The 57,671-nt window shown below is 71.8% G+C and carries 37 protein-coding genes (2 of these 37 running past the window's edge); 15 read left to right on the top strand and 22 right to left on the bottom strand.

Features of this window, described 5'->3' with window-relative positions:
* On the top strand, positions 1 to 140 hold the 3' portion of the coding sequence (locus NQZ70_RS51325) for a molybdopterin-dependent oxidoreductase (RefSeq protein ID WP_207217688.1). It extends 1,324 nt beyond the left edge of the window; the window shows 140 of its 1,464 coding nt (coding positions 1,325-1,464); its start codon lies beyond the left edge, outside the window; the stop codon is at positions 138 to 140.
* Here the strand turns inward: NQZ70_RS51325 and NQZ70_RS51320 are convergent.
* The 4 genes from NQZ70_RS51320 to NQZ70_RS51305 all read right to left on the bottom strand — a co-directional run bounded on the left by NQZ70_RS51320 (position 116) and on the right by NQZ70_RS51305 (position 5,915).
* Positions 116 to 616, bottom strand: coding sequence for a DUF488 domain-containing protein (locus NQZ70_RS51320; RefSeq protein ID WP_237244828.1), 501 nt, complete (start codon positions 614 to 616; stop codon positions 116 to 118). The genes NQZ70_RS51325 and NQZ70_RS51320 overlap by 25 nt on opposite strands.
* 188 nt (positions 617 to 804) lie before the next feature.
* A complete protein-coding gene (locus NQZ70_RS51315) occupies positions 805 to 2,103 on the bottom strand; it encodes a hypothetical protein (protein WP_129580749.1) in 1,299 nt (432 codons plus the stop codon).
* A gap of 294 nt (positions 2,104 to 2,397) precedes the next feature.
* Positions 2,398 to 3,498, bottom strand: a complete 1,101-nt coding sequence (locus tag NQZ70_RS51310) for a hypothetical protein (protein ID WP_237244827.1) — start codon at positions 3,496 to 3,498, stop codon at positions 2,398 to 2,400.
* 110 nt (positions 3,499 to 3,608) lie between these two features.
* Positions 3,609 to 5,915, bottom strand: a complete 2,307-nt coding sequence (locus NQZ70_RS51305) for a substrate-binding domain-containing protein (protein ID WP_129580748.1) — start codon at positions 5,913 to 5,915, stop codon at positions 3,609 to 3,611.
* A 944-nt stretch (positions 5,916 to 6,859) separates the two neighbouring features.
* Between NQZ70_RS51305 and NQZ70_RS51300 the strand changes: the two genes are divergently transcribed.
* A complete protein-coding gene (locus NQZ70_RS51300) occupies positions 6,860 to 7,420 on the top strand; it encodes a glycoside hydrolase family 11 protein (protein ID WP_237244826.1) in 561 nt (186 codons plus the stop codon).
* A 151-nt stretch (positions 7,421 to 7,571) separates the two neighbouring features.
* On the opposite strand, the gene NQZ70_RS51295 is transcribed toward NQZ70_RS51300, so the two are convergent.
* The 3 genes from NQZ70_RS51295 to NQZ70_RS51285 form a co-directional block, all read right to left on the bottom strand.
* A complete protein-coding gene (locus NQZ70_RS51295) occupies positions 7,572 to 9,521 on the bottom strand; it encodes a hypothetical protein (RefSeq protein WP_129580747.1) in 1,950 nt (649 codons plus the stop codon).
* Positions 9,522 to 9,924: 403 nt separating this feature from the next.
* The gene (locus tag NQZ70_RS51290; protein ID WP_165374591.1) at positions 9,925 to 10,158 is read right to left on the bottom strand and encodes a hypothetical protein; all 234 of its coding nucleotides are present in this window, start codon (positions 10,156 to 10,158) and stop codon (positions 9,925 to 9,927) included.
* A gap of 74 nt (positions 10,159 to 10,232) precedes the next feature.
* Positions 10,233 to 12,458 (bottom strand): substrate-binding domain-containing protein, encoded by a 2,226-nt coding sequence (locus NQZ70_RS51285; protein ID WP_129580745.1) that lies wholly within the window; start codon positions 12,456 to 12,458, stop codon positions 10,233 to 10,235.
* A gap of 248 nt (positions 12,459 to 12,706) precedes the next feature.
* On the opposite strand from NQZ70_RS51285, the gene NQZ70_RS51280 reads away from it, so the two are divergent.
* Positions 12,707 to 13,903, top strand: a complete 1,197-nt coding sequence (locus NQZ70_RS51280) for a hypothetical protein (protein ID WP_165374590.1) — start codon at positions 12,707 to 12,709, stop codon at positions 13,901 to 13,903.
* Positions 13,904 to 13,916: 13 nt separating this feature from the next.
* Here the strand turns inward: NQZ70_RS51280 and NQZ70_RS51275 are convergent, their stop codons facing one another.
* From NQZ70_RS51275 to NQZ70_RS51265, 3 genes are all read right to left on the bottom strand, one after another.
* Positions 13,917 to 14,921, bottom strand: a complete 1,005-nt coding sequence (locus tag NQZ70_RS51275; protein ID WP_129580743.1) for a hypothetical protein — start codon at positions 14,919 to 14,921, stop codon at positions 13,917 to 13,919.
* Between the two features lie 33 nt (positions 14,922 to 14,954).
* Positions 14,955 to 18,008: a serine/threonine-protein kinase gene (locus NQZ70_RS51270; RefSeq protein ID WP_237244825.1), complete on the bottom strand. Its 3,054-nt coding sequence runs from the start codon at positions 18,006 to 18,008 to the stop codon at positions 14,955 to 14,957.
* A 161-nt stretch (positions 18,009 to 18,169) separates the two neighbouring features.
* Positions 18,170 to 20,713, bottom strand: coding sequence for a glucosyltransferase-I (locus NQZ70_RS51265; protein WP_129580742.1), 2,544 nt, complete (start codon positions 20,711 to 20,713; stop codon positions 18,170 to 18,172).
* 499 nt (positions 20,714 to 21,212) lie between these two features.
* On the opposite strand from NQZ70_RS51265, the gene NQZ70_RS51260 reads away from it, so the two are divergent.
* Complete coding sequence (locus NQZ70_RS51260) at positions 21,213 to 22,652, top strand: sigma 54-interacting transcriptional regulator (protein WP_129580741.1); 1,440 nt, start codon at positions 21,213 to 21,215, stop codon at positions 22,650 to 22,652.
* Positions 22,653 to 22,775: 123 nt separating this feature from the next.
* On the opposite strand, the gene NQZ70_RS51255 is transcribed toward NQZ70_RS51260, so the two are convergent.
* The 3 genes from NQZ70_RS51255 to NQZ70_RS51245 all read right to left on the bottom strand — a co-directional run bounded on the left by NQZ70_RS51255 (position 22,776) and on the right by NQZ70_RS51245 (position 29,551).
* The gene (locus tag NQZ70_RS51255) at positions 22,776 to 23,963 is read right to left on the bottom strand and encodes a glycosyltransferase (RefSeq protein WP_129580740.1); all 1,188 of its coding nucleotides are present in this window, start codon (positions 23,961 to 23,963) and stop codon (positions 22,776 to 22,778) included.
* A complete protein-coding gene (locus NQZ70_RS51250; RefSeq protein ID WP_237244824.1) occupies positions 23,960 to 25,306 on the bottom strand; it encodes a phenylacetate--CoA ligase family protein in 1,347 nt (448 codons plus the stop codon). The genes NQZ70_RS51255 and NQZ70_RS51250 overlap by 4 nt, the downstream gene beginning before the upstream one ends.
* 303 nt (positions 25,307 to 25,609) lie before the next feature.
* Positions 25,610 to 29,551, bottom strand: coding sequence for a protein kinase domain-containing protein (locus NQZ70_RS51245; protein WP_129580738.1), 3,942 nt, complete (start codon positions 29,549 to 29,551; stop codon positions 25,610 to 25,612).
* A gap of 610 nt (positions 29,552 to 30,161) precedes the next feature.
* Between NQZ70_RS51245 and NQZ70_RS51240 the strand changes: the two genes are divergently transcribed.
* From NQZ70_RS51240 to hisC, 3 genes are read left to right on the top strand one after another with little or no spacing between them, the layout of a single operon-like run.
* Positions 30,162 to 31,274, top strand: a complete 1,113-nt coding sequence (locus tag NQZ70_RS51240) for an AAA family ATPase (RefSeq protein ID WP_129580737.1) — start codon at positions 30,162 to 30,164, stop codon at positions 31,272 to 31,274.
* On the top strand, positions 31,265 to 32,119 hold the full coding sequence (locus NQZ70_RS51235) for a hypothetical protein (RefSeq protein WP_129580736.1): 855 nt from the start codon (positions 31,265 to 31,267) through the stop codon (positions 32,117 to 32,119). Before NQZ70_RS51240 ends, NQZ70_RS51235 begins: the two co-directional genes overlap by 10 nt.
* Positions 32,120 to 32,161: 42 nt before the next feature.
* Entirely contained in the window at positions 32,162 to 33,244 is a 1,083-nt protein-coding gene (gene hisC, locus NQZ70_RS51230; RefSeq protein WP_129580735.1) for a histidinol-phosphate transaminase, read from the top strand.
* Positions 33,245 to 33,292: 48 nt separating this feature from the next.
* Here hisC and NQZ70_RS51225 read toward each other — a convergent pair whose 3' ends face one another.
* Together NQZ70_RS51225 and NQZ70_RS51220 are read right to left on the bottom strand one after the other, a co-directional pair.
* Complete coding sequence (locus NQZ70_RS51225; protein WP_237244823.1) at positions 33,293 to 34,051, bottom strand: hypothetical protein; 759 nt, start codon at positions 34,049 to 34,051, stop codon at positions 33,293 to 33,295.
* A 307-nt stretch (positions 34,052 to 34,358) separates the two neighbouring features.
* Entirely contained in the window at positions 34,359 to 35,552 is a 1,194-nt protein-coding gene (locus NQZ70_RS51220; RefSeq protein ID WP_129580734.1) for a cytochrome P450, read from the bottom strand.
* 42 nt (positions 35,553 to 35,594) lie between these two features.
* On the opposite strand from NQZ70_RS51220, the gene NQZ70_RS51215 reads away from it, so the two are divergent.
* The 3 genes from NQZ70_RS51215 to NQZ70_RS51205 all read left to right on the top strand — a co-directional run bounded on the left by NQZ70_RS51215 (position 35,595) and on the right by NQZ70_RS51205 (position 38,303).
* Positions 35,595 to 36,389, top strand: a complete 795-nt coding sequence (locus NQZ70_RS51215; RefSeq protein ID WP_129580733.1) for a helix-turn-helix domain-containing protein — start codon at positions 35,595 to 35,597, stop codon at positions 36,387 to 36,389.
* A gap of 50 nt (positions 36,390 to 36,439) precedes the next feature.
* A complete protein-coding gene (locus NQZ70_RS51210; protein WP_129580732.1) occupies positions 36,440 to 37,612 on the top strand; it encodes an aminotransferase class V-fold PLP-dependent enzyme in 1,173 nt (390 codons plus the stop codon).
* 67 nt (positions 37,613 to 37,679) lie between these two features.
* Complete coding sequence (locus NQZ70_RS51205) at positions 37,680 to 38,303, top strand: hypothetical protein (RefSeq protein WP_129580731.1); 624 nt, start codon at positions 37,680 to 37,682, stop codon at positions 38,301 to 38,303.
* A gap of 72 nt (positions 38,304 to 38,375) precedes the next feature.
* On the opposite strand, the gene NQZ70_RS51200 is transcribed toward NQZ70_RS51205, so the two are convergent.
* Positions 38,376 to 39,614, bottom strand: a complete 1,239-nt coding sequence (locus tag NQZ70_RS51200; RefSeq protein WP_129580730.1) for a phosphatase domain-containing protein — start codon at positions 39,612 to 39,614, stop codon at positions 38,376 to 38,378.
* A 272-nt stretch (positions 39,615 to 39,886) separates the two neighbouring features.
* Here NQZ70_RS51200 and NQZ70_RS51195 point away from each other — a divergent pair, with 272 nt between their 5' ends.
* On the top strand, positions 39,887 to 40,582 hold the full coding sequence (locus tag NQZ70_RS51195) for an HAD family hydrolase (RefSeq protein ID WP_129580729.1): 696 nt from the start codon (positions 39,887 to 39,889) through the stop codon (positions 40,580 to 40,582).
* Positions 40,583 to 40,615: 33 nt separating this feature from the next.
* Here the strand turns inward: NQZ70_RS51195 and NQZ70_RS51190 are convergent, their stop codons facing one another.
* Complete coding sequence (locus NQZ70_RS51190; protein ID WP_129580728.1) at positions 40,616 to 41,335, bottom strand: RNA polymerase sigma factor; 720 nt, start codon at positions 41,333 to 41,335, stop codon at positions 40,616 to 40,618.
* Between the two features lie 282 nt (positions 41,336 to 41,617).
* On the opposite strand from NQZ70_RS51190, the gene NQZ70_RS51185 reads away from it, so the two are divergent.
* The 3 genes from NQZ70_RS51185 (at position 41,618) to NQZ70_RS51175 (ending at position 45,909) form a co-directional block, all read left to right on the top strand.
* Positions 41,618 to 42,907 carry an ATP phosphoribosyltransferase regulatory subunit gene (locus NQZ70_RS51185; RefSeq protein ID WP_237244822.1) on the top strand — a complete coding sequence of 430 codons (1,290 nt, stop codon included), beginning with the start codon at positions 41,618 to 41,620 and terminating at the stop codon, positions 42,905 to 42,907.
* 112 nt (positions 42,908 to 43,019) lie between these two features.
* Positions 43,020 to 44,303 carry an adenylosuccinate synthase gene (locus NQZ70_RS51180; RefSeq protein ID WP_129580726.1) on the top strand — a complete coding sequence of 428 codons (1,284 nt, stop codon included), beginning with the start codon at positions 43,020 to 43,022 and terminating at the stop codon, positions 44,301 to 44,303.
* A 1,102-nt stretch (positions 44,304 to 45,405) separates the two neighbouring features.
* A complete protein-coding gene (locus tag NQZ70_RS51175) occupies positions 45,406 to 45,909 on the top strand; it encodes a hypothetical protein (protein ID WP_129580725.1) in 504 nt (167 codons plus the stop codon).
* Between the two features lie 282 nt (positions 45,910 to 46,191).
* Here NQZ70_RS51175 and NQZ70_RS51170 read toward each other — a convergent pair whose 3' ends face one another.
* The 5 genes from NQZ70_RS51170 to NQZ70_RS51150 all read right to left on the bottom strand — a co-directional run bounded on the left by NQZ70_RS51170 (position 46,192) and on the right by NQZ70_RS51150 (position 56,923).
* The gene (locus NQZ70_RS51170) at positions 46,192 to 53,523 is read right to left on the bottom strand and encodes a DNRLRE domain-containing protein (protein WP_165374589.1); all 7,332 of its coding nucleotides are present in this window, start codon (positions 53,521 to 53,523) and stop codon (positions 46,192 to 46,194) included.
* 608 nt (positions 53,524 to 54,131) lie between these two features.
* Entirely contained in the window at positions 54,132 to 54,515 is a 384-nt protein-coding gene (locus tag NQZ70_RS51165) for a hypothetical protein (RefSeq protein WP_129580723.1), read from the bottom strand.
* Positions 54,516 to 54,580: 65 nt separating this feature from the next.
* Complete coding sequence (locus NQZ70_RS51160) at positions 54,581 to 55,219, bottom strand: hypothetical protein (RefSeq protein WP_129580722.1); 639 nt, start codon at positions 55,217 to 55,219, stop codon at positions 54,581 to 54,583.
* Between the two features lie 9 nt (positions 55,220 to 55,228).
* Positions 55,229 to 55,717, bottom strand: a complete 489-nt coding sequence (locus NQZ70_RS51155; protein WP_129580721.1) for a hypothetical protein — start codon at positions 55,715 to 55,717, stop codon at positions 55,229 to 55,231.
* Between the two features lie 660 nt (positions 55,718 to 56,377).
* Positions 56,378 to 56,923, bottom strand: coding sequence for a hypothetical protein (locus tag NQZ70_RS51150; RefSeq protein ID WP_237244821.1), 546 nt, complete (start codon positions 56,921 to 56,923; stop codon positions 56,378 to 56,380).
* Between the two features lie 457 nt (positions 56,924 to 57,380).
* Between NQZ70_RS51150 and NQZ70_RS51145 the strand changes: the two genes are divergently transcribed.
* Positions 57,381 to 57,671, top strand: partial view of an SDR family oxidoreductase gene (locus NQZ70_RS51145; RefSeq protein WP_129580719.1) — the start only. The gene runs 708 nt beyond the window's last position; the window shows 291 of its 999 coding nt (coding positions 1-291); the start codon lies at positions 57,381 to 57,383; the stop codon falls past the right edge of the window.

The raw sequence follows: 57,671 nt of genomic DNA, 5'->3' as shown, positions 1-57,671 counted from the left end.
TGGAGCACCAGCTCGGCTACAAGATGGCGAAGTGGGTGTGCGCGATCGAGCTCGTGGAGGACTTCCGCCGCATCGGGAAGGGACAGGGCGGCTGGCGGGACGACGTGCTGAACTACTACCCATCCGACGCGGGCATCTGACGCGGCGACGCAAGCCTGCGGCGAGGGCGATGGCCCCGCGCGCGAGGCCTGCGCAGCCGCTGCTCGATCACGTCGCGCAGCACGACGGCCTGGTTGTGGAGCTCGTCCCTGGCTCCATACACGAGCGTCACCGTCTCGCGCCTCGCCCGGGCGACGAGCTCGTCGGCGAGCCCCGCCGCCGGCTGCCGGCGGAGCTCGTCGCGGTAGCGCGACGCGAACTCCTCCCACCGGCTGACATCGTGACCGAACCATCGGCGGAGCTCGTCGCTCGGCCCGAGCTCCTTCATCCAGGCGTCGATCGCGAGCGCGTCTTTACGGATGCCGCGCGGCCACAGGCGATCCACGAGCACCCGGTACCCGTCGGCCGCCTCGGGCGGCTCGTAAGCCCGCTTGAGGCGGACCGCTCCCGCGGTCTTGCCGCCGGCGGGCGCGGCCCGCCCCCTGCCCGTCGCCATCCGCTGCCTCGTGCTGGCCATGCGCCTCCCCCGTGCACATTGCAAGCCTTGCACGCTGCAAGCCGCGGGCCCACACGCCGTGACCCGCGGCCGAGCACGGAGGGGCTCGGCCGAACCGCAGGCGAGGCGCTCGTCGTCGCGCCTGGCATCGGCTCGAACCCTTGAGGCGAGAGATCCGGGGAGGGCTCTGCGCGGGCTCTGGCGTAGGCTCAGCTCGCGGTCGGCTGGCCGGTCAGGCGCAGGTAGATGTACGCGTAGCCGAGGGCCGCGATGGGCCCGGCCACGAGCGTGCCGACGCAGCAGGCGAGCATGCCCGCCACCACGAGCGCGAAGACGAGCAGGCCATAGACGAAGATGCCGCCCTTGTGGCCGGTCGTGATTCGCCAGCTCTCCTTCATCGCGTCGACGGCGCCCAGGTTCTTATCGACGATGCACATGTTCGTCATGCTCAGGCCGAGCGCGAGGAGGATGCCGGGGACGAGCAGGAAGACCATGCCGACGCCGATGGCCAGAGAGGTCAAGATCTGGGCGCCCAGGATGGACATGAACCACCGCCCGCCGCCGAGGATGTCGTTGAACGCGTACGGCTGGCCGCGCGCCACCTTCAGGAGGAGATTGGACAGGCCTCCAGCGAAGTAGCTGCCCACCACGAAGCCGACGAGCTGCATGAGGACCTGAATGGACGACCCGACGGCCGGCGCGTCGCTCGCGAGCGCCGCCTGGATGCCACCACCGATGACGTTGGGGAAGCCCGCCGCGAGCCCGACGACGGCCACGGCGCCGATGATCACCGCGGGGTCCCGCTTCACCCGCTCCCAGCCGAAGGACGCGGCATCTCCCGCTCCCCACGACGTCGGGCCTCCCATGCCAGGCGGCGCACCGTAGGGGCCTCCGCCCGGCGGCGGACCGTAGCCCCCGCCGCCAGGAGGCGCACCGAACCCGCCGCCAGGCGGCTGACCCCAGCCGCCGCCACCAGGAGGCGGGCCCCAGCCGCCGCCAGGAGGCGGCCCGTAGCCGCCGCCAGGAGGCCCGCCGCCAGGAGGCGGCCCGTAGCCGCCGCCAGGAGGCCCGCCGCCAGGAGGCGGCCCGTAGCCGCCCCCCGGAGGCTGACCGTAGCTACCGCCCGGCGGCTGGCCATAGCCGCCGCCCGGCTGTCCCGGCGGCTGGCCATAGCCGCCGCCCGGCTGTCCCGGCGGCTGGCCATAGCCGCCGCCCGGCTGTCCCGGCGGCTGACCGTAACCGCCTCCCGGCTGCCCCGGCGGCTGGCCGTAACCGCCGCCCGGCTGCCCCGGCGGCTGACCGTAACCGCCGCCCGGCTGTCCCGGCGGCTGACCGTAACCGCCACCCGGCTGCCCCGGCGGCTGGCCGTAGCTGCCGCCAGGCTGGACCGGCGGCTGACCGTAACCGCCGCCCGGCGGTGGGCCGTAACCGCCGCCGCCCGGTGGCTGACCGTAACCACCACCGCCCTGACCGCCCCCTGATCCCCCGCCCCAGCCACCTTGGCTCATCTTGTCTCCACCGGGTGTGAATTCCAGCGATGCCCGACCCAACCACCGCCACTATACGTGGCGGGCGCCGGCACGGAACAACTAACTTCTCTCTACGCAGCCAGCGCCCCGTAGGCCCCCGCACCGCCGCGCAGGATCGGCCGTCGAAAACCTGCCGGCATTGCGAGCAGCGCCGTCACGACAGATTGCGCAGGGCGTTTCTCGATGGACGGCAATCGACCCATCGAGGTCCATTGCGGGACACGCGCACGAAACGGAAGAGCACGAGACCGAATAGCACGAAACGGTGACGGATCACCTCGACGGCACGCCGCTCAGGCAGAGCCCGGCGACGCTGCTCGTGAACGAGGTCCCGTCCTCGCGCTTCACCTCGGCGGAGTTGCCCTTGAGCGGCGACAGAAACACCCCCTCGACAACCCCGGCCCCCTGCTTCGCCGTCACGAAGCGGCCAACGAGAGCCCCCGGCGACACCGCCTCGACCGGCGCCCCAGGCGCGATCGCCTGCTCCTCGGGCAGCTCCGCGCGCCGGAACCCCCCGAACCGCACCGCCGTACCGCCATCCGCTTTTGGCACAATTTTACCGATGCACTGCCCAACCGGGGTGCTGACGGCCGCGTAGCGCACCGTGGCGTCGATCGGCTGCCGCCGTGATTCGCCCACGAGGACGGCGGCGATGGCGAGGACGAACGCGGCGATCGGGACCACCACCGCGGTCGCGACGACCGCAGCGGCGGCGCCGGACGTCGCGCGGCCGAACGAGGCGAGCTCGGCGCTCACGGCCTGCTCGAACGACCGCAAGATCACCACCTGCCGCGCGCGCACGCGCTCGAGGACCGCCGGCGCGATCAGGTTGTCGGCGGCGCAAAAGCCGCACCGCGCGACCGCGCCGTCGCCGCCGCCGAGCGGCGCGCCGCACACGTGGCACGCCGCCGGCTCGCCCGGGGCCGCCGGCGGGCGCGCGGCGCACGCCTCCTCGATCCGCCGCTGCCGCCGGCGCACGAGCGCGAGCACGGCCGCGCCCGTCCCGACCGTGCCCAGCCACGCCGCCACGACCATGCCGCCGGTGACCAGGTTCCCCTCGGGATCGGGGCTGACCCAGACCCCGAGCAGGATGATCGCGGCGAGCGCCGTGATCGGCACCGACGCCAGCGAGAACACCACGACGAGCCGCGCGTGCCGCCGCGACGCCGCGACAACCATCCGCCGCAGCGCGTCCGAGAGCTGGCGCCGGCGAGCGTCGGTCTGGAAGACGACGTGCGCCGCGGCGCGCAGGCCCTGCGCCGCCTCCGCGGGCGGCGGGCCGCGGTAGTGGCACGCCGCGCACGCCACGAGATCCGGGCTGGCGAGCGATACCGGCGCTGGGCGCCCGCAACGCGGGCAGTGCACGGCGAGCATCGGCCGATTCTACGCCAGCCGCGTCTCGGCGCGTCAAGGCGCCCCGCCGCGCGCCAGGCGGAGCGGCTCACGATCGCGCGGCCTCGACCGGCGTGCGGCCGCGGCCGCCCTCAGCGCGCCCGCCGCGCCGCCTTGCGCGCGCGCTTCCCCACCGGCGCGAGTTCGCGGAGCGCCGCCGACAGCGACGAGAACGTGGCCAGGACGCCGAGGTCGACGCCGACGAGGCTCATCGCGATCTCGGGGCGCACGCCGACCAGATAGACCCGCGCTCCGAGCAGCGCGGCCGCGCGGCTGGTCACCCCCAGCGTGTCGGCGACCTGGGCATCCACGAACGGAACGCCCGTGAGATCGAGCAGCACGCGGAGCGCCCTGTGCCGGCTCACCCCCTCGGACACCTTCTCGAGCACCTGCCGGGCGCGGCCGGCGTCGATCATCCCGATCAGCGGCACGAGCAGCACGCCGGGCAGCAGCGGGATGAGCGGACAGCCCAGCTCGCGCACCGTCTCCGAGAGCGCGCGCTCGATCGCATACGCCTTCTGCAAATCGGCGTGCTGCGCCGAGAGCGACTCCACCAGCGCGTCGCGCTCCAGGGCCGCGCCGAGCAGCGTCCCCCAGATCGCGACCGTGCCCTCGTCGCCGGTCATGGCGACGTGCGTCGGGCCGACGAGCACCAGGATCCCCCAGTCGCGCCGCGCAGAGCGGATCGGCAACAGCAGCACCATGTGCGTGCCGTCCGTGGCCGAGGGCGGCAGCATCTCCACCGGCGGAAACGCCTCCACCGGGCAGCGGCTGCCGATCGGCGGGGTCGGGCTGCCGTCGCGGCTGTAGGCGCCGGCGACGACGAGGCCCGCGCGCGCCTCCGGGTCCTCCCACAAGGCAAGGCTGCCCCACACCACCGTGGTCGTCTCGAGCCACGAGAGCGACCGCGACGCCTGCTGGGTGCCGCCGAGCAGGGCGAAGCTCACGTCGTAATTGGTCCTCGCGAGCACCCCGAGCGTCTGGACGACGTGCGTCTCGGCCTCGAGCCGGGCCCGCGCCATCGCGAGGCGCGCGAGCTCCAGGTAGGCGTCCACCCGCCGCCTGGCCGCGGCGTCCAGGGGCGCGCCGCGCCGCTCGTGGAGCTGGCCCAGCAGGCGGATCGCCGCCAGCAAGGTCCCCAGATCGGGCGTGATGTCGACCGCCTGCCGGCAGGCGCACCTGAGCTCGGCCGCCGAGGGCAGCGCGGCGCCCTGGAGCGCCGCGAAGTAGCCGTCGATCACCGACGCGACCGCCGGCCAGATCTCGCTCGGCGGGGTGTCGGGCGGGAGCGGCCGGGGAAGGAGCAAGAGCTCGACCATCTGCCGCGCCAGGGCGCCGCGCGCGTCCTCCTCGGACGCCGCGTCCTCCCGGTCGAGGAACTCCTCGACCGTGTGGCACCCGCACGAGCTCCGCACGACGAGCGCGTTGTCCGTGTGCACGCCCTCGGCCGGGAAGGGCTCGCCGGCGACCATCGACACGATGAGCTCGCACGCGGCGCTCCCCATCATCTCGAACCGCTGGCGCACGGTGGTCAGCGGGGGATCGACGCCCTGCGCGTCCACCACGTCGTCGAAGCCGACGATGGCGAGATCCTCGGGGATGCGGACGCCCGCCGCCTTCAGCAGCGGCATCATGCCGAGCGCGTTCTTGTCGGTCCCGAAGACCGCCGCCGTGCACCCGGGCAGCAGCGCGAGGAGCGCGGGCGCGGCGCCCTGGCCGCCGCTGTACCAGTTGTTGTCGCTCCGGACGACCAGATCGGGATCGAAGGGGATGGCCGCCTCGGCGAGCGTGTCCTTGTAGGCCGCGAAGCGCTCGCGCACGTCGTACGCGTCGAAGTAGCCGACGAACGCGATGCGCCGGTGCCCGTGCTCGATCAGGTGGCGCACCGCGCTCCGCATGCCGCCGCGGTTGTCCGGGATCACGGCCGGGCAGTCGACCTCGGCGGCGCGGGTGCCGACCGTGATGAACGGGACCCCCGCGCGCGCGAGCGCCTCGATGCCGTGCAGCTCGATGACGACGATCCACCCGTCCACCTGCTCCCGGGCGAGCGACGGCGCCTGGACCTCGGACGGCGTGCCGCGCAGCACCAGCGTGCGGAGCCCGAGCTGCTGGGCCGACGCATGGATGCCCATCAGGACGGGGTTCCAGAACGACCCGTCGAGAAAGGGGGTGATGACGCCGACGGTGAGCGGGCGGTCCGCGGCGGCGGGTGCCGCGCCATGGAGCGGCGGGGCCGTCGTGCGGCGCGCGGGAGGGACGGTGCTGCGCGCGGGCGGGAGGGAGCTGCGCGCGGGAGGGAGGGAGCTGGCCCCTCGTCCCGAGCCCTGCCCCGGGTCGCTGGGAAGCTCGCCCCACTGCTCCGGCACCGGGACGCCGCTGTCCCGCCCTCCCTGACCCATCCTCGTGCTCCCTCCCGGTCTGCTCGACCCCATGCAGCTGCGCCTCCGGCCCGGAGGCCAGCGCGATCCCTAGCCGATCTCGGGTGGGCGGTGTGGAACGCAGCGATGCCCTCGTTCCGCCCGTCCGCGGTCCGGCCGGGGATCGCCAGCCTTCCGCGCCGCTTCGCGGCGGCTTTGCGCGGGCGAGCCAAGCATGATTTCGTCGGGGCTCCGCCCGCTCCGCGCCCCGGCGTCCGTGCTGTTGAAGCCTGGACCATCGACCCCGGACCAGCCCACCTTGCCGTCGTCGCCGCCGGAGGAAACGATGCTTTGCTCAGCGTCATTTCCGCTTCACGGGCGTGGGGACCTTATGGTCCTCACCCGGCGGCGTCGGAGCGGCGAAATGAAGTGGATGTTCGCGCTCACATGGAAACTTCTGCCCGACGCGGCAACCCGACGACGAGCTCTCCTTTCGACGGTTCGCCTCGCTTGATCCAAATGTGCATACCCGGCATGCTCCGACCATGAAGGCTATCGTTCCGTCCCGTTGGTCGCTGGGTACCCTCGCCGCTTGTCTGGCTGCCGCGGCCTTCACGGGCTGTGCCGACTCCGAAGGGGGGAAGGACGGAAGCGGGAGCGGCGGATCGATCGCAGGATCCACCGGCGAAGGCGGAAGCGGTGGTCAACCGGGCGCCGGGGGCGGGGGCGGGGGCGCTGCCCCCGCTAGCGCTGGCGTCACGGGGAGCGGCGGCGCGAGCAGCAGCGGTGGGCTCGCGGGTGCGGGCGGAGCGACCGGTGAGGGAGGCTCCACCGGCGACGGCGGCGGGGGCACGGGCGGCGGCGCGGAGACCTGCCCGCCAGCGACGCCCCTGACCGGAGGCATGGAGTATTGCTCGAACAGCCGAGGCAATGCGGGCAATGGTTACGGTTACGAGCTCTGGGCGGAAGGAGGCGGGTCGGGCTGCATGACCGTGCACCGCGTCGACGCCACGTTCAGCGCGAAATGGAACAACGTCGAGGATTTCTTGGCGCGCGTCGGGCTCGACTACAACCAAACCCAGAAGCACACCCAGATCGGCACCATCTCGGCGGAGTTCGCGCATACAAAGACGGAGGAGAACGGCGGCTTGACGTACATCGGCATCTACGGCTGGACCGTCAATCCGCTGCGCGAGTTCTACATCCTCGACGACTGGGGGAGCGTAAAGCCGGCGGGTTTTTCCTCCGACGGGACGCCGCGGGACGAGGTGGGCACGCTCACCGCCGATGGCGAGACCTACGACGTGTGGAAGAAGACCCGCGTCAACAAGCCGGCCATCACGGGTCCGAGCGCAACGTTCGATCAGTATTTCAGCATCCGGCGGACGGCGCGCACGTGCGGCACCATCTCCGTTTCCGAACACTTCACCAAGTGGGAAGCGCTCGGCCTTCCCCTGGGGAATCTGCACGAGATCAAGCTGTTGGTCGAGGCCCAGAACAACAGCGGGACGGTCAAGTTCACGACGGCGAAGTTCGTCGTGAAATGAGCCTGGCCCCGGAGACAGCCAACGGGCTCAACTCTCGATCCCGGCAGCCGAGCAGCCGACCGATCGCCTCGTGAACGACCCGGGCCGCCACCTCATCCCCGAGGGCGACGGCGCGGCATAGGGTGCTGGCGAGCGAGGTGACCGCCGCGCGTCAGGAGGAACGCTCTCGAGCAGGCCCGGTGGCGAGCGCCGCCCGAGGAGCCGTCGATGAGCAGCGCCTGCGGCCGCGTCGCGAGAGCGTGAGCCCCACGAGCGCCGAGGCGAGCGCGGCGGCACCTTGCAAACCTGCGTTCTGGCCGGCGGCGCTCCGGCCGGCGCTGCAGCCCATGGCGGCCGGCGGCGGAGCGCCGAGCGCGCCGGCGCTGGCGAGATCGCCGGAGAGCGGCGCCGCCTCGAGGTCGTCGAAGGTGTCCGGGGCGGCTTCGGGGTCGCCGGGATCCGGCGCCGGCGGTTCGGCGGCCTCGGAGGCGAGCGGCGCCGTGTACATGAGCTCAAGCCCCTCCTGCGGTCGTTCCATGACGGGGCGCCCGGCCATCCCCTCCGTCGCGACCGCGCCATCTCCCGTCGTCCCGTCGCCGGCCGCTACCTCGAACAGCGTGTTGCCGAGCGTCACGTACCAGCCCCCATCGAACCAGCGCGCATGACCGAGATCGGAGCCGATCTCTTCAGGCTCTTCCCCCGGGCGCCCGATGTAACGTTTCCCGTCGTTCAGGAACACGACATCCCCCGTATCGCTGATGCCGTCGTGCCCGATGCGGAGCCTCTGCTGGTCGAACCGGCTCGACGTCGGGAGGTCGCTGAGCTGGTGCAGATCACCCGCCGGGGTCCGCACCCAGACCTGATTGGCGGCGCCGTCGCTCTTCAGGAACGCCGTATACCCCGCATGCAGGAGCAGCCCCGCGGCGTTGCCTTGCCTCGAGTCGCCGAGGAACACCTCCTGGCCGTCCGCTGTATAGAGGTAGCTCGAGCAGACGGCCCCGTTCCACCACCGGCCGGCGACGTTCGTGCCGTCCGTGATCGGCCGCTGCAGGTACCCGGGATGGTCGCCGAGCCGGAGCTCGCCCGGGCCGCGGATCGACGGTTCCTCGTACGTGCTGTAGTAGATGTCGCCGGAATCCGCGATGTCGGCTTGAAACGGTGTGGTGGTGCCTGGCCTGAGATGGAACGTCGTATCGACGTCCGTGGTCAGCGTGAGCAGGTTGATTCGGTCTTCGTCGGGCGTCATCCAGAGGAGCGAGTCGCCGTTCACCGCGTCGATCCATCCTCGCCTCTCGGTCCTGCTGAAGAGGCCGTTCGCCCACGCGAAGAGGTACCCGTTCCACGACTGCATCACGACCCCTGACGGCGTGAGGGCGCCGTAATCCTCGGTCGTGGTATGGGGGGTGGGCGGCTGGAGCTCCCCGATGTAGGTGACCAGCTCGGTCGCGCGGTCGACGACGCCGAGCAGGTAGTTGTGATCGAGGAACAGGATGCGCGTCGCGTCGAAATCGATGATGGCGCCGGGGGCGCGCTGCACCACGGAGAGCTTCGGGCTCTCCTCGACGTAGTAGACGGGGGCGTACATGCCATAGCTGGTCGGCATCGTCAAAGGGCCGCCGCCGGGGTTCTCGGACTGGAGCCTGATCGTGAGCACTTCGCCCGACTGGAGCGGAGGTGACAATGGGGGCAAGATGATCTCCATCGCACCTGGCAGCGTCGACGGCTCCCCTTTCAGCGCCTCAGCCTTGCGCATCTGGCTGGACACGACCGCCCTGAAATTGAAGCACGAGTAGGGGGGAGTTCCGACACACCTCGCGACGATGGGGGTGTCCCTGGTGATCGGGGTGTAGGGGCGTGGGCTGACCACCCACATGGTCGGGGGCGCGTACCGGTGCACGAGTCGCTGAACCGACGAAGCTTCCCCGTACCTGTCGTACGCGGTGACCTTGAGGGTGTACGGACCGTAGGGGATCGGGGTCAGGTCGAACCTCCCGGTATGCATGCCGTTGACCTGGTTGCGCGTGAGCGGGATCGTCACCCCGGCGTACTCCGCCTCGACGGCGTAGACCTCCTCGGGCTGTGTCACCCGGACGCTCACCTGCATCGAATTCAGTCGGGTCACCCCGACCGAGCTGTCTGACGAGTCGTTCGGCTCGGTGGTCAATTGACTCACGGCGACTCGCGCGAGAGCCGCCGTGGACGAGAGGGACGTCAACCCCAGAACGGCCAAACCGATGAGCGTGCGGTGCATGTTCATGCGTCCTCCATGGATCCATGGTTACGCCCGGCTTTGATGCCGGCTCGGAGCGCCCCATTCAAGCGGGCGCTCTGGAGATGTCACGGGCCCCCGTCCCGAGCGGAGGTCGCGAGGCGCACGGCGCATCGTGCTCGCCGCCGCCGTTGGCGCGCTCGGGCCGGGCGGGGCCGCCGCCGCGCTCAAGGTGGCTGTCGACGTCCCCGCGGCTGTGCCCGCCTCCGAGGGGCCGTCGATCAGGCGATCTCCAGGCGATCGCCGGGCGCCGGGATCACGACCTCGCCGTGCCCGCGCGCGCGGAGCAGGCCCGCGAGGATCTGCTGCGGCCGTGGGCGCCGTGCACGATCTCGTGGACCGGGAGCGGCAGGTGGCGGTTGCGCTCGAAGGACTCGGCGCGGCGGCCCTGGTAGAGGCCGCAGTCGAGGAGGACGGTGGCGTCACGCGTCCTCAGGAGGTGCATGGATCCGGTGACGGTCTGGGCGGCGCCGATGAACTCGAGGTGCACGGGGCGATGATAGTGCCAGCACGGCCGAGAAAGCCCGCTGATTCGAGGCGTCGAAGCTCGATCGAGATTGCGAGCTAGCGCGCGCCCCGCCGGGCCTTGAGCGAGCGCCCGCGCGCCGGCGCGAGCTCGCGGAGCGCCGCCGACAGCGACGAGAACGTCGCCAGCGCGCCGAGGTCGACGTCGACGAGGCTCCTCGCGATGTCGGGCCGCACGCCGACCAGATACACCCGCGCCCCGAGCATGGCGGCCGCGCGGCTCGTCATGCCGAGGGAATGCGCGACCTGGGCGTCCACGAACGGGACGCCCGTGAGATCGAGCAGCACGCACAGCGCCTCGTGCCGGCTCACCCCCTCGGCCACCTTCTCCAGCACCTGCTGGGCGCGGCCGCCGTCGATCATCCCGATCAGCGGCACGAGCAGCACGCCGGGCAGCAGCGGGATGAGCGGACAGCCCAGCTCGCGCACCGTCTCCGAGAGCGCGCGCTCGCTCGCATAGGCCTTCTGCAGGTCGACGTGCTGCGCCGACAGCGACTCCACGAGCGCGTCGCGCTCCAGCGCCGCGCCGAGCAGCGTCCCCCAGATCGCGACCGTGCCCTCGTCGCCGGTCATCGCCACGATGGTCGGGCCGACGAGCGCCAGGATCCCCCAATCGCGCTGGGCAGAGCGGATCGGCAAGAGAAACACCGAGTACGTGCCGTCCGTGGCCGAGGGCGGCAGCATCTCCGCCGGCGGGAACGCCTCCAGCCGGCAGCGGCTGCCGTCCGGGGGGACCGGGCTGCCGTCGCAGCTGTAGGCGCCGGCGACGACGAGGCCCGCGCGCGCCGCCGGGTCCTCCCACAAGGCAAGGCAGCCCCACACCACCGTGGTCGTCTCGAGCCACGAGAGCGACCTGTATTCCTGCTGAGTGCCGCCGAGCAGCGTGAAGCTCACCTCGTAATTGGTCCTCGCGAGCACCCCGAGCTGGTGGACATACTGCGTCTCGGCCGCGAGCCGGGCCCGCGCGATCGCGAGGCGCGCGAGCTCCAGGAAGTCTTCCACCCGGCGCCGGGCCGCGGCGTCCAGGGGCGCCCCGCGCCGCTCGGGGAGCTGGCCCAGGAGCCGCGCCGTCGCCAGCAGGGCGCCGAGATCGGGCGTGATGTCGACCGCCTGCCGATAAGCGCGCTCGAGCTCGGCGGCCGGCGCCGGCGCGCCGCCGCGGAGCACCGAGAAATACATGTCGACCACCCGCGTGACCGCCGGCCATACGTCGGTCGGCGGGGTGTCGGGCGGGAGCGGCCTGGGCAGGATCAAGAGCTCGACCATCTGCCGGGCGACGGCATCTTCGGCGTCCTCCTCGGGCGCCGGCGACGCCGTCGCGTCGAGGAAGTTCTGGATCACGTTGCACCCGCACGAGCTCCGCTGGATTAGCGCGTTCGCCGTGCGCACGCCCCCGGCCGGGAAGCGCTCGCCGGCGATCATCGTCAAGATGAGCTCGCACGCGGCGCTCCCCATCATCTCGAACCGCTGGCGCACGGTGGTCAGCGGCGGATCGGCGCTCTGCGCCTCCGCGACGTCGTCGAAGCCGATGATCGCGAAATCCTCGGGGAGGCGGACGCCCGCCGCCTTCAGCGCGGACATCATCCCGAGCGCGTTCTTGTCCGTGCCGAAGACCGCCGCCGTGCACCCGGGCAGCCGCGCGAGGAGCTCGGGCGCGACGGCCCGGCCGCCGCTGTACATGTTGTTATCGCACGGGATGACGAGAGCGGGGTCGAAGGGGATCCCCGCCTCGGCGAGCGTGTCCTTGTAGGCGTCGCGGCGCTCGCGCACGTCGTACGCGGCGAAGTTGCCGACGAACGCGATGCGCCGGTGCCCGTGCTCGATCAGGTGGAGCACCGCGCTCCGGACGCCGCCGTGGTTGTCCGGGAGCACGGCCGGGCAGTCGATATCGGCGGGACGGGCGCCGAGCGTGATGAACGGGACCCCCGCGCGCGCGAGCTCCGAGAGGCCGTCGAACTCGATGATGACGATCCACCCGTCCACCTGCTCCCTCCCGAGCGAGGGCGCCTGGACCTCGGACGGCGTGCCGCGCAGCACCAGCGTGCGATGGCCGCGGTGCTGGGCCGCCTCGTGAATGCCGATCAGGACAGGGCCCCAGAACGCGCCGGAGAGAAAGGGGGCGACGACGCCGATGGTGCGAGGGCTGGCCGCCCCGCGCGGCGCCGCTGCGCCGGAGGCTCCCCTGGCCTGCCGCGACGCGGTGCCGGGCAGGTCGCCCCACTGCTCCGGCAACGGCACCCCACTGCGCTGGCGACCCTGACCCATTTCCGACGGCCTCCTGCTGTCATACCCAGGTCGCCCTCCCCACGACGGCTGCGGACCCGTCCAGCGTACACGCTGGACCGGGGGCCCGGGCGAGAAGTCTGGCATTCTGCCGCGGAATCCGGAGCGAACCGTCAGACCGCGGACACGGCCACCCCACGAGCCCCACGATACCGGGCCGCCGTCGCCCCGCGGCGCGAGGCGCTCCGGCGCCCGCGCCTCGGGCGAGCCGCGGGTGCTATCGTTGTGCGATGCGGTACCGCGACGAACGGGACGCGCTGCGCGGGCGCGTGGACAGCCTCGAGGAGCAGCTCGCGGCGGCCAAAAAGGAGCTCGAGGAGCAGCGGGACGACGGCCGGGCGGCGCGCGTCGAGCAGCTCGAGCGTCAGATGGACGAGGCCCGCCGCGTGCTCGACGAGCTCGGCCGCGAGCTCGACGCGGTGCGAGGCGGGCCGAGGCGCTCGCTGGCCGTGCCGATCCTGGCGACGCTCGCGGGCCTCGGGTTCTGCGCCATGGTCGCGGGCTACGCGATGAAGCGGCCGGAGTCCTACGCCATCCAGGGCCCGCCGCGGCCGGCCGCGGCCCCGCCGCCCGAGCCCGCCCCGGTGCCGCCGCCGCCCGAGCCCGCGCCGGCGCCGCCGGCGCCGCCGGAGCCGGCCGCGCCGCCTCCCGAAGAGCCCTCGCGGACCGCGACGGCGACCTGGAAGGCGACCGTCGCGCGCGCCACCGGGCTCCCCCTCGCGGCCGGCGCGCCGTGCACCGTCGAGGCGGAGCTCGCGAGCTCGGGCGACAGCATCCACGTGCCTGCGCTGGAGATCGTCTGCGGCGGCAAGCCGATCTATCGATCGAGCGACTCGCTCAACGGCATGTCGATGTTCAGCAGCGGTGTGGAGGAGGACTCGGGCTCGGCGCCTGGCACGTATGTTTATGCCCTCTCGTACCAGGACAAGGGCTCGCGCGCCGGGGAGCGCGCCGAGGTCTCGATCGACAGCATCCGCAAGGCCGGCGCGGTCTGGCGCGACTCGGCGCCTGCATACCGCGTCGAGCTCACGCTGCCGTACCAGAGCGCGCCCGTGAAGGGAGAGCCGCTCCTCGACGCCACCGGCAAGGCGCTGCGCCGGTCCGCGCGGGTCACCGGATCGACGGGGCCGAGCCCGGTGAAGCCGGGCGCGCGGTGCACGCTGCGCGTCTCGCCGCTCGCGCGGGGCGGCCGGTGCCTCACGCGCCTGGAGTGCGGCGGCCGCATGCTCTACGGCGCGGGCACGACCGGCGTCTCCGAGTGCGCGGTGGAGGGGGACCAGGTCGCCCGCGTCCACGACGGGAACACGACCCCGAACGGCGGCGACCCGGCGTTCGATCTCGACGTGGCCGCGGGGCGGGCGACCGTGCGCGACGAGGGGAAGGGCGGCGCGTGGACCGTCGGGATCGAGCTCGATCCGAGCGAATAGGCATCTCGGCGGCTCAAAAGGAGAGCCGCGCCGACAGCCCGGCGATCGCGCCCGACGCCGCGGGCACGATCCGGAGCTCCACGCCGCCTCGATCCTCGCTGCGATACGTCCGCGGCATGTTGAGGAACACCAGGACCGCGCCTGCCGCCAGGGTCGCGCCGCCGGCGATGAACAGGCCGGTGGCGACGCGGCTCTCCGTGAGCCCCCGGCTGGTCGTGTCGGTCGTCGTCGGGACGCAGCTCGACGTGCAGGTCTCTTCGAATCGCTGCTCCGCCACGTCCAGGTGCTCGTCGGCTTGCCAGCGCAACACCGCGCCCGCCAGCCCGAGGCCCGCGCCGGCCCCGACCACGGCCCACGGCTTCCACGCGGCCCACCGGCGCACCGTGACGAGGCCGTCGGCGCTCAGCGTGAGCGCGCCCGAGGCCTGCGCCCCGGCGAGCACGACGACGGGCTCGACGAGGGGGAAATACCCCTCCTTCCGCGCGCTGATGACGTGCTCTCCCGGCGTCACGAACCGGCGCGCCGAGCCCGGACCGACGAACCACGGCCTCCCGTCGAGCAGCACCGCGGCGCCGGGCTCATCGCAGCGCATCTCGACGGCGGCGAGCTCCCGCTCGACGAGCTCCTTCATCAGCGCGCGCGCCTCTTCATGGTCCTCCGGATCGAGCGACGCCGGCCCCCACCGGAGCGACAGGCGCAGGTTCTCGTAGGCGAGCAGCGGCATGCCCATCATCTTGAGCACCCTGCCCAGGTAGAACCGGAGATCCGGGTGCTCCCACAGGGCGAGCGCTTCCTCGTACTTCTTCTTGGCGTCGCCGAGCACCATCCTCCGGTGCAGGTCCCGCCCCTGCATGAAGAGCTCCAGCGCCGCATGCTTGCGCGCCTCCGGGACGCCCTCGTGCCAGGGGGGCAACGCCGCCTCGGCCTGAGCCCACGCGGGCGCGGCCCGGGACGCGACGATCGCGATCGAGAGCCATGAACAGATCGCGGCGCGCGCGCTCGTCGGCGTCCTCTGCACGGGGGATGGCGCGATGATCCCCCGGCGCGCGCTTTACCTCAAGCGGTCCCGGATCCGCCCGACGGAGCGCTGGATGAGCTGCTCCAGCTCCTCCTTGCTGCGTCGCTCGTCGTCCGCGGCTTGCTTGGCCTTCCGCTCCTCGACGCCGGCCCTGGCCCGCTCATCGTCGGCCTGGGCCTTGGCGCGCCGCGCCTCGGCCTCGGACGTCCGCGCCTCGTCGCGCGCCGTCCGCGCCTCGCCGGCCGCGGCGCGCGCCCGCTCGGCCTCGGCCTCGGCCCTGTCCCTGGCCTCCTCGGCCTCCTTCTGCAGCAGCTCCGCCCGCTTCCGCTGCTCTTCCGTGCTCATCCTCGCTTGCTCGGCGGCCTGCCGGGACGCCGTCTCTCTCGCGAGCGCCTCCTCGAGGCTGTCCTCGGTCCGGCGGATGTCCGCGAGCTGCGCGCTGATGACCCGGTTCTGGCGCACCACCGTGACGATGCCCGCGGTGGCGCCGACGACCAGGAGGGCCAGGCTCGCGATGGTCCCGACGATGAGGTTGCGCTTCCTGCGCTGCGCCTGGCCGGCCAGCCCGATCACGGCGTCGAGGTAGCGCTGCTCGCGCTCGGGCAGCCGGCGCTCGGAGCGCTCCCGGAAGCGGCGCGCCTCCTCGGCGAGCTTGCCGCGCCACAGGAGGTCGTCGGCGCCGCCGCTCGACGCCCAGTGCCGGGCCGCGGCGCGCAGCTTGTCGAGGAACACGGCGTCTTCCTGGTTCTCGTCGAGCCAGCGCAGCAACGTCGGCCAGCGCGCGATGAGCGACTCGTGCACGATCTCCACCTTGCTGCCGACGTCGTCGCGCCCGGTCTCGATGGCGAGGAGCCGCGCGTCGGCGAGCAGGTGGACGAGGCTCTCGAGCTCGTCGGGGTCGCCGTCGCCGGGCAGCTCGCGGAGCTCTTCCAGGCTGGCGATGGCCCGCGTGCGCTCGGGCGTGACGAGGCGCTCGAGGATGGCGCGGCAGAGCTTCGCCTGGCGGCCGCTGAGCCCGGCCAGCACCGCGTCGGCGTGGCTCGCCAGCGCGCCCGCCACGCCGCCGATGGCCTCGTAGCTCGCCCGCGTGAGGAGCCGCCGCTCGCGGTCGCGCATGTCCCACAGCCTGGCCGCGGTGAACTGCAGGATGGGAAGAGCGCCAGGGGTCGTCTCCAGCACATCGAGGATGCCCTCGACCATCGCCGGGTCCTCGATCTCGTACCGCGCCGCCTGGACCGGCTTCAAGAGCGCCTCGCGCAGCCCTTCCCGGCCGACGGGCGAGAGGAACACGAGGCCGCGGGTAACCCCCGCCATGAAGCGCCTGTCCTCGGCCACGCGCTCGATGAAATCCGAGCGGGTGGAGAGGATGACGCGGAGGGGCGAGGAGGCGTCGTCGGCGACGCCCTCGAGGCACGAGAAGAAGGCGGCGCGCTCGCGGGCGTCGCACGAGAGCGTGTAGAGCTCCTCGAACTGATCGACGAACAGCACGACGCGGCGCTGGTTCCGGGCAGCCCACGCGCGCAGCTCGGCGCCGAGATGGCCGGGCTCGGCGCGCAGCCGGTCGATGAGCCGCCTGCGCGCGGTGTCGCGGGCGAGCGCCTCGGGCGCATCGGCCTCGGTCTTCTCCCGGAGGGATGGATGGGTGAGCAGATCGGCGAGCGCCGCCATGGGCTCGCGCCCGGGCCGCATGACGAGCGACGCCCACCCGGCCCCGGAGCGCTTGATCGCCGGGATGATCCCCGCCCTCACCAGCGATGATTTCCCCACGCCCGAGGCGCCGACGATGGCGAGGAGCGGCTGGCTCTTCAGGCGCGCGACCATGCCGGCGATGTCGTCTTCGCGGCCGAAGAAGCGGTCGGCGTCGACCTCCTGGAACGCCGAGAGGCCGGCGAAAGGACTCTCGGCGGCGCCGAGGACGATCTCGCGGCGTCCAGGCAGGAGCGGCGTGAGCTCGGCGAGGAGCTGCTGCGCCGAGGCGAAGCGCTCGGATTTCTGCCTGCGCAGGCACCGCTCGACGATCGGGCCGAGCGCGCCGAGCTCGCCCCGCGCCGCGCCGAGCGCCCGGACCGGCGCGTCGAGCGCGGCGGGACGCGCGGAGCTGGGCGTCCTCGCCTCATCGAACGGGTGCGCGCCGGTCACGAGCTCGTGGAGCATGATCCCGACAGCCCAGATATCCGTGGCGTGGTCGATCTCCTCTCCGGCCCGCTGCTCGGGGGACATGTAGGCGAGCGTGCCCATGACCGCGCCGTCGCGCGTGAGGGGCAGCTCGCCCGTGAGATCCGTAGGGGCGGGAGGAGCGCGCCCATCGCGCGCGGAGGCGGCATGGGCATCGAGCAGCTTGGCGATGCCGAAGTCGAGCACCTTGATGGCGCCGGACGCCTCCAGCATGATGTTCTCCGGCTTGAGATCGCGGTGCACGATGCCGAGCTTGTGGGCGCACGCGAGGGCGCGCACGACGGGCACCATCAGCTCCACCGCCGCGCTCGCCGGTACGGGGGTGGCGGCGATGCCTCTCGCGGCGCCCGCCGGCCCGCGCTGCGTCATCCACGCGCGAAGGCTCTGGCCCTCGATGTATTCGAGCACCATGTAGGGGTATCCGTCGTGCTCGTTCACATCGTGGATGGTCACGATGTTCTCGTGCTTGCAGAGCGCGGTGGCGCGGGCCTCGACGAGGAATCGGTCGAGCCGGGAGCCGGTCAGCGTGGTGAGGAGCTTGATGGCCACGAGGCGGCCCAGCCGGACGTCGCGGGCCAGAAAGACCGTGCCCATGCCCCCGCGGCCGAGCTCGCGAATGAGCTCGTAATGGCCGAGCGAGATCCCGGCGGCGACGGGCAGTTCGTGCGACGCTGGTCGCGAAGAACCGATCGTCATCGCCGCGGGGCGCTCGTCCGCGCGCGGATAGTAGGCGATCGGCACCGCGCGGAGATGCGCCGCCTCGGTGATCAGGGTCATCGACGGGCCGACTTCCTGCCTTACCTGTCGATGTCCACTCCGGCCCGGCCACTGGATGACCGCTGCCTCGTCATCGGAACAGCTGCCGCCGGCGTCGACCATGCGTGCCGAGCATATTCCGTTCAGCGGGCTCATGCCAATGCCGCTGGGCGCACCCCATGGATCCAGGCGAGCCGGGAGCCTGGCCGTCGAGGGAGCGGTGGGCCGGTTCCCGGAGGTGCCGGGGGCGTGCGGGGATGCTCCAGGGCGTCCATCGCTGAACGAAGCCGGCCGAGGCGAGCCTCCGTCCTCCGCCTTCAAGGACGGAGCGGCGTCCGGACGAGCCGATAGCTGCGCCCCTGCTCGCCGAGGAAAAACACGTCGCTGGTGGAGGTGCCCCATACAGCCACCACATCCAGAGGGTCCCAGCCAACGGGCAGCCAGGATACCCCGTCGAAGTGCAGCACCGTGCCCCCGTCCCCGACGGCGAAGACATCGCTCGGACCGCTTCCCCACACGTCCATGAAATGCGCATAAGCCGGCGAAGCGATCGAGGTCCAGGCGCTGCCGTCATAGTGCAGCACCGTGCCCCCGTCCCCGACGGCGAATACGTCGCTTGGACCGCTGCCCCACACGCCTCTGAGCGAAACAGTGACCGGCGAAGCCATCCAGGTCCAGTCGCTGCCGTCATAGTGCAGCACGACGCCCCGGTCCCCGACGGCGAATACGTCGCTCGGACCGCTGCCCCATACGTCGTGAAGAGGCACATCGAACGGCCAATGCATCGAGGTCCAGTTGCTGCCGTCATAGTGCAGCACGACGCCCGCATCTCCAACGGCGAAGACGTCGCCCGGACCGCTTCCCCATACCTCGTGAAGAAGTACATCGACCGGCGAAGCCATCGAGGTCCAGGCGCTGCCGTCATAGTGCAGCACCGTGCCCCCGTCCCCGACGGCGAAGACGTCGCTCGGACCGCTGCCCCACACGCCTCTGAGCGAAACAGCGACCGGCGGAGCCATCGAGGTCCAGACGCTGCCGTCATAGTGCAGCACCATGCCCAAGTTCCCGACGGCGAAGACGTCGCTCGAACCGCTGCCCCACATATCGTACAAACCGTACAGTGCAGGGGCCGAGAAAGGCAGCTCTAGCTCTATCCGCGCCATGCCGTCAAAATGCAGCACGACGCCGGCACCTCCGACGGCGAAGACATCATTGGCGCCACCACTCCACACACCCCGAAGGGGGCTATCGATCGGCGATACCATCCGCGTCCAGGAGCTGCCGTCATAATGCAGCACGATACCGGGGTGTCCGACGGCGAAGACATTGGCCCCGCCACCCCACACGTCAGCAAGAGGCACATCGACCGGCAAATCCATCTGTACCCAGGAGCTACCGTCATAGTGCAGCGCGATGGCCGGATCCCCAACGACGAATACGTCGCTCGGACCGCTGCCCCACACACCGGAGAGATTCACGTTGTCCGGCAAAGTGACCGGCAGAGCCATCTGCGTCCAGGAGTTACCGTCATAGTGCAGCAACATTCCCGCATTCCCAACCGCGAAGACGTCGCTCGGACCGCTGCCCCACACGCCTAAGAGAGCCGCGTAGTCCGGCAAAGTAACCGGCAAATCCATCGATGTCCAGGAGCTGCCGTCATAATGCAGCACAGCGCCGGCGGCCTCGAGACCGGAGAATCCGACGGCGAAGACGTCGCTCGGACCACTGCCCCACACGCCGTAAAGCTCCCCAGGCCAAGTGACCGGCAAATTCATCGGTGTCCAGGAGCTGCCGTCATAATGCAGCCCAGCGACGAACCTCCCGGAATCGGAGGATCCGACGGCAAAAATGTCCCTCGAACCGCTGCCCCACACATCGAACAGGTGCATCCCGGGCGACAATAACTTTTGTGTCCAAGAGGTGCCGTCGTAGTGCAGCAGGGAGTGCCACCCGACGGCGTAGATATCTTTGGGCCCGCTGCCCCACACGCTTATAAGGGGCAACTCGGACGGCGTATGCATGAAGCGCCACCCGAACTCGCCGCAGCCCTCGACGTCCAGCGAGTCGCAAGCACGCGCGCAGCCGGGGCGACCGAAGTCAAAACGCAGATCCACGCAGGAGACGGTCGCTGGAGCAGCGGGATCACACATCTCCTCTTCTGCTTTCTCGCCGTCACCGCAATGAAGCCGGCAGTCCGGGCGGCACAGCCCACCAGCGGGCGCGTTCTGGCGGTCGCGGCATAACGGGTCCCGGGGCGCGACCGCATTGGCGCCACAGTCGCACTCCTCGCCGGGATCGGGGATCGCGTTGCCGCAGACCTCCCGCCGGCAGGTCGCGCCGCACCCGTCGCCCGCCTCGACGTCGCCCTCGTCGCACTCTTCACCGGGGTCGAGGATTGCATTGCCGCAGACTTCCCGCCGGCAGCTCGCGCCGCATCCGTCGCCCGGCTCGACATCGCCCTCGTCGCACTCCTCGCCGCTCTCCAGGATCCCGTTGCCGCAGACTTCCCGCCGGCAGCTCGCGCTGCACCCGTCGCCCGGCTCGACATCGCCCTCGTCGCACTCTTCACCGGGATCGAGGATCGCGTTGCCGCAGACCTCCCAACGACAGCTCGCGCCGCATCCGTCACCCGGCTCGACATCGCCCTCGTCGCACTCCTCGCCGAGCTCTTGGATCCCGTTGCCGCAGGCGTCGCGCGGCGTGTCGGGCGAGACGCACCGCGGCGCTCCGACAATCGGGGTGCGGCACGTGTAGTCCGCAAGGCAGTAGCCGTCTCCACAGGGCGTGGACATGTCGCTCGCACACGCGACCGCGAGCGCTGCGAGGAGGATGCTCCACATCCAGAACAGATGTCGTTTCATGGCTCAGAACGCCTCCGGTGATGTGCCTCTACGAGCCGGCCTCCATGCTCTACGCCGACGAAGGCCGGATACCCGACGCGCCGCTGGCACGCGAGGGAACGTTGCGCTGGATCATTCGCCGCGCCCGGCGGCCAACACTCGAGCTGCGCTCGCAAGAAAAGCTCCTTCGAGGACCGGCGAGCCTCCGCTGGCCCGTCGCCGCGCGGACGACATACCCCTCCATGGACCTGCCCAGGTCCACAGCAATCCATGTGCCATAGATGCCGGCATAGAAGCGAGCCCCGAGCGCCGCGTTCCGCGCGCTGGCACGTCGGATGGCTCGCGCGCGGGCACGGGCACACGGGCCGGGCACATGGGCGGGCACCTGCGCGAGCACACGGGCCGGCCACCGGGCATCCTGCGCGCGCGCGCCGCATTGCAGCAACGGCGCGGAGGCTCGTCGATCGCGGCCGGTGCCCTCTGCACCGGACGAGAGACCCGCGTTACACTCCGCGGGGACGTGGTGCTCCCCGCACGGAACACGACCCTGGACGACGCGCCCGGCCTCCCCTCCGAGCAACTCGGTCCCAAGGAGCCGAAACCCGGGCTGTTGCTCATCTTCTCGGTGGACAGCCCGCGCTGCGACGTGCTCCCGCTGGAGGACGGCGAGATCGAGCTCGGGCGGTGCGAGGTCGCGGGCGTGCACCTGGACGACCAGCGGATGTCGCGAAGGCACGCGCGCGTGCGCTGGCTCGGCGGCACGTGGCAGGTCGAGGATCTCGACAGCCGGAACGGCACCTGGCTCGACGGCGTCCCACTGATGGGCGCGCGCGCCGGCGCCGACTTCCGGATCGTGCGCACGGGCTGGTCGGTGTTCCTGCTCCTGGCCGATGTCGAGCCGTTCCGCGCGGGGGTCTCGCGCGCCGGCGGCACGATCCGCGGGGCGACCCTCGCCCGCACATGGGACGCGATCGACCGGGCGGCGCGCCTCGGGACGACGCTGCACATCGCGGGCGAGAGCGGAACGGGCAAGGAGCACGCGGCGCGGGCGTTCCACGCCCTCGGCCCGCGGCGCGACGGGCCGTTCGTCCCCGTGAACTGCGCGGCCATCCCCGCGGGGCTGGCCGAGCGGCTGCTCTTCGGCGCCCGCAAGGGGGCGTACTCGGGCGCCGCGGCGGACGCCGAAGGGTACGTGCAGGCCGCGCGCGGCGGGGTGCTCTTCCTCGACGAGGTGGCCGAGCTCGACCTCGGCGTGCAGGCGAAGCTCCTGAGGACGCTGGAGGCGAAGGAGGTGCTCCCGCTCGGGGCGTCACGGCCCGTGCAGGTGGATTTCGCGCTGGTCTCGGCGACCCACAAGGACCTGCGGGCGCAGGTGGCCGCCGGGAAGCTGCGCGACGATCTCTTCTTCCGCATCGCGCGGCCTTCGGTCCGCATGCCGCGGCTCCGGGAGCGACCGGAGGACGTCCCGTGGCTCGTCGATGCGGCCCTTCGACATGCGGCGGCCGGCGCGCGCGCCGAGGCGAGCGCGCCCCCTCGGGCGCATGCGTCGCTGATCGAGGCGTGCCTCCTGCGGGCGTGGCCAGGGAACATTCGAGAGCTCACCGCCGAGATCCGGGCAGCGGCGCAGGAGGCGCACCTCGCGGGCAGCTCGGTGGTGCACGACCATCACCTCTCCCCGTCGGCGGGGCAGCTGGCCTTCCCCGGGACGCCGGCGCTCGTGTCCGGCAGCGCCACCGGCACGGCGGCGAAGGACGCCGCGCGGGCGCCGCAGCCGGCGGCGGAGGAGCGGCCCTCGCGGCAGGCCGCGTCGTGGCCCGCCGAGGAGGAGATCGAGGCGGCGCTGCGCCGTGAGCAGGGCAATGTGACGCGCGCGGCCCGGACGCTCGGCATGCACAGGAACCAGCTCCGCCGCTGGCTCGCGCGACGCGCGGCGGGCGGGGGCGAGGACACGGGGGGGTGAGCAAACAGCGCGGATTCGTGGTCCAGATCCGTCGATGTCCCGAGGCTCACAGTGGCATCGTCGTATCAGGTGGATACGCCGTCATCGGGCGAGATCCCGATCTCCACGAGATCGGAGATGGCCCTATCCCCCGAGCACCTCGGCGTAGAGCTCCTCGTACGCCCGCACCATCTGGTCCACCCCGAACCGCTCGACCACCCGCGCCCGCCCGCGCTCCCCCATCGCGGCCCGGTCCTCCCGCACCGCGACCGCCTCCAGCGCGGCCGCCAGCGGCTCCGGCGCCCCCGGCGACACGAGCAGCCCCGTCGACCCCTCCTCGAGGATCTCCGGATTCCCCCCCACCCGCGTCGCCACGATCGGCAGCCCCGCCGCCGCCGCCTCGATCAGCGTCAGCGAGATCCCCTCGGTCAGCGACGCGAGCGCGAACACGTCGAACGCCGGCAAGAGCTCCGCCACGTCGCCGCGCGTCCCCGTGAACGTCACCGCCCCGCCGAGCCCGAGCCGCGCCGCCTGCTCCTCGAGCGCCGGCCGCAGCGGGCCGTCGCCGATCAGCGTGAGGTGCGCGTCCGGCCGCACCCCCCGGAGCCGCGCGAACGCCGCGAGCAGCGTCGCGTGGTCCTTCTCGGGCGACAGCCGCGCCACGCACCCCACGTGGTAGCCCGACGTCGGCACCCCGAGCCGCGCCCGCGCCGCGCCCGCGTCGCCCGGCCGGAACACGTCCGTGTCCACGCCGTTCAGGATCGTCACCACCTTGGCCGGATCGACCCGCTCCACCTCGAGCGTCACCGCGCGGGCGTCGTCGCTCACCGCCACCACCCGGTCCGTGAGCGCCGCGGCCAGCCGGTTGACCAGCACCTTCCGCCGCTGCTTCGGGTAGTTGCGGCCGTGCTTCGTGTGGATGACGCGCGGCCCCCCGCCCCCCGGCAGGCTCGCGGCCCGGGCGAGGCCCGCGGCCAGCGCGCCGTAGAGGTGCGGCCCCGGGTTGTGCGTGTGCACGAGCCGGATCCCCTCGCGCCGCAGCCACGCCGACAGCCGCACCGGCAGCCCCGGGTCGAGCCCGGGCCGCCGCGGCAGCACCACGAGCGGCACGCCGAGCCGCGCCAGCTCCTCGGCCAGCGCGCCCGGCTCCTCCAGCGCGCACACGATCGGCGCGAACCGGTCGCGCGCCGTCCGCTCGAGCAGCCGCAGCACCACCCGCTCGAGCCCGCCCACGTTGAGCGACAGCACGACGTGGGCGACCTTCGCGGGCTGGCCCGGCGCGGCGCGCGACCCCTCGCCGCCCGCCGGCCGGACCTCGGGGGCACCGCTCACGCCACGGCCTCGCGCCCGAACTCGATCGGCACCTCGGACACGGTGAAGCGGAACTTCCCGCCCGAGGTGACCGGGATCTCGTCGACGAGCTCCACCCGGATGTCCGCCCGCTCGCCGAGGAACCGGCGCAGATCGCGCTCGATCGCCTGCGACGTCTCCGGCCGGTAGGCCGCGCCGGGGACGATCCGGATCGTGATCGCCCGCGACCTGTCCTGGTGGACCTGGTACCGCTCCACCGTCGGGTTGTCCTTGAAGAAGTAGGGGAAGAACACGGACGAGAGGAGCTGGCCGTCCGGCCCGACGATCATGTCGAGCACCCGCCCCTCGACCGAGGCGAGCAGCGGCAGCCCGCGGCCGCACGAGCAGGACTTGTCGGCCGCGATCACCACGTCCTCGTTCTTGTAGCGGATGAGCGGCATCGACCGGCACAGGAGGTCGGTCAAGATCACCTCGCCCGGCTCCCCGGGCCGCGCCAGCCGGCCGCCACACTGGACCTCGACGAAGATGTTCTCGATGTTGAGGTGCTTGCCCTCGCGGCGCTCGCACTCCGCGCCGATCAGCATCATCTCCCTGCAGCCGTAGCGATCGTAGACCGGCGCCTGGAACGCCTTCTCGATGACCTCGCGCTGGTGCGGGAAGAGCCGCTCCGCCGTCGCGATGATCCCCTTCGGCGTCGGCAGCCTGCGCCCCGCCTCGAGCGCGTAGCGCGCCGTGTAGTAGAGCGGGCTCGTGTACCCGACGACGAGGTTCGGCTGGTAGCGGAGGATCTCATCCACCACCCCCGCGAGCCGCGCCTCCGACAGATTCCACGCGCTGACCGTCTTCTTCCGGATGAACGCCTCGTGCAGCGTGCGCTTCACCTTCTTCCAGCGGGGCTCGTGGGTCGGTATGCCCCAGATGTACAGCTCCTTGTCCCCGATGCGGCCGCCGGCCCACGCGTCAGCGCGCAGGGCGGCGGCCTGACGACACTCGTACGTGGTGTGATCGTAGAAGAACCGCGCCGGCTCCCCGGTCGATCCGCCCGTGCCGCTCCTGAAGAGCTTGCCGTTCCAGCCGTCCGCGATGAGCTCGTCGCCGTGCGCGCGGAGATCGGCCTTGGTCAGGACCGGGAAGCGCACGAGATCCTCGGGCGCGTGCACGTCCTTCACCCGCACGCCGTATTCGGCGAAGCGGCGCCGGTAGAAGGGCACCTTCTGCTCGGCGAAGCGGAGGGTCGCCAGCATCTTTCGCCAGTTGAGCTCGCGCAGCTCGCTCTCCGGCCGCCACTGGGACCGCTTCAGCTCCTCGAGGTATGTCAGCGTCTCCCTCCTTCGGAGTTTCGTCTCGTAAAAAGGAAAGAGCACGTTCCGAAAGAGTGCTGAATACATATCCGCTGTCGGACGATTCTTTCGGAGCTCCGACAAACAGTCAAGCTGCCCCGGCCGCCGCGCCGCGCTCGTTTCGTGCGCGCCCGCGGACGGCAACCGAAGTGTCGTCGATGGACTTCGGATCACGGCTGTTCCAGCGCCGGCGAAAGGACGCGCCCGCCACGGCCGGCGCTTCGTCCAACGCTGCGCGGCCGGCGAGCGCCGCGGGGCCGTACGAGCGGGCTCGTCGCGCGTCGACGCGGCACGCGGCGCGCGGCGCGCGGCCCGCGACTCGGCGCCTCATTGCAGGGTGGGCTCCGCCTCTTGCTGCCAGAGCGCCGCCAGCGCGAACGTCTTGGCGTTCTCCGGCACCGCCTGGCAGAAGCTCTGCCGCCGCGCCGGGTCGCGGATCCACTGCGCCCGCGCGACGAGCCGCTGCATCGCCACCGCGATCGCCTCGCGCGCCGCGTCGTGGTGGCCCGAGGCCCGGAGCGCCTCGGCGTACACGAGCCGGATCTGCGCCTCGCCCTCCTCGGTCCCGCCGACCGACACGAGCAGCCCGAGCCCGCGCCGCGCCGCCTCGAGCGCCTCGTGGGCGCGGCCCTGCTCGAGCAGCACCCGCGCGCGCACCGCGAGCGCCAGCGCCTGGAGCGTCGGCACGTGCGCCAGCATCGCCACGGCCGCGCCCGCCTCGTTGTCCGCCGGCCCGAGGCTGCCGAGCCGGGTCAGGATCGCCGCCAGGTAGGCGCGCGACCGCGCCTCCTGCCGCCGGTTCGCCTGCGCCGCGAACGCCTCCACCGCCTCGGCCGTGACCGCGCGCGCCGCGCCGAGATCGCCCTGCTGGATCCAGAGCAGCCCCAGGTTCTGCTTCGCGAACGCCGCCACGTTGTAGAGCCCGAGCCGCTCCGCCTCGGCGAGCGCGTCGCGCAGCTCCGCCTCGGCGCGGCCGTACGCCCCGAGCTGCACGAGGCAGTGCGCCGCGTTCACCCGGCTCAGGCACGCGTTCCTGATGTCGCCCGTCTGGAGGTACGCCGGGATGCTCTGCTCGGTCCACTCCAGCGACGCCGCCGGGTCGCCGTAGCAGAGCGCCTGCGACGCGCGGAGCGCGTGGATGCGCGCCGCCACCGCCGCGTCGCGCTCGGCGAGCGGCATCGCCACCCGCGCGAGCTCCTGCACGATCTCCTCGGCGGCGGCGTACTGGCCGCCGTGCAGGAGCGACCCGGCGATGCGCGCCAGCGCGCTCACCGAGGCGCCGGTCGCCTCGTCGAGCAGCTCCGGCGGCCCGCCGCGCTCGCCGCTCGGCCGCCCGCCCCGGAGCTCGTCGACGAGGTCCGCGAGCCTCTCGCCCATGCCGAGGCGCACGCGCATCGACGCCGCCTCGGCGGCCGCCGCGTACCAGAGCGCGCTCTTCCTGGGGAAGCCGTTCATCGCCATGACGGCGCACCGCTCGGCCTCGGCGGCCTCGCCGAGCCACTTGTGCGCCTCGGCCTGGACGAGGCGCAGCGCCGCGAAGAGCTCCCCGTCCACGTCGGCGCTCGCGGCGCCCTGCTCGGCGCGCTGGATGGCGGCGCGGAAGTCGTTCGCCCCGAGCGCCTGCTCCGCCGCCCGCCGGAACCAGATGACCGCCCGCTCGGCGTCGCCGCCGCGCTCGAAGTGGTCGGCGAGGAGCGCCGCGTCGCGCTCGCCCGCGGCCTCCAGCCACTCGCCGGCGAGCAGGTGGCCGAGCGCGCGGTCCGCGTCGGTCAGCGTCGCGTAGGCCGCCTCGCGCACGAGCGCGTGCCGGAACGCGTACTCGTCGTGGCCCCGGAACTTCCCCTCGCCGCGGCGCGCGATGAGCTCGCGATCGACGAGCACCGCGAGCCACCCGTCGACCTGCGGGGCCCGGCGCTCGCCGCCGAGCAGCGCCATCAGCCCCCCGCGCCAGAACTTCTGGCCGAAGACGCTCGCCGCCCGGAGGACGCGCCGCGCCTCGCCGTCGAGCGACTCAAGGCGGGCCTGCACCATGGACAGCACGGTCTCGGGCAGCGCCTCGGTGCGCCCCGAGGCGGCGGCGCGGATGAGCTCTTCCAGGTAGAACGCGTTGCCCCCGGCGCGCTCGCACAGCCGCGCGCAGAGGTCGGGCGTCACCGCGTCGCCGAGCACCTCGCGCACGAGCCGCTCGCTCCCCCGGCGCCCGATCTCGCGCAGCCGGATCTCCTGCACGCCGCGCGACACCCACACCTTCGGGAAGACGGCCTCGACCTCGGGCCGCGCGAGCGCGAGCACCATGAGCGGCTGGTCCCGGAGCGCGAGCGCCGCGTCGATGAGCTTGACCGTGGGCACGTCGCCCCACTGGAGGTCCTCCAGCACGAGGAGCACCGGCTCGTCGCGGCACTCGGCGAGCACGAAGTCCTCCCAGGCGCGGCGGATCTGGTCGCCCATGAGCATCGGGTCGCTGCGCGCCGCGCGCAGCTCGACCCGGCCCTCGTCGGAGAAGTGGATCCGCGCCACCTCGCCGAGGAACTCGGTCACGCGGGCGAGGTCGCCGCCCGAGAGGGTGCGGCCCACGCGGGCGCGGAGGCGCTGCTCGCGGACCTCCTGCGGCTCGCCGCCGGACAGCCCGGCCTCGCGGCGGAGCATCTGGCGCAGCATCCCGAACGGCGAGCCGGCGCTCATCGGGTCGGCGTGGCCGAGCCAGACCTGCACGCGCTGTTCGCGCTCCTCGACGCGGCGCAAGAACTCGTAGCGCAGCCGGCTCTTGCCGAGGCCTGCGGGCGCGGTGATGAGCACGGCGCGCGCGGTCGGCTCGGAGAGGCACTCGTCGAGCACGGCGTCGAGGATGGCGAGCTCGTGGTCGCGCCCCACGAACGGCGTGGTCCGGCCGAGGAGGGTGCGCGCCGCCTCGACGAGGTCGCGCTCGGCGCGGAGCACGAGGCCGGTCGCGTCGCCGCCGACGTCGAAGCGGGCGTCGAGCAGGCCGGCCATCACCTCGTCGAGGCGGACGGAGCCGCCGTCGGCGCGGTCGAGCAGGCGCACGGCGCGGTCGATGGTCGGGCCCATCGGGAGTCGGTCGTCGGCGGAGCCGCGGCCCGCGACGAGGGCCATCTGCACGCCGGGCAGGAGGTCGCGCACCTCGAGGGCGCACCGCGCCGCGCGCGCCGCCTGGTCGGTGATGAGGCCGCGCCCCTCGAGGGTGATGAGCAGGAGCCCGTCCGCGAGGGTCTGGAGGGCCCCGCCGAAGCGGGTGGCCACGCGCTTCACCTCGTCCTCCGAGACGGTGCGCGCGAGGGGCATGGTCATCGGGAGGGTCATCGGCATGGTGGGCCCTTGCCAGGCCGGCGGTTCCGGCTGGCCCACCCGGGCGAGCATCAGGCAGACGGTCCGCCGCTCGCCGGTGGTGAGCGCGCTCGCGCGCCGGCTCACGGGCGCCGGGGGGGTGCTCTTGATCTCGCCGACGCGGAGCAGCTCGAGGGCGACGGCGGCGCCGTTCGCGGGCCGCTGGGCCGGGTCCTTGGCGAGCATGTGCGCGACGGCGGCGTCGATGCTCTCGGGGATGTCGGCGCGGAGGTCGCGGAGGCGGGGGGCCTCGTCGAGCACGACGCGGAGGAGGGCGGTGTGGATGTCGTCGCCGACGAACGGCGGGCGACCGGTGAGGCAGTGGAACAGGACGCAGCCGAGGGCGAACACGTCGGCCGGGGTCCCGACGGCGCGCTCGCCGCGCGCCTGCTCGGGCGCCATGTAGAACGGCGTGCCCATGACGACGCCGGTCATGGTGAGGGGCGCGAGCGACGTGAGGCGCGCGATGCCGAAGTCGAGGAGCTTGACCTGCTCGGCCGACTTGTCGACGAGGTAGAGGTTGCTCGGCTTGAGGTCGCGGTGGACGACGTTGTTGCGGTGGGCCTCGGCGAGCGCCTCGGCGACGCGGAGGCCGAGGGTGACGCTCTCGGCGACGGTGAGCCCGCGGCGGCGGAGCCGGTCGGCGAGGCTCTCGCCCTCGAGCCACTCCAGGGCGAGCCACGGCTCGCCGCTCTCGGTGGCGCCCTGGGCGATGTACCGGACGATGCCCGGGTGCCTGAGCTCGGCGAGGACCTGCGCCTCGCGGGCGAAGCGCTCGCTGTGCTCGAGGCCACGGCCGGACATGACCTTGAGGGCGGCGGTCTCGCCGGTGTGCCGGTCGAGGGCGCGGTAGACGGAGCCCATCCCGCCCGACCCGGCGAGGCGCTCGATCAGGAAGCGGTCGGCGACGATGTCCCCGGGTTTCATCGGGACGGCGAGTATCACACGGAGGGCGGACCGAGAGGCGAGATCCCGGCGTCCGGGCGCCCGGCGAGGGCGCCGGCGGCCTTGGCGCGCGGGAGCGGAGGGCGGTGGAGGCGTGGGGAGGTGGGAGGAGCGCCGAGGAGCACCGCCGGGCTGCGGCGGGGTGACCGATCTACGCCCGCGGTTTACGGCTGGGCCTGCGAAGTGACACTACGTGTGCCCCGCCGTTTACAGCCGGGCCTGCGAAGTGACACTACGTGTGCCCCGCCGTTTACAGCCGGGCCTGCGAAATGACGCTACATGTGCCCCGCCGTTTACAGCCGGGCCTGCGACGTCACACGGCGCGCGTTCCGTCGTCTCCAGCGCCTCCTGGCGGACCCCGCATCGCTCCTCGACGGCGTCATCGCCACGGTGTCGCGAGCAGCCCGGCCGCTCGGCGCGGAGCGTCGCGCCCTTCGACCGAGGTCGCGCCGGTGTCGCGGCCCTCGTCGAGGGAGCCCGAGCGGCGCCGCGGCAGCGCGCTGCCCGTGTGCAAAGCCCTGCGCTGGTAGGCCGCTCCGATCGCGCGTGGTAAGACGTCACGCCGTCGGTTCCCCGTGACGAGGTTCTCTCCATGAAGATCAGCCGAGCGACGATCGAGAACTTCAAGAAATTCGCTCCTCCCGGCGTCGAGCTGGACTTCAAGAACAAGGCGACCGGGGATGTGGCAGATCGTTACTTGATCCTTGGCGACAACGCGTCAGGGAAGACGACCATCCTGCAAGCCATCGCCCTCACGCTGTCGCTGGCGCAGCGGAAGATCCCCGATATACGCCATTTCGGCTGGACCGGGTGGGCACCAGAGCGGTACTTCGTGCACGGAGATCCGGTCGTCGAGCTGACGGTCGAGTTCGAGGACGACGAGATCGCCGCGACACAGGAAGCCGCGAGGCGCTGGTGGGACCTCGTGAGCCCCACCAGCCATGAGTCGTTCAGGGAGCCCGGCGACAGTCGGGTCGTGACGCTGCGTCTCGAGGGAGCACGGGTGAGGACGACCGGCTCCGCGCGCGAGCTCTATCAGTTTCGAGGGCGCTCCTACGTCGCGGCCTCGCTCCGGAACGACGCCAAGCTCCGCGCGCTTTTCTCTCGGCTACCAGGGGTGTTCTGGTACGACCAGTTCCGCAACATCGCGCTGTCCGGCGCGCGCGAGCCGCCGGAGCGCGACGCGTCCGAGCCTGCTCCGCCGAACGAAATGGGAGTCCGGTTCGAGACCGCCGTCGAGCGGCTCGATAGGATTCTCAAGATCTGGCATCGAAACCGCGAGCAGCGCGGGCCACACCCGGAGCGCGACTACCTCGGCGAGCTGGAAGCTCTCTATCGAACGGCGTTCCCGGGTCGCAGCTTCGCTGGGCTCGAGACGCTGTTCGACGGACCCACGCCGGCGGACGATCGCTTCGTGCTGAAGGACGGGGGCCGCACGTACACGCTGAGCGAGATGTCGGCGGGCGAGCAATCCGTCTTTCCGGTCCTGTTCGAGTTCGTGAGGCAGCAGATCCACCGATCGGTGGTGCTCATCGACGAGATCGACCTGAACCTGCACCCGCCGCTCGCGCAGACGGTGCTCGGCCTGTTACCCCGCCTCGGGGAAGACAATCAGTTCCTGTTCACGACGCACGCGCGCGCGGTCTCGACGCTCGTCAGCCCTCACACCATCCACCGGCTCCCGGAGGGACGGCCGTGCCTGTGAGCGTGCTGCTGTGCGAGGGAGAAGACAACGGTCCCGACGTCAGGCTCCTCCACGCGATCCTCCGGGGCACCGGCGTTCAGGTCGAGCCCTCGGGCGGCAAGGACGCCTTCGCGGGCTTGATCCGCGGCCGGCGCCGCCAGAACCCTGGCGTCTGCGGGCTCATCGATGGTGACTTCCCCAGGGACCCCGGCGCCTGGATGAAGGCCACCGACCCCGGCCCTCGTCGGTGGACCCTGCGCCACGGCGAGAAGCAGCTCGTGCTCGGATGGATGTGGCGGCGCAAAGAGGTGGAGAATTACCTGCTCGACCCCGACGTCCTGGCGCGCGCCCTCCGGTGGGACGCAGCGGCGAAGAGCCGTTACGTGGCGCAGATCGAGCGCGTCTTCGATGCGCTCGGTCACGTCACCGCGGCGCGCATCGCGTTGACCTGCTGTGCGCCGCGGCGGAACCGGCTCGAGACCCAGGTGCGCCTCGACGCTACCAAGCAGGAGCTCGCGCAGGAGCTTCAAGACAAAGCCGACGCGTACACCGAGGGCGCTCGGCTCGACAAGGACAAGCTGCTCCAGGCCTTCGAACGCCACGTGCCAGATTGCCTGAGCGGCGGGCGCTTCCGTCAGCACGCGCTCGAGGTGTTCGCCGGGAAAAACATCCTCGCGAAGATCCAGCACACACCGGGATTCCACCCGATACTCAAGAGGCAATCCGAGCTCGAGGAGCGGATCCTCAACGCGCTGGAGCACGACGCGGAGCCCCATTCGTGGCTCCCCGAGTGGGCGGCGCTCCGGTCGGCCGTGGAGGCGTGGATGCCCGCGCCTGAGACCGAGGCGACGAGCGCGGGCGCTTGATCTGGCCGCTCACGCCTCGGAGGTGTGATACGGTGCGCACCCATGTCAGCGCTTGTTCTGCCTACCGTCGAGATGCTCGCACCGTACGAGGCGGGGAAGCCGATCGAGGAGCTCGCGCGCGAGCTCGGCGTGACCGACGCCGTGAAGCTCGCCTCGAACGAGAACCCGCTCGGCCCGAGCCCGCGCGCCCTCGAGGCGGCGCGCCGGGAAATCGCGAACATCAACTTCTACCCGGACGCGGCGGCCTACCGGCTCCGCGAACGGCTCGCGGCGGTCCACGGCGTCGCCATGGAAGAGATCGTCCAGGGCAACGGCTCGAACGAGCTGCTCGACCTCATGGTGCACACCTTCGCGACGCCGGGATCGCACATCGTCTTCGGCGACCCGGCCTTCGTCGTCTACAAGCTCGCGGCGCTCGCGTACGGCGTCCCGTTCACGGCCGTGCCGCTGCGGGACCTGCGCCACGACCTCGAGGCGATGGCCGCCGCCGTCACCCCGAAGACGCGCCTCCTCTTCGTCGCGAACCCGAACAACCCGACCGGCACGCACGTCAGCCGCGGCGCGGTCGAGCGCCTGCTCAAGGAGGTGCCGCCCGAGGTCGTCATCGTCATGGATGAGGCGTACATCGAGTACACCGACGCGCCGGACTTCCCGGACTCCATGCGCCTCCGCCACCTCCGCGAGCGGCTCCTCGTGGTGCGCACCTTCTCGAAGATCTACGGCCTCGCCGGCCTCCGCGTCGGCTACGCCGTGGGCCCGGCCCAGCTCATCGACTACATGAACCGGACGCGCGCGCCGTTCAACGTGGGCGCGATCGCGCAGGCGGCCGCCCTCGCGGCGCTCGAGGACGCCGAGCACGTCGAGAAGAGCCGCGCGCTGAACCTCCGCGAGCGCGACCGGCTCACGCGCGAGCTCGCCCGGCTCGGGCTGTCGGTGGCGCCCAGCCAGGCGAACTTCGTGCTGGTCGACGTGGGGCGGCCAGCGCGCCCCGTCTACGACGCCCTGCTCCGCAAGGGCGTCATCGTGCGGCCGTTCGGCAACCTGCCGACCAGCCTGCGCGTCACCATCGGCACCGAGCGCGAGAACCAGCGCTTCCTCGACAGCCTGGCGGACGCGCTGAAGTGACGCCCCCCGGGCCCGCCGGGCGCGCCGAGGCCCCGGCGCGGCGCTCGCCTACCAGCGCTTCGACGCCGGCCCCGCGTAGCGCGCCGCCGCGCGCACCATGCCGCCGAGGCTCAGCGGCACGAGCGTGACGAGCCCGCGCCCCTCCGCCGGGCCGGGGTGCGCCGACACGAAGCAACGGACCGACGGGTTCTCGTAGAGGTGCAGAAAGCCGCAGTCGTCCGCGGGCTCGTCCGCCCGCCCGGCCTCGAAGACGAACGGGCCGCCGTGCTCGCTCGGCTCGAGATCGAACGAGCCGGCGAGCCCCGACATGAGCGCGTCGGCGCCCGCCACCGGGCTCGTGTGCGTGATGTCGACGAACCGCGCGAACAGCGCGTAGCTCGACGGGTGCGCCAGCGAGCACAGGCAAACCATGGGTCGGCCCGGGTGGGCGAGCATGTACCGGATCAGCCGCTCCAGGACGAGGCGCAGGACGATATCGCCGACGAGGCGCAGGGCGCCGTCGCCGCCGGAGCGCCCGCCGAGCGCGCCGGACTCCCCGCGGAAGATCGCGATCGTCGCGCCGGAAGACGCCCGCTCGAGGATCTCCATCGCGAAATAGCCGACGAGCTGGCCGCCCGCGCCCCGGTGGAGCACGACCGCGCCGTGCTCCGCGCCGGCCTCGACGACGTGGCTGGCGAAGCTCCGCTTCCGCCGCGAGCCCTCGAAGATCCGGCGGCGGAGGGCATAGAGCTCGTCGACGAGGATCTGCTTTTCGTCCGGCGTCATCTCGCGCGGAACAACGACCTTGATGGAGGTCTGCTCGTTCATGGACTCCTCGATGCCTGCCCGTCCTGTCGGCCGCCTCGGCGGCGGGACGGCGGTTCGCCGGGGCGCCGTGAGCGACGAAAGCGGCGCCAGGGGCCGCGCCTCGCCGTCGCCGACGAGCGCGCCGGCATCAGCGTCGGGGATGTTCAGCAACGGCGGTGCCAGGGGTGGAGAGCTGGTGAGCGACCCGCGATCGCGCCGTCGACGGCGCATCGGCCGCTCCGGCCGGATCGCGCGGCGGCGCGGTGCGGCCGGCAGGCATCAGACCGGCGGACCTCAGGAGAGCCGGACGCTCCGCGCGCAGGCGCGCTTACGTCCCGGACCGGGAGAGGCGCGGCCCCGGCGCGAAGCGGATCGGCAGGCGGGTCGGGCCGAGCACGTGGATCGCCCGGCGCGGCTCCCACGGCGCGTCGCTCGCGAGCCGGAGGTCCGCGAGCCGCGTCACCAGATCCGACAGCGCGATCCTGGCCTCCAGGCGCGAGAGCGGCGCCCCGAGGCAGAAGTGGAGCCCGTGCCCGAACGCGACGTGCGGGTTTGGATCGCGCGCGATGTCGAAGCGGTGGGGGTCGCGAAAGTGCCGCGGATCCCGGTTCGCCGAGCCGATCATCACCAGCACCGGCTTGCCGGCCGGGATCACCTGGCCGTGCATCGGGACGTCGCGCCTCGTCACGCGGAACATCGCCTGGACCGGCGAGCGGTAGCGCAGGACCTCCTCGATCGCGGCGGGCAGGAGCTCGGGCTCGGCCCGGACGCGGGCGAGCGCGGCCCTGTCCTCGAGGAGGCACAGGGCGGCGTTGCCGATCAGGTTGGTAGTCGTCTCGTGGCCGGCCACGAGGAGGAGCTGGAAGAAGCCCAGGATCTCGTCCTCGCCGAGCCGCTCGCCGTCGACCTCGGCGTCGACGAGCCGGGTCAGGAGATCGTCCCTCGGCGCCTCCCGCCGCTCCGCGATGAGGCCCCTCAGGTAGGCCTGCATCTCGGCGCTGACCGCGGTGAACGCGGCGATCGCCCGGGCCCCCTCCTCGGTGCCCGAGACCGTATGGCTGAGGTCGAGGCTCACGTCGCTCCAGCGCTTGAACCGCGGCTGGTCCTCGACCGGCGCGCCGAGCATCTCGGAGATGACGAGCAGCGGGAGAGGGACCGTGTAGTCCTCGACGAGATCCATCTCGCCGCGCTCGACCGCCCGGTCCAGGAGCCCGCGCGACAGCTCGCGGACGCGCGGCTCGAGCGCCGCCACGGCCCGCGGGGTGAAGGCGCGCTGGACGAGGGCGCGCAGCTTCGTGTGGCGCGGCGGGTCCATGAAGATCAGCCACTCGGAGGTCCTGTTGCCCGGCGGCGACACGACGGAGCTGAACGCTTCATGGTCGTGGAGCGCCCGCTTCACCCCGTCGTAGTCGAAGATCATCCACATGTCCGAGGGGGGATAGTGGAGCACGGGAGAGCCGCTCCGGAGCTGGTCGTACAGGGGATAAGGGTTTCGGCGCATCTCGTCCGAGAACAGGTTCATCGCTCACGACCTCCGTCGCGCGCCAGGGTAGGATTCCAGGGCGTGGGCCGCTTGAACGAATCCCGGATCGGCGCCGTGATCGCGGAGTCGTTCGCGGTGCGCGCCTCGACGGCGATGGCGTCGACCCTCCACGCCGAGCACGGCGCGGCGGTCCTGGTCGGGCTGGAGAGCGACGTCACGGTGACCGCGCCCGAGCCGAGCGGCGCCGTCGTGCGCGGGCGCGTGGTCGTGGTGCCCCCGGACCTCTGGCACGCCGCCTCGAGCCCCGGGCCCACGATCGGGCTCCTGTACGACCCCGAGGCGATGCCGCACGTGGCGGGCTACACGCGCCAGCGCGGCGGGGCCCGCCCGCTCGAGGGCCTCCTCCTCGCGCGCCTCGGCGGGGCCGTGGCGGCGCACCGCGCGTCGCTGTCGCGCCCCGACGTCCTCGACGGCCTCGCCCGGGAGATCGCGGCCTGGCTCGCGGACGAGTCGCCGCGGCGCGGCCCGGACGGGCGCGTCGCCCGCGTCCTCGAGGCGCTGCGCGATCCGGCGGGGGACCGGCGGCGCGCGGTCGCGCGCGCCGGGATCTCCGAGGCGCACCTGCAGGCGCTGTTCGTGCGCGACGTGGGGGTGCCGATCCGCACCTTCCAGCTCTGGCGCCGGCTCCTCGTCGCGCTTGCGGCGTTCGCCCGCCTGGACGCGACGGGCGCCGCCCACGCCGCGGGGTTCGCCGACCTCGCGCACTTCTCGCGGACCTGCCGCCGCATGCTCGGCTACTCCCCGACCGAGCTGCGCACCGGGCTCTTGGAGTCGCCGGCGCCGGCGGCGGCCCCGGGCGGCGGTCTCCGCGATTGACGTGGTGCTGGCCTGCCGGCAGCGTGTCGGCCTGGCGAGGAGATGACGTCATGACGATGGATATCGCCGCGCTGCGCCGCGACACCCCGGCCTGCGCCAGCGTCCTGCACTTCAACAACGCGGGGTCGTCGCTGCCCCCGGCCGCGGTGGTCGACACGGTGATCGAGCACCTGCGGCGCGAGGCGGCCATCGGCGGCTACGAGGCCGAGGCGGAGGCGGGCGAGCGGATCGAGGCGGTCTACGGGTCGATCGGGCGGCTCATCGGCGCGGCGCCGGACGAGATCGCGCTGGTCGAGAACGCGACGCGCGCCTGGGACATGGCGTTCTACTCGCTCCGCTTCGGCCCGGGCGATCGCATCCTGACCGCGCGGGCCGAGTACGCCTCGAACTACATCGCGTTCTTGCAGGTCGCGCGGCGCACCGGCGCGGAGATCGTCCCGATCCCGAGCGACGAGCGCGGCGCGGTCTCGCTGCCCGCGCTCGATCGCCTGCTCGACGAGCGGGTGAAGCTGATCGCGATCACCCACGTCCCCACGAACGGCGGGCTGGTCAACCCGGCGGAGGCGATCGGCCGCCGGGCCAGGTCGGCGGGGGTGCCGTTCCTGCTCGACGCCTGCCAGTCGGTGGGGCAGCTGCCGCTCGACGTCGAGGCGATCGGCTGCGATTTCCTGTCGGCGACGGGGCGCAAGTACCTGCGCGGGCCGCGCGGCACCGGCTTTCTGTACGTGCGGCGCGCGCTGCTCGACCGGCTGGAGCCGCCTTTCCTGGACCTCCACGCGGCCACCTGGACCGCGCCGGGCCGCTACGAGCTGCGGCCGGACGCCCGGCGCTTCGAGAACTGGGAGAGCTACGTCGCCGGGCGGCTCGGGCTGGGCGCGGCGGCCGAGTACGCGCTCCGGCTGGGCCTGCCGGCGATCCGCGACCGGGTCTGCGCGCTGGCCGAGCGCCTGCGCGCGCGGCTGGCCGAGCTCCCCGGGGTCGCCGTGCGCGATCTCGGGGAGCAGCGCTGCGGCATCGTGACCTTCACCCGGGACGGCGAGGACGCCACGGCCGTGAAGGCGCGGCTCGGCGCGCAGGCGATCCACGTCAGCGTGTCGACCGCCGCGGGGGCGCTGCTCGACTTCGAGGCGCGCGGGATTCCCGATCTGGTGCGCGCCTCGGTCCATTATTACAACGACGAATCCGAGGTCGACCGCTTCGTCGCCGCGGTCGCCGCGGCCTGAGGGGAGGCGCGGCGTCTGCTTGTTGCTCGCCGTGCTCGGCGCGCGCGGCCCCGGCTAGCATCGCGCGATGCGGAATTCTCTGAATGGGCTCTGGAGGATGCTGTGCGTGGGCGCGCTGGGCCTGCTCGCCGCGTGCGGCGATGTGAATGAGGAGCCTGTGGGCTCGGGCGGCGCCGGCTCGGACGGCGCCGGCTCGGGCAGCACAGGCAGCCTGGACGCCCGGCAGGCGTGCATGAATTTCTGCAACGCGCACAACGCGAGCGGCTGCGAACCTCCGGAGTCGGACTGCGACGACTTCTGCGATGACCAAATCGAGCACGCCGGCGCCGCGTGCGAGAACAGGGCCGCCGTGCTCTTCGTGTGCGCCCTCCTCCACGTATCCACGTGTTCGCGCGATGCGCCCCCCTCGTGCGAGGCCGAGGTGGTCGCGCTGGACAAGTGCATGGATACGCTCGGATGCTCGGGCCGTCCGCTGTGCTCCGGCGGAGGCGGCGAGGAGGGCCAGACGTGCTCGTGCGAGGCCATGTGCGTGGGCATGCGGCACGAGACGCGGTGCGAGACGCCCGCCGGCGGCACGACGACATGCGTGTGCCTCGTGGACGGCGTCGAGGTCGGGACGTGTGAAGCAGCCCTCCCCGACCTGTGCGGGGTGAAGGAGAGCTGCTGTCAGGAGTTCTTCAACCTCCCCTGATCGTTCACCTCGAGGGGGATGACGTCACGGTCTCCCCTCCCCGCCTCGAGCTCGACTTCCCCGGAGCGCGGCTCACGGGCGCGTCGCTATGCGCAGCGACGGCGGCAGGAGCTCGTTGAGCCGCGCGAGGTCGCGCATCACCTCGAGTCGGCGCGGCTCGCGGCCCTCGTGCGACGGGAACGGGATCGCGGCGAACGCCTCGAGCGCGGCCTCGGCCACGCGCGCCGCGCCCTCCGGGCCGAGGAGGGCGCGCTCGAGCGCCACGGCGGCCGCGCCGATGTACGTGTCGAACAGGTGCACCCCGGAGACCGCGAGCTCCTGCCGCGCGCGCTCGGGCGTGGCGACGACGTCGTGGATGAAGATCGCCTGGACCGACTCCGGCGCGAGCTCGAGCATCCGCTGACCGAAATGGATGTCGCCCTGCCCGCTGTCGCCGACGAAGACGAAGCCGTACTCGGGATACAGCCGCCGGTACTCCAGGAAGTTCTCGAGCTTCTTCTCCGCGATCGCGCGATTGCCGATGAGGCGCGTGAACGAGCCCGCGAGCACGGTCGCGGCGAGCTGGCCGCGCGCGGCGAGCGCCCTCAGCGTCGCGTCCTCGACGAGGCCGAGGCGGTCGCCGGGGCGGGCCGTGACGAAGGTCAGGTCGCCGGCCCGCCCGGGCTCCGGGCCCGGCCCGCGGTCGAGCTCGGCGTAGAGCTGGAGGACGCCGGGATAGACGGTCTTCTTCGGATACCGCGCGTCCTTCCAGTTCGCATAGAAGGTGTCGTCGATGTCGGAGAGGATCTTCACCTCGCCCGTCGGGACGGCCTCGGCCGCGATGTGCGCGAGGAGCTCCTCGCGCAGGTCGCCGTCGTCGATGTCGTGATAAAAAAGCTGGTGGAGGTCGCGATAGCGGCCCCGGCCGTCGAGCGCGTTCTTGAGCCGCGTGACGTCGGCGCCGCGCGTGCCGAGCCAGAGGCGGCGCAGCGCCTGCTCGTCGCGGCGGCCCGTGCGGCCGCGCTGCAGCGCCGAGGCGAGCGCGGCGCGCGCCGGGACGCCGAGGTCGCCGAGGCGCTCGGCGGTCAAGAGCTCGAGCAGCGCGGTGCGGTTGTCGGGGCCGAGGAGGCGATCGTCGAGGTCGCCGAGCAGCGCGGGCAGATCGAGCAGGACGAGCAGCTCGTCGAGCTCGGCGGCGGTCGCTCCGGCGAGGATCTCGAGGATCCGCCGCTCGTCCTGCCGGTCGGTGTGCGAGGCCATGCGCTGGCGGATCTCGTCGAGCCTCGGCAGCACCGACGGGATGGGCGCGTCGGGGGTGGCGTCGATCGTCATGGCGCCCCTGCAAGATAACGGATCTGCCGGCGCCCTGTCCGACCCCCCTGTGCCCAGCTTCCGGCCTCCGGAGGACGCGGTATCCTTCGCCGCCGGCGTGCCCAGCGGCGCGGCCGGCCTGAGGTGCCGGAGCCGCGCGGCCCCCTCGCGAGCTCAGCCGTAGCGCGGCAGCCGAGCTCGAATCGTCCCGCCACATTTCACTCCCGGAACCTGTGACCAGGGTGCTCGCCACACCTTCCGTCATCGAGGGCGCCGGCGTAGGCTCCGGGGCGATGATGGCTCCTACAGCGGTCGTGTTCGATCTCGACGGCACGCTGATCGACAGCCGAGGCGACATCGTGGCCGCGGTGAACCATGCGCTGGAGGCGACCGGGCGCGCCCCGCTGCCGGGGCAGGTGATCGTCCGGTACGTCGGCGACGGCGCCCGCGCGCTGTGCGCGCGCGCGGCCAGGCTCCCCGAGTCGTCCGAAGACGTCGACGAGGTCCTCCGGCACTTCCTCGCCTACTACGAGCAGCACCCGCTCGACTTCACCCGCTGGATGCCGGGCGCCCAGGACATCATCGAGAAGCTCTCGGATGTCGGCGATCTCTCGCTCTGCGTCTGCACGAACAAGCCGCGCTCGAGCACCGAGGCGGTGCTCGCCGCGCTCGGCGTCGGCGCGCGCTTCCACGCCGTGGTCGCCGGCGGCGACGTGGCCGACAAGAAGCCGTCGCCCGCGCCGCTGCTCCGCCTCGCGGAGCTCCTCGGCATCCAGCCGCGCAGGATGGTGATGGTCGGCGACGGCCCCCAGGACGTCGAGTGCGCGCGCCGCGCAGGCGCGCGGTCGATCGCCGTCCTCGGCGGCTTCCCCTCGGAGCAGGAGCTGCTCAGCGCCCGCCCCGATGTGGTCCTCCGCACGCTGGACGAGCTCTGGGACGTCCTCCGCCGCTGGCGCGACGCGACCGCCCGGATCTCCGTCCTGCGCTAGCGCCGCGCGCGGCCGTCCCGCCCGCGCCGCCGCTCAGGCCGCGACGCCCTCGGCGATCTCCCGGCCGAACGCGGTCGCGTTGAGGATCGCGCGCAGCCGCACGCGCGCGCGGTGGAGCCGCGACCGCACGGCGCTCTCGCTCACCGCGAGCTTCTGCGCGATCTCCTGCAGGCCGAGATCCTCGTGGTAGTGCGCCAGCACCACGTCGCGGTAGTCCTCCGGCAGCTCGCAGAGCGCCTCGCGGACGTACGCCTCCCGCTCCGCCGCCGACGCGGCGTCGTCCTCGCCGATCGTGCTGCGCATCGTCGGGAGCAGGCCGAGCTCCTCGAAGTCGAGCCCCTCGACGATGCGCGCGCGCTGCCGCCGCTGCGACCTCATCAGCATGAGCGCCTCGTTCGCCGTCACCCGGAACAGCCAGGTCGTGAAGCTCGAGTCGCCGCGAAACGAGCGGATCGTCCGCACCACCTGCAGCAGCGTCGACTGCACGAGGTCGAGCCGGTCCTCGTCCGACACCGGGTAGCGCGCGAGCTGCCGCTCCACGTGCGGGCGGATGAGCCGCGTGAGCTCGTCGAGCGACTCCCGGTCCCCCTCCTTCGCCTTGCCGATCACCTCGGCCAGCGGGCCCGCGCTCGCGGCCCGCGGCGCCGGGCGCGGACCGACCGCGCCCGGCGGGGTGAGACCGCACGGCGCCAGAGGAGTCTCGGGCCTCGTGCTGGCGCTCGGAACATCGGTCGGAACGGCGGTCAGAGCCATGAGCCATCTCTCCGTCGAGGGCGCCGCGTGCGCTTCCGGCCCACGGGCCCGGTGGTGCGCTCCGATCAGCAAAGCGCTTGCCACGGCAAGCTCAACGGACGTGCGCGCCGCGTGCGCACCGCGTGCTCAGCCGGTATAAGCGGGGCCACCATGTCCAGCGACGCTCCGCGATGGGATGCCCCCCGAGGGGAAGACCGCCACGCTCCGACGCCCGAAATGGATCGGCCAGCGCCGTCCGTGTCCGCGCCGCCCCGCGCGCTTGCGCACCCGCTGCCCGCCGGCATGCGCGATCTCCTCCCGGAGGAGGCGCGGCGCCGCCGCGCGCTCGCGAAGCGCGTGCTCGATCACTTCGTCCTGTACGGCTACGAGCCGGTCGCGCTGCCCGCGTTCGAGTTCGCCGAGGTGCTCGAGCGCGGCCTCGGCACCCTCGACGCCGCGGACGTGCTGCGCTTCATCGAGCCCGAGTCGGGCGAGGTCGCCGCGCTGCGCCCGGACATGACCCCGCAGATCGCACGGCTCGTGGCCACCCGGCTCGCCGACGCGCCCCGCCCGATCCGCCTCTGCTACGAGGGCACCGTCCTGCGGCGGCGCCAGGGCCGCGCCCGCCGCCACCGGCAGATCCCCCAGGCCGGCGTCGAGCTCTACGGCGTGGGCGCGCTCGGCGGCGACCTGGAGATCCTCCGCCTCGCCGCCTCCGCGGTGCGGGAGGCCGGCCTCGAGCACGTCGTGGTGGACCTCGGCCACGCGATGATCGCGCGCGCGCTGCTCGACGCGGTCCCGGCGGGGCTCGCGGCCGAGCTCTCGGAGGTGCTCGAGCTGAAGGACGCGTCGCGCCTCGCCGCCGTGCTCGCCAGCCCGCGGGCGACCGACGTCCCGCGCCGCATCGTCGCCGCCATCGCCGCGCTCCCGGACCTCGCGGGCGGCGGCGAGGCCGACCCGGACGGCGCCGTGGTCTTCGAGCGCGCCGGCCGCCTCCTCGCCGGCACGCCCGCCGAGGCGCCGCTCGCCGAGCTGCGCGCGCTCTGGGACGCGGCGCGGAAGAGCCCGGAGCTCGGCCCGGCGCTCCGCGTCGACCTCGGCGAGCTCCGCGGCCTGGCCTACTACACGGGCGCAATTTTCCACGTGCTCGCCGACGGCCCGGGGGAGCCGATCGCGGCGGGCGGGCGCTACGACATGCTGCTCTCGCGGTTCGGGCTGCCGATGCCGGCCGTCGGCTTCGGCCTGAACCTCGACGCGGTGGCGTGGGCGCGCGACGTCGCGGGCGCCGCGGACGAGCCGGCGCTGCGGGTGCTCCTCGCGATGGGGCCGGAGCGCGCCGAGCCGCTCGCGGCGGCGCTGCGGGCGCTCGGCGTCCCGGTCGTGGCGCACGCGCCGGACCAGGATCCGGAGGGGTACGCGGCGTCCTGGCGGTTCTCGCACCTTGTGCGCGAGCGGGACGGGGCGCTCGTGGTGGAGGCGGCGGCCGGCGGCGGGGGGTCCGAGGCGGGCGTCGTCCCGGCGGGCCTCGACGACGCCGCGGCCGCCCAGGCGATCGTGCTGAAGACGGGGGGGCGGCGTCCGGGCGGCAAGTAGACGCTCGCTCGGCACGCGAGCCTGGGGTAAAGGCGGACGTGGACCCGGACGGAGCCGCTCGGAGGGACGAGCGGGCCGAGGACGGGCCAGGTGATTCGGGAGGAGCTTCGGAATGACCGCGATCGTGATCGTCGGCGCGCAGTGGGGCGACGAGGGCAAGGGTAAAGTCGTCGACCTTTATACGGAGAGCGCCGACCTCGTGGTGCGCTACGCCGGCGGGCCCAACGCCGGACACACGCTGGTGGTGGGCGGGGAGAAGCTGATCGTACGGCTCATCCCGAGCGGGATCCTCCGCGCGAACGCCCGGTGCGTGATGGCGCAGGGCATGGTGGTCGACCCGGGGGTGCTCGTCTCCGAGATCGACGCGGTCGAGGCGCGGGGCTGCTCGACGCAGGGGCGGCTGTTCGTGTCGGATCGCGCGCACCTGATCCTGCCGTACCACCCGCTGGTCGACTCGCTCCGCGAGGCGGCGGCGGCGGACGGGACGCGGCTCGGGACGACGAAGCGCGGCATCGGCCCGTGCTACGAGGACAAGGCGTCCCGGCGCGGGGCGCGGCTCGGCGACCTGCGCGACATGAAGCGGCTGGCGCAGCTGGTCTCGCGGTCGCTCGAGGCGTGGACGCCGACGTTGCGCGCGCTCGGCGGCGAGCCGCCGTCGCTCGACGCGATCATCGAGGAGCTCACGCCGCTGGCGAAGCGCATCACGCCGCTGCTCGCGGACACGTCGCAGCTCATCGACGGGGCGCTCCGCCGCGGCGAGCGCGTGCTCCTCGAGGGCGCGCAGGGGACGCTGCTCGACATCGACCACGGCACGTTCCCGTTCGTCACGTCGTCGTCGGCGATCGCGGGGGGCGCGTGCGTGGGCGCCGGGGTCGGCCCGACGCGCATCCGCCGGGTGCTCGGCCTGGCGAAGGCGTACTGCACGCGCGTGGGCGAGGGTCCGTTCCCGACCGAGCTCGGCGGTCAGCTCGGCGAGCGGCTGCGGTCGGTCGGCGGGGAGTACGGCTCGGTGACCGGGCGCCCGCGGCGGACCGGCTGGCTCGACCTGCCGGCGCTGCGCTACGCGGCGCGCGTGAACGGCCTCGACGGGATCGCGCTGACGAAGCTCGACGTGCTGACGGGCATGCCGGAGCTCAAGGTGTGCGTCGCCTACGACACGCCGTCGGGGCGGACGCGGGAGTTCCCGATCGACGAGATCGCGACGGCGAAGCCGGTGCTCGAGCCGGTGGCCGAGTGGAGCGAGCCGATCGACGCCGCCCGCTCGATGACCGAGCTGCCGGCGGCGGCGCGGCAGTACGTGGAGCTGGTCGAGAGGGAGACGGGGGTGCCGGTCGACGTGGTGTCGGTCGGCGCGGACCGCGACGCGACCATCGTGCGGCGCAACGCGTTCGCGTGAGGGGGCAGGGCTGAGGGCGCCGCTGTCGGGGCGGGCGCCCGGCTCATCGGGCCGGGCGCGGCGCGGTCCGTCCGCGCGCCCTCTGACGCGCGCGGGCGGGGCGCTGTTTCCAGCGGAGCCCGAGAGCGCCGCTGCAAGCACTACCGCACCCACACGCACGAGCGGGCCTCCGTCGGTCTGGTCGTTCTCGGCGACGCGGTACGAATAGACGCGGGTGTTCTGGGGGATGAGACAGGTGAAGAGTCCGTGGTCCCGGGCGGCCGTGCCGCTCGTGAGCGCGCTGAGCGACAGCGTGATGCCTCCCGTTTGAGCGGCCGTGGTGTCGCCGAACGTCGCGTGGATGCTCGCGCCGTTCCCGCTCATGGACGTGAAATTACAGGAGATGCCGTCGGTGCTCGTGGGGTCGTAGACCCGCATCGTGGCCGTGGGGCCGTTGCTGGCAGAGACGCGATCGCGAACCACAGGGCAGATGGCGCGGATGCCGAGGGCGCTCGTGGTGTTCTGGAAATAGTTGTTCAGCAGGCTGTAGCTGTTGCTGTTGGCCGCTGCCGTGCAGTTCACGCCAGCGTAGTCCTTCGTATCGGTCGCGAAGGACGGAGGCGCCGCGCAAAGCACGGCCAGCCCAAAGAGACCCACGGCCTTCCGGATGCGGCGCCTACGACACGCCGTCGGGGCGGGCGTGCCCGGGGTTGCTCCTTCGACAGCGTATGAGGCTCCCACGTCCGGAGCTCCAACACCCCAGACGTGGGAATTCGTCACCACGCGCCAAACATCACTTCGTGTTACACGGCTATCGTGGCGGCGATGGCTACAGGAGCGCCTCGGAGGCTCGCCCCTGCGCGCCCTATCCAATGGCCTGACCCGGAGCTTGAACGTGTTCGGAAGCCGGAGCACGCGCGGACGCCAGGCACGCACGACCGTGCCAGCTACGCAGCGTCTATCCTCCGCTGCATTCATCACCACGGCACGACCGGTTGGTAGCACCGGTCAGGCGACGGCGAGCAGCTGACGAAAAACGCTCTCGACGCTTGGCACCCGCCAACGGCTAGGCTAATCCAGTCGGAGGACGCGGGACGTTCCCGCAGGCGAGGTGAGGCAATCCATGAACGACCAATCTCGAGAGTATTACGCACTCTGGTTTCGCCTTGAAGGGACAGACAGATACCTCCTCTGGTACTCCGACGACACCGACGGCGTATGGATGAACGAAGGAGGCAAAATCCCGGCATGGTCGTCACAAGAACGCGCCCGCTCGTTCGCCAGCGCCAGAGGTCTACCCTGGAAGGAAGAGGCACCCAAGTGTCACGACTTGGACGAGGTCGAGTCCTTCGTGCACAGCGGCACCAAGATCGACGCAGGCGACGCGCTGGCAGCCTGGAACCTGTTCATCGACATTACAAACAGCGCGGGAGACGAGGAATTTCGGAAGGCTGACGAGGAGAGCCTCGCTCTTTACGATGCCCTCTTTCACGCCTCCGGGACACTGCCCGGAGACATCCACATCGACATAGAAGACGCAATCAGCGCGGATGGTCTCATCAAGCTTCGATCCCTGCTCCGACAGGGCCTTTCGACGGCGCGACGTTGTATCGATTACATCGACTGATGACCCGGATTCGCCCCCCCCGGGGGGGGGGAAGTGAAGCCTTTTTATCCCGACGACGCAGTCATCACCGGCGAGCGCTCTGTGGATGAGGAGGCGAACCTGCACGATCATAGCACAGATAACCGTGCAGGCCGTCATTTCAGTTGCGAGTGCGAGCTGAGAATAAGCCGCGGTGCTCACATGAACGGCCCCGGAGATGCGGGTTCGGCCGGCGGGGTCGTTCGGCGGCCGCCTCAGGCTCCACGAGAGGCCCGGGCTCCATGGCCCTCGAGGGCGACGTGACTATTCGAATGAGCGATCGCCCCATTTCCTGATCTGATTAAACTCGCTCCCGGGCCCCTTATCAAAATTTCCTGGACCGTATTTCTCGTTGAGCAGCCGCTCAGCGAATTCTTTCCCGCTCTCGTCTTGGTACGGCCGATTTCCCTTAGCCCAGCCTGGCACATCCTTCGCGCCTTCCTTCCCGCTCACGCGCGCCTTGGGCCTCTTGAACGCCCTGGGCATTGCCTTGTTATGGACCAGGACATCTGTCGTGCCGACAGTGTACGTATGCGCGCCAGCGACCTCGAAGTTGTACACGACGCGCGGTCCTACCGCTATCATGAGGGAAGAGACGACGAGCGGAGAGGCATCGTCTGCGCGGGCCAGCACGTCTCCCGGCAAGACGTCCTGCGCCTCGACCCACCGTCCTCCGTCTGCGCACGTCGCCTCCTCCACGGGAAGCTCGGCGGGTAGACGTCGCCCCCAGAGCTGCTCGCCGGACAGCACACAGAATGGATGGTTCCGCGTCGCCTGCAGGAGCTCACCGTCGCCCTCCAGGAGCACCAGCTCGCCTGCCGTCTCGTGCACAAAGGTACGCTCGACCCGCGCCCAGCCCCAGGCGCTCGATGACGGGTTGTACGACCACACCTCGTCGCCGACCTCAATCTCATCGATCGAGACATGCCCCTCTGTCGTGCGAACCGGCGTACCCGCGGGGAAGCACGCGCGCGCGGCATCCTCCATGGCTTCTGCGCCGGCTCGCTCGCAGACGCCGGCGACCCTGGTCGCCTCCGCTGCGATGGCTCCCATCCCTGCGATGGCGACTCCCATCGCGAGAATATCGGCGGGCGCGTCCGCCGTATCCGACGGGGCCGCCATTCCCATCTCGAGTATGAAGAGGACCGCGATGCCAATCGCGACGAGCGGGTTGCGCCCGTCCATGTCGATATAGTTGATGGGGTCGCTACCGCAATAGCCGTAGACGTTGGGATCACCGCCGCCGAACCCGAGCGGGTCCTTCGCCGTCCACCGTCCAGTCTCCGGGTCGTAGTCGCGCACCCCGAAGCGCACGAGCCCCGTTTCGCGATCGTAGAGCCCTCCCGCGAAGCCGAACGGCGTGAAGCCCGGGTTCGTGTCGAGGAGCACGCGTCCGAACTCGTCAAAGTCCATCCGCTGCGCCACCACGCCCGTCGCGACGTCCACCACGAGCCGCGGGCTGCCAAGGTGGTCCGTGAGGATGCGGTAGGTCGCGCCATCCTTGAGCATCAGATCCGGCACGTTCCGCCCTCGCCCGTAGACGAAGCGAGCCACCACGCCGCCCGCGCCATCGAGCTCTGCCACCGGCTGAAGGTCGCTCCGGTACAAGAATCCTTGGACGTTGATCCCGTTCCGCAGCTTCCAGATGCGGTGCCCCTCGCCATCGACGAGGTAGTCGATGGCGGTGCCGTCCGGCAGCTCGACGTGCCGCAGGTTGCCGCCGGCGTCGTAGGTGAAGGCCGTCGTCTCTCCCGTCACCGTATCGGTCGTGCTCGTCCGGTCGCCCGCCGGGCTCATTGCGTACGTCTTGGTTCCGTAGGTCAGGAGCCGGTCCTGGTCGTCGTAGGTGCCGCCCTCCGTCCCGGCAGGCGACGTGCGCGCGAGGCGGTTGCCGTTCGCGTCGTAGTCGTAGTGCGCGGTGAGCACGCCGTCCCGGAACACGTCGGTGAGCCGCCCGGCGAGGTCGTACTCGTAGTCGTACGCGTGGGTCTGTCCCTGGATCGTCTCCGTCATCTGGTCGATGCGGCCCACGGCATCTTTGATATAGCTCACCTGGTAGAGCGCGGAGCCACCCGCCTGCGCCACGTACGCTTGTATGGCGCCTTCGGCGTCGGGGGTCACGGTGTCGCTGACGACGCCGACGCTGCTCCCGGTGTACAGCCCGTTCTGAGGATGCCGGTGCAGCGTGAGTCCGCCGGCGTAGTTGAGGAAGCCGTCGGCGTCATAACCGAAGCTCGTCGCCGTTGCGCCGATGACTGTCTCGCTGTTGACGCGGAAGTCGTTGTCGTAAGTCCAGCTCACTGTGCTCGCGCCGCTCCCGAACCCGGTGCCCGACCACGTCCGGCTGGTCATCAGCACGCCGTCGTAGCCAAAGCCGAGCGAGATGCCCGATGGCCCCGCGAGGTTGTCGAGGTTGCCGGTCGTCGGATGATATGCGAGGCCGATGTTGCCCATGCCGAGCGGCAACGTCACCTGGCTGAGACGGCCGGTCGCAGGCTCCCGCGTGTAGACGCTGGCCGGCTCGCCGGGACGGGTCGAGCCCGTGAGCAGGTGATCCAGATCGTAGGACCACGAGGTCGTCGTGGGGATGGATCCGGCGTTAGGAGCGATGTACTCGTCCAGCAGGTCTACCGGGGTATAGTTGAAGGTGTGCGCAGGCCGGTCCGGCGGGGTGATCGTATACACGCTCCCGCCAGGGTGATAGCTCAACCCGATGATCTCCTCGTCGGGCCTCGTCATCTGCGTCGTCCTGCCGGCCGGATCATGGATGAAGTGCTGGGTGCGAAGCAACGGATCCGTCGCGCTCGCCAGCCACCCGTCCTCGTAGGTGTAGCTCCAGGTCCGCGATCCCTGGGACATCGTGTGCAGCCGGCCATCCGGGTAATAAGCGAAACCGACCGGCGAGATCCCGGGGAGCGTGATGCTTCCAAGTCGCCCCTGCGGCGTCAGCGTGGTCGTCACGCTTCGCCCTGACGGCAGCGTGGTGGCCACGGTGTTCGCGGCTTTGTTGAACACCTGGGTGAACTGCCGCCCGTTGACCGTGATCGTATCGGTCGCCGACGTGAGGCTGAACGAGTTATTGGGATCCGACAGGGTCACGGAGCGCGCCCCGGTGACCTGCCGCACCCTCCCGAGGGGCGTCGTGGTCGTCTCTTTGCTGAGGATGGGCGCCTGCATGCCGAAGCGCGGGTCTCCCTTGACCTCGATCTCGACCACGGTTCCATCGGGCGACGTGATCCTCCTGGTCCCGCTCGTGCTGATCTGCTCCACGGTGGAGAGGCCGTCCGATCCGGTGCGGGTGCGTCGCCTGTTTCCGTCGGGGAACGCCGCGACTTCGTACCCGCGGGTCAACCCCATCGCGGTCGTGATCGTGACACGGTAGCCGTTGTCCGTCTTGGTCCGCGTGAGCTCCTTGTAGCCGCTCGCCGGATTCTCGTCCCTGATGAGGCGTCCCTCCGCGTCGAACTCGAACTCGTGCAGCCGGCCGCGCGGGTCCTGGAGGGACTGGAGCAGGCCGCTGTCGGGGTAGTACAGGAGCGTCGTCGTCTCGTTCGCTGGATTCGTGACCGTCCAGAGGTAGCCCTCGGCGTCGTACGCGAGCGCAGTGGTCTGCCCGGTCGGCGCCAAGATGGCCGTCGCGTCGCCGTTCGCGTCGCGCTCGACGGTCGTGACCTGCTGGTCGACATCGGTGATCGTGATCAGCCGCCCCGCGTCATCGTAGCCGAACTGGTAGCGCACGGTTCCGAGGAGCGCGTCGCGGGTGGCGAGGTGCCTCCCCCGCGGGTCGAAGATGTACACCTCGGTGCCGTCTTCGCTCGCGATGGCGATGTCGGCCGACGCGATCCCCGGGAGCGCCATGTCGACGCGGCCGATGACATTATCGTTGGGGCTTCGTTCGACGTACACCAGGCTGCCATCAGGAGCGACCGCCAAGTGGGCAGGACCCCGGAGCCAGACCGCGGTCGCTGGACCTCCGAAACCGCAAGGCAAGCCGGAGCATCCCGCGACGACAGGAGCGCGGTTGCCGAGGATCGTGGTGAGCACCCCAGTGGGCGTGACGCGCCGGATGAGCCTGACCGGGCGTGAGACCCCCGTGACCGGGTCCGTCGTGTACGATTGTGCGGAGAAGTACACGCTGCCGTCCGGTCCAACCGCCAACGCGTCGGGAATGCCGATCGAGGCCGAGATCGCATCGACGCCGTCATTCGATGTGCTCCTCCCGTCGGTACCCGCGATCGTGGTGATGATTCCGTTGCGATCGATCCGTCGGATCCGGTTGGCCGTCGACGAGGATCCGTTTCCCGATGTATCGATGACGTAGATGTCCCCATCCGGTCCGATCGCTATGTCCCTGATCCCGGTGAATTGAGCCTGGACAGCAGGGCCGCCGTCTCCGGAGGTGCCGGAGGTCGGGGTAGCCCATGTTCCTGCTATGGTCGTGATGATCCCGTCCGGTGCGACCTTGCGAATCTTCTTGGAGAATGCCAGGTACAGGCTGCCGTCGCTGGACACGGCCATGTCCAAGACAATGTTATTGTCGAGCGGGCCGGAGGTGGCGAGCGCGCCGTCAGGCACGAGCGTGCTCGTGGTGCCCGTGGCGCCGTTGCCCGCGGCGGTGCTGATGCTCCCGTCCGGGGAGACCTTCCGGATGCGGTTGTTGCCCCAATCGAATACATAGAGGCTGCCATCGGGCGCGAGCGCGATGTCTTCGGGAAAGAACAATCGCGCTTGCGTCGCAGGCTGGTTATCTCCGTTGTATCCGAACTGCCCGTAGACGCCGGCAACCGTGGACACAAGCCCATCAGGCGTGATCTTTCGGACACGACTGCCGATACCCGACTCGGAATAGTAAATACTCCCGTCCGGACCGACGGCGACTCCGTCTGCCTCAGAGATCGGCACGGAGTCGGCGCGAACCCCCTCGGCGGTCGCGCTGCTCGCGGGTGGAGGTGGAGCGCCGGCCACGCGCTGGACGATGGAGACGATGTTATGGCCCGTGCGACGCCGGCCGTCTCCTTGGTAGAGCGTGGACGTGTTGGGATCGTAGACGTGATGAGCGCTCAAGCTGAAGCCGCCGAGGGCAGGCGAGCCGTTGGTCCAGGCACCGAGCGTGCTCTCCCAGCGCCGGCCGAGCGAGATCTCCTCCCGCGTGCGGCTCCCCGTGATCATCACGTCGGAGGGAAGCCCGAAGGACCGGGGCCCGCCGCCGCCGGAGCCGCCGCCGGAGCCGCCGCCGCTCGACATGGTCACCTGCGCGGCCGGCACGAAGTAGAAGCCTTCGTAGACGTAGTCGATGTCCACCGTGACCGGCTGAACGCCGGTGAGCACGCGCCCGAACGCGTCCTCGCCGTCCCACTCGAACGTGTACTGCTGGTCCGGCGTGCAAGGGCAGTCGACGCTGAAATCGAACGTCCTGCCCGCCACGGTCACCTTGAACTCGATCCGCTCGAGGCGGGTGGGCACGGTCGACGTGGTCAGGGGGATCGCCAGGCGATAGAGCTCCCGGTTGCGCCCTGCGGTGCGATCGCTCTTGTAATGAAGGCCGAACGGCGTCCCGACGACGGGCAGGCGCTCGCCGAGCGTCTGGCTCTCGCATTCGATGATGGAGCCGCACTCGACGCTCGGGTCGTCCGGGTCCGCGCCGCCGCTGCCGGAGCCGGAGCCGCTGCCGGAGCCGCCGCCCCCGGAGCCGCCGCCGCCCCCGGAGCCGCCGCCGCTGCCCGAGTCGCCGCCAGGACCGACCGGCGGCGGCCCGTCACCGGGGCCCGGGCCGAACGGCCAGTTGCAGTCCCACGGCGTGAAATGCGTGATCAGGGACCGCCAGAGGGTCGTCCCCGCCGTATACTGCGCGGCGAGCTGCCCGAGCTCCTCGGCGCTGATCCCCAGCGCGGCCAGCGCGCTCGCGCCGTCGGCCGTGCCGTCACCGTCGGTGTCCACCGACGCTACCCCGCCGCTCACGGTGAGGATCTCGATCACGCGCCCGTCGGGCGACGGCACCCACGCCCCTTTCTGTGCGTCGTAGTAGCCGAGCGGCACGTGCATTCCGACCGGGAAGTCCAGGAAGTTCTCGACGTAGAAGGGGATGGGCTTGTTGAACTCGACCTTCGTCGCCCCGGCGGCGACCGCCTCGTCGAGCCCGAGCTCCACCGCGTAGGTGTACCCGGTGGTGGGCGGCAGGGTCCCCGGCATCGCCTCGGGACCGTTTGGCCCGACCGTGTACTCGGTCGCGCGCACATGCACCTCGGCCGGCAGCGCCACGGCCATCGTCGCGCCCGGCGGGCCGTTCGGGTCCGGCACGGTCATCGTCCCCGTCGTGCCCGAGGGGAACAGCAGCGTCGCCTGGCGCGTGCCGCTCTCGTCCGACTGGACGCTCCCGCGCGCGACCTGCGCGCCAGCGGAGCTGCCCAGCGCGACGGGGGTCACCACCGGATCGCTCTCGATCAGGACCACGTCGGGCGCCTCGGACCAGCGCAGCCACTGGGTGCCCACCTGCCGCTGCACCGGCAGATAGCCGGCCTTCTCGTACTTCATCGTGAGCGGCTGGCCTCCCCGCACGACCAGCTCGAAGGCGCCGTCCGCGCGCGTGAGGACCTGACCGAAGCTCTCCGCGCTCCCCGCGCCGTGGTGCAGCACGCTCACCTTCACGCCCGAGATCGGAGCGCCCGCTCTCGTCGCGACCTTGCCCTTGACGACCGCGACCGAGGCCGGATCGAACGTCGCGGTCACGCCCGTCTGCGGCGCGTTCGGCCCTTGATAGATGCAGCCCACCGCGTCGATGAGCCGCGTGGGCACGGTCGGGTCCAGCGCCGGACAGGCGACGTGCGTCACCGCGCCGGTCGCCGGATCGCATATGTCGATCGTGCTCGGGTCGCTGTCGTCGGTCGAGATGAGCGTATGCAGAATGCCCAGCACCGGGTCGCAGGTATCGGTCGTGCACGCGTCGCCGTCGTCGAGCGTGCCGGTGCAGGTCGACTCGGTCGTGTAACAGACCTCGAGGCTCGGCCGCCGGCTGACCGTCGGCTCCTCGCTGCTCGGGAAGCTGGTGGTGAGGACCGGCGCCTCCTCCAGGAGCACGCCGTGGTTCGGGACGGTGCCCGCGAGCCACGCAGCGGTGAGCGAGGTCAGGTCGGCCGAGCGGATCCCGACGCCGGGCAGCGACTGGAACGACGCCGCGATCGCCGGGTCGAAGTCGCTCCCGTTCCCCAGGCTCTGCCAGGTCACCGTCGACTCGGTCCACGGCGAGAGGATCCGGTGGATGTTGATGGTGCTCGAGGTCGTGGTGTCCCGGAAGATCTGCTCGAGCCGCAGCGTCGCCGAGACGACGTTCGCCCCGGCGGGCACCGGCGAGAGATCGAAGCGGAGGACGGCGTGCCGCACGCCGAACCCGGCCAGGGTGCCCGTGCGGAGGAGCACGGTCGAATCGCTCCAGGTGGGGAAGGCGTCCCAGATGGTCGCGTCCTCCACCGCGCCGGCCGTCCCGCGCTGGATCGTCACGCAGGTCGGGTCCTCCGAGCCCGCGGCGAGCTTCGCGGTGCCGTGAAGCTCCTCGCTCGGCGACCCCGAGCTGCAGGCGACGCCGAGCGCGATGGCGCTCACAAGGGCGCCGTTCGCGATGAGGAGGTACGGTCGCCGGTACCTGTTTCGCGCCTCGAAGATCTCGAGCGCTCGAAGGGATGCTCGCCGAGGTCGTCTCGCGAGCCATCTAGCCGCTGTTTCAAATATCATTGCACCTCCGCGACCGGAGCGCGTGCGTCACAGGAATGCAACATGCACGCACCGGCCTCGCCTCGCGCCCGCGTTCACCTGGGTCAATCACGCCTAGCCGCATTGACGCGCGAGGCGCACACGAGCGCCCTATGAACATCCGGCGCGCGGCAAAGCAATCCACGTACCAGCCGGCGCCCCTTCCCTGCTCGGGAATTGCTGAAGCTCGATCGCCTTTCGCCCCTGCCACACGCTCAGCGCATCACCGTCATCACGGCCAAAGCTCACGAGCGCGCGTGCCAGCGTGCCAGCGTGCCAGCGTGCCAGCGTGCCAGCGTGCCAGCGTGCCAGCGCACGCATGATGGGTCGGTCGCTATTGGAAGCGGAGCTCATGACGTCGCCTGCAATGGCTCGTCCCTGTGACCTCGACCGGACGAGACCACCGCCCGTTGCCGGGCGAACGACGCAGCGGATCCCCGGCGGCGCGGGGTCTCAGCGTCTCACCAGGCGGAGAGCACCGCGTCCAGCGCGGAGGCGCGCTCGCACCACGCGATCAGCTCCCCTTCCTCCGGCTCTGTCACGATGACGATATAGTCCGACGCTGGCGACCACCGCCCCTGATGACCGCAGGAACCGATCGGGTTCGACCCGCCGCTCTGGAGCGCGAACACGCCGAGCGCCGTATCGCGCGACGGCCGCCCCCAGACGATCGTGGAGTCGCGTGCACCAGCATCGAGCACCAGTTGCCTGGACGCGGAGCCATCCATCTCCAGCCATACGACGAGCGTCTTGCCCGCCGCGTGGCTGCGGACGCTCACCGTCCTCCACATGAAGAAATAAGCCCACACCGCCGCGATTACAGCGGCAACGAGCAGGCTGCGCACGACGGCTCGACCGAGCGTGAACGACCGCGATCCAGGGCTCATGCGCTCGCCACCACGATGCCGAGCTACTCGGTCGCGGGCAGATCGTGGCCCTTGCGGACGAAGTAGGCGACGACGCGGTTGCCCAGCGGCTCGCCGACGCGCCGCACGGCGGCCCCGCCGATCCGGTCCCGCGGAACCGCATGGAAGAGCTCTTCCACCGGGACCTCCGCGCCGGCGGCGCTGGCCGTCACCTCCAGCTTGCAGAGCGTCGCGGCGCAGTCGGCGCGCCTCACCGAGAACGCCTCGAAGCGAGGCTCGCGCGCGAGCGCCAGGATCGCCGACTCCGTGTCGCGCGCCCAGGCGTCGTCCCGCGTCTCCGCCCGGAAGGCAGCGTCGAGCCCTTCATAGTGCGCCTCGATGCGCGCCGCCTCCTCCGCAGCGGAGATCGGCTCTGGCGCCGCGCCCTCCGCCTCGGAGGTGCCTCCGTGCTCGGGTCGATCGACCGCTCGACCTGGAACCACGGCCAGGCGACGTTCCCGCTTCAGCGCCCGCACCTCCTGCTCGAGCTGCGAGAGCTTCCGCTCGAGGCTCGCATTCCCTGAATCCACGCTCGGGGCGAGCTCTTCCCGTTTCGGGCGCTCGGCGCCTCTCACGAGCGCCAGGCCGCCCAGGACCGCGACGCCCGAGAGCGCCGCTGCAAGTACCACCGCACCCGCGCGCACGATCGCACCTCAGTCCGTCTGGTCGTTCTCGACGACCCGATACGAATAGATGCGGCTGTTCTGGGGTAGGAAACACGAGAAGAAGTAGTGGTCCCGGGCGGCCGTGCCGCTCGTCGGCGCGCTGAACGACAGCGTGACGTCTCCCGTTTGAGCGGCCGTGGTGTCGTCGAACATCACGCTGAGGCTCGTGCCGTCCCCGCTCATGGATATCCAATTGCACAAGATGCCCTCGGTGGAGCTGGCGTCGTGTACCCGCATCGTGGCCGTGGGACCGTTGCTGGCCGAGACGCGATCGCGAACCACAGGGCAGATGGCGCGGATGGCGCTGGCGTTCGTGGTATTCAGGAAGTAGTTGTTCAGCAGGCTGTATGTATTGTTGCTGTGCGCTGCCGCGCAGTTGACGCCAGCGTAGTCCTTGATATCGGTCGCGAACGACGGAAGCGACGCGCAGAGCACGGCCAGCCCCAAGAGACCCACCACCTTCCGGATACGAACCATAAAATCTCCTCGCCCTCACCGGCAGCCGAATCGTCCTCTACTCGGAGCGCGTGCGTTCCAAGCAAGCATGAGAAATGCACGCGCCGGTCTCGGCTCGCGCCCCGCGCTCGCACGGGTCAACCACGCCTCGCCGCATCGACGCGCTACGCGAACGCCCGCGATCCGAGAACACCTGGCGCACGCGTTCAAGCAAACCACGTACCAGCCTGCACGCCTTCGCTCACTCGGGATCAGCGATGCTTGACCATCATCCGTTCCGCGCAGGCGCTCAGCCGATTACCGTGTCACGGTGAGAGTTCACGGGCGAGCGTGCCAGCGGTGCCAGCGTGCCAGCGTGCCAGCGTGCCAGCGCGCGCACGAAGCGCCGTCCGTTGTCGGCAGCCAAGCTCGGGGTCGAACATGGAAGGTAGCGCGGCATACGCGCGCTATCAGGATGCTCTGGGACGCAAAAGCATCCTGACCGAGCGGGAAGCAGCGGCATGGCAGGATGTGGAGCTGGTCGAGAAGGAGAAGGGCGCCCGTGGACGTGCTCTCGGTCGGCGCGATCGCGACGCGACCCTCGTGCGGAGCAAGCACGTTGGCATTGCAGCGCGCTACGCGGTCTCGGTCCGGGACAGGTGTGACGGATTGCGGGCTAGCGGGCGCGCCGGCGCACCGAGGTCATCCGCCGCCCGGCGTGCGCGTGCCGCCCTGGGTGCCGCTGCCTCCCTGCGTGCCGCTGCCCGGTGTACCCTTCCCGCCTCCCTGGGTGCCGCTGCCGCCGTGGGTCCCGCTGCCGCCGTGGGTCCCGCTGCCGCCCGTCGTGCCGGTCCCGCCGCTCGGCGGCGCGAGAGAGCCGCCCCCGTGGGTGCCGCCCGGCGTCCCGCCGGTGCCGCCCGGCGTCCCGCCGGTTCCGCCCGTCGTCCCGCCGGTTCCGCCCGGCGTCCCGCCGGTTCCGCCCGTCGTCCCGCCCGGCGTCCCGGTGCCGCTGCCCCACTCATGCGTGCCGCCCTGCGTGCCTGCCCCGCCATGGACGCCGCCTCCCGGAGCTCCCATCTCCCCTCCAGGCGTCGTCCCCGTACCGGGAGTCCCGCTCTCGGGCGCTCCCTCGGTGCCGCCGGAGGTCTCTCCGCCGGTGTGCCCGGCCCCCGGCGAGGTCTGTTGTCCGCGCCCGTGGCTGCCCCCGCAAGCCATGAGCGGCACCGCGGCCACTACTACCAGAAACATGCTTCGCATGATGTGTCCCCCAGGTCGTCTGCGTTCGCGGCCCGTGCCGAGCCGCCGGCGATGCGGACGCGTCCATGCGCACGAGGCCCCGAGGGTCCTGCGGCGTAGCGTCCCACCCTCGACATGCTGGAGCCGTATCCAGCCGCCGGGATCGAGACGCCGCCGGAACGGCGCATCGGGCCGCGCCCGATCGAGCACCGCTGCGCGCTCGGACGCAGACTGGCCTCCTCACGCCGGCCGGCGCTCGCGGGCGCGCTCGACGGCGCGCGAGCGCGCAGGCGGGCGCGTCGATGCTCGCGCGGCACAAGCACCCTCACGGCTGGACGCGGCGCGCCCAGCGCTTGCATGGGGCCAGGACCACCTGTGACCGCGGCGCACGCCACGCCCGCGCGCGGCCGCTCGCAACACGGCGTGGGCATACGTGCAACGCGGGTGGGCGCAGAAGAGGGGGTGAGGCATGCGCGACAAGTTCCGGAATACGATCGTCGTGATCACGGGCGCATCGAGCGGCATCGGCCGCGCAACGGCGCTGGAGTTCGCCAGGCGCGGGGCCGCGGTGACGCTCGCTGCCAGGCGGGAGCAGCCGCTGCGCGACCTCGCCGCCGAGTGCGAGCAGGCCGGGGGCAAGGCGCTCGTCGTGCCCGCCGACGTGACGAACGAGGCCGCCGTCCTGGAGATCGCGCGGCGCACCACCGAGGCCTTCGGCCGGATCGACGTGTGGGTCAACAACGCGGCGGTGACGCTCTTC

The sequence above is a fragment of the Sorangium sp. So ce836 genome (assembly GCF_028553905.1).
In the GTDB taxonomy this organism is placed as follows: Bacteria; Myxococcota_A; Polyangia; order Polyangiales; family Polyangiaceae; genus Sorangium; species Sorangium cellulosum_D.
This window is presented reverse-complemented; position numbering and strand designations above follow the sequence as displayed.

What these genes read in the sequence shown, in the direction of transcription:
- NQZ70_RS51305 (WP_129580748.1), bottom strand. Translation starts at nt 5,915, where the DNA reads ATGGGTCAGGGAGGGCGGGACAGCGGCGTCCCGGTGCCGGAGCAGTGG.
- NQZ70_RS51190 (WP_129580728.1), bottom strand. Translation starts at nt 41,335, where the DNA reads ATGGCTCTGACCGCCGTTCCGACCGATGTTCCGAGCGCCAGCACGAGG.
- NQZ70_RS51240 (WP_129580737.1), top strand. Translation starts at nt 30,162, where the DNA reads ATGAAGATCAGCCGAGCGACGATCGAGAACTTCAAGAAATTCGCTCCT.
- NQZ70_RS51320 (WP_237244828.1), bottom strand. Translation starts at nt 616, where the DNA reads ATGGCCAGCACGAGGCAGCGGATGGCGACGGGCAGGGGGCGGGCCGCG.
- NQZ70_RS51175 (WP_129580725.1), top strand. Translation starts at nt 45,406, where the DNA reads ATGAACGACCAATCTCGAGAGTATTACGCACTCTGGTTTCGCCTTGAA.
- NQZ70_RS51225 (WP_237244823.1), bottom strand. Translation starts at nt 34,051, where the DNA reads ATGAACGAGCAGACCTCCATCAAGGTCGTTGTTCCGCGCGAGATGACG.
- NQZ70_RS51185 (WP_237244822.1), top strand. Translation starts at nt 41,618, where the DNA reads ATGCGCGATCTCCTCCCGGAGGAGGCGCGGCGCCGCCGCGCGCTCGCG.
- NQZ70_RS51180 (WP_129580726.1), top strand. Translation starts at nt 43,020, where the DNA reads ATGACCGCGATCGTGATCGTCGGCGCGCAGTGGGGCGACGAGGGCAAG.
- NQZ70_RS51210 (WP_129580732.1), top strand. Translation starts at nt 36,440, where the DNA reads ATGACGATGGATATCGCCGCGCTGCGCCGCGACACCCCGGCCTGCGCC.
- NQZ70_RS51195 (WP_129580729.1), top strand. Translation starts at nt 39,887, where the DNA reads ATGATGGCTCCTACAGCGGTCGTGTTCGATCTCGACGGCACGCTGATC.
- NQZ70_RS51155 (WP_129580721.1), bottom strand. Translation starts at nt 55,717, where the DNA reads ATGGTTCGTATCCGGAAGGTGGTGGGTCTCTTGGGGCTGGCCGTGCTC.
- NQZ70_RS51285 (WP_129580745.1), bottom strand. Translation starts at nt 12,458, where the DNA reads ATGGGTCAGGGTCGCCAGCGCAGTGGGGTGCCGTTGCCGGAGCAGTGG.
- NQZ70_RS51150 (WP_237244821.1), bottom strand. Translation starts at nt 56,923, where the DNA reads ATGTTTCTGGTAGTAGTGGCCGCGGTGCCGCTCATGGCTTGCGGGGGC.
- NQZ70_RS51280 (WP_165374590.1), top strand. Translation starts at nt 12,707, where the DNA reads ATGCGGTACCGCGACGAACGGGACGCGCTGCGCGGGCGCGTGGACAGC.
- NQZ70_RS51200 (WP_129580730.1), bottom strand. Translation starts at nt 39,614, where the DNA reads ATGACGATCGACGCCACCCCCGACGCGCCCATCCCGTCGGTGCTGCCG.
- NQZ70_RS51265 (WP_129580742.1), bottom strand. Translation starts at nt 20,713, where the DNA reads ATGAAACGACATCTGTTCTGGATGTGGAGCATCCTCCTCGCAGCGCTC.
- NQZ70_RS51315 (WP_129580749.1), bottom strand. Translation starts at nt 2,103, where the DNA reads ATGAGCCAAGGTGGCTGGGGCGGGGGATCAGGGGGCGGTCAGGGCGGT.
- NQZ70_RS51300 (WP_237244826.1), top strand. Translation starts at nt 6,860, where the DNA reads ATGACCGTGCACCGCGTCGACGCCACGTTCAGCGCGAAATGGAACAAC.
- NQZ70_RS51220 (WP_129580734.1), bottom strand. Translation starts at nt 35,552, where the DNA reads ATGAACCTGTTCTCGGACGAGATGCGCCGAAACCCTTATCCCCTGTAC.
- hisC (WP_129580735.1), top strand. Translation starts at nt 32,162, where the DNA reads ATGTCAGCGCTTGTTCTGCCTACCGTCGAGATGCTCGCACCGTACGAG.
- NQZ70_RS51245 (WP_129580738.1), bottom strand. Translation starts at nt 29,551, where the DNA reads ATGAAACCCGGGGACATCGTCGCCGACCGCTTCCTGATCGAGCGCCTC.
- NQZ70_RS51270 (WP_237244825.1), bottom strand. Translation starts at nt 18,008, where the DNA reads ATGAGCCCGCTGAACGGAATATGCTCGGCACGCATGGTCGACGCCGGC.
- NQZ70_RS51310 (WP_237244827.1), bottom strand. Translation starts at nt 3,498, where the DNA reads ATGCTCGCCGTGCACTGCCCGCGTTGCGGGCGCCCAGCGCCGGTATCG.
- NQZ70_RS51205 (WP_129580731.1), top strand. Translation starts at nt 37,680, where the DNA reads ATGCGGAATTCTCTGAATGGGCTCTGGAGGATGCTGTGCGTGGGCGCG.